The organism is Methylobacterium sp. ME121 (assembly GCF_000974725.1).
GTDB lineage: Bacteria > Pseudomonadota > Alphaproteobacteria > Rhizobiales > Beijerinckiaceae > Methylobacterium > Methylobacterium radiotolerans.
Genome location: NZ_BBUX01000015.1, coordinates 55,691 through 110,864 on the forward strand (window position 1 = coordinate 55,691; position 55,174 = coordinate 110,864).

Annotated in this window: 46 protein-coding genes and 1 tRNA gene (1 of these 47 only partly in view); 33 read left to right on the forward strand and 14 right to left on the reverse strand. The window is 73.0% G+C overall.

The genetic code is table 11. From position 1 onward, the window contains the following. From msrB to ME121_RS12640, 5 genes are all read left to right on the forward strand, one after another. Positions 1-87, forward strand: partial view of a peptide-methionine (R)-S-oxide reductase MsrB gene (msrB, locus tag ME121_RS12620; protein ID WP_012319106.1) — the 3' end only. 324 nt of this gene lie to the left of the window's left edge; the window shows 87 of its 411 coding nt (coding positions 325-411); the start codon falls outside the window, past its left edge; it ends in the stop codon at positions 85-87. A 318-nt stretch (positions 88-405) separates the two neighbouring features. Then, positions 406-1,392: a hypothetical protein gene (locus ME121_RS12625; protein ID WP_012319105.1), complete on the forward strand. Its 987-nt coding sequence runs from the start codon at positions 406-408 to the stop codon at positions 1,390-1,392. A 245-nt stretch (positions 1,393-1,637) separates the two neighbouring features. Continuing rightward, a complete protein-coding gene (locus ME121_RS12630) occupies positions 1,638-3,011 on the forward strand; it encodes a dicarboxylate/amino acid:cation symporter (RefSeq protein WP_012319104.1) in 1,374 nt (457 codons plus the stop codon). After that, complete coding sequence (locus ME121_RS12635; RefSeq protein ID WP_053622683.1) at positions 3,011-3,949, forward strand: ROK family protein; 939 nt, start codon at positions 3,011-3,013, stop codon at positions 3,947-3,949. The genes ME121_RS12630 and ME121_RS12635 overlap by 1 nt, the downstream gene beginning before the upstream one ends. A 145-nt stretch (positions 3,950-4,094) precedes the next feature. Further along, entirely contained in the window at positions 4,095-4,991 is an 897-nt protein-coding gene (locus tag ME121_RS12640) for a bestrophin family protein (RefSeq protein WP_012319102.1), read from the forward strand. A gap of 3 nt (positions 4,992-4,994) precedes the next feature. Here the strand turns inward: ME121_RS12640 and ME121_RS12645 are convergent, their stop codons facing one another. Then, positions 4,995-5,576 (reverse strand): histidine phosphatase family protein, encoded by a 582-nt coding sequence (locus tag ME121_RS12645; RefSeq protein ID WP_059408928.1) that lies wholly within the window; start codon positions 5,574-5,576, stop codon positions 4,995-4,997. Positions 5,577-5,729: 153 nt separating this feature from the next. On the opposite strand from ME121_RS12645, the gene ME121_RS12650 reads away from it, so the two are divergent. The 3 genes from ME121_RS12650 to metH all read left to right on the forward strand — a co-directional run bounded on the left by ME121_RS12650 (position 5,730) and on the right by metH (position 11,781). Further along, positions 5,730-6,749 carry an ArsR/SmtB family transcription factor gene (locus tag ME121_RS12650; RefSeq protein ID WP_024830135.1) on the forward strand — a complete coding sequence of 340 codons (1,020 nt, stop codon included), beginning with the start codon at positions 5,730-5,732 and terminating at the stop codon, positions 6,747-6,749. A 56-nt stretch (positions 6,750-6,805) separates the two neighbouring features. Further along, on the forward strand, positions 6,806-7,726 hold the full coding sequence (gene metF, locus ME121_RS12655; protein WP_024830136.1) for a methylenetetrahydrofolate reductase [NAD(P)H]: 921 nt from the start codon (positions 6,806-6,808) through the stop codon (positions 7,724-7,726). A 302-nt stretch (positions 7,727-8,028) separates the two neighbouring features. After that, positions 8,029-11,781, forward strand: a complete 3,753-nt coding sequence (gene metH, locus ME121_RS12660; RefSeq protein WP_059408929.1) for a methionine synthase — start codon at positions 8,029-8,031, stop codon at positions 11,779-11,781. A gap of 132 nt (positions 11,782-11,913) precedes the next feature. On the opposite strand, the gene ME121_RS12665 is transcribed toward metH, so the two are convergent. The 4 genes from ME121_RS12665 to ME121_RS12680 all read right to left on the reverse strand — a co-directional run bounded on the left by ME121_RS12665 (position 11,914) and on the right by ME121_RS12680 (position 16,825). Further along, positions 11,914-12,918: an SMP-30/gluconolactonase/LRE family protein gene (locus ME121_RS12665; protein ID WP_089231347.1), complete on the reverse strand. Its 1,005-nt coding sequence runs from the start codon at positions 12,916-12,918 to the stop codon at positions 11,914-11,916. A gap of 51 nt (positions 12,919-12,969) precedes the next feature. After that, the gene (araD, locus tag ME121_RS12670) at positions 12,970-14,700 is read right to left on the reverse strand and encodes an L-arabinonate dehydratase (protein WP_029359483.1); all 1,731 of its coding nucleotides are present in this window, start codon (positions 14,698-14,700) and stop codon (positions 12,970-12,972) included. A 16-nt stretch (positions 14,701-14,716) separates the two neighbouring features. Then, positions 14,717-16,024 (reverse strand): MFS transporter, encoded by a 1,308-nt coding sequence (locus ME121_RS12675; RefSeq protein ID WP_012319095.1) that lies wholly within the window; start codon positions 16,022-16,024, stop codon positions 14,717-14,719. Positions 16,025-16,105: 81 nt separating this feature from the next. Further along, a complete protein-coding gene (locus ME121_RS12680; protein WP_059408930.1) occupies positions 16,106-16,825 on the reverse strand; it encodes a ribonuclease activity regulator RraA in 720 nt (239 codons plus the stop codon). Positions 16,826-17,017: 192 nt separating this feature from the next. On the opposite strand from ME121_RS12680, the gene ME121_RS12685 reads away from it, so the two are divergent. The 8 genes from ME121_RS12685 (at position 17,018) to ME121_RS12720 (ending at position 25,192) form a co-directional block, all read left to right on the forward strand. Continuing rightward, complete coding sequence (locus tag ME121_RS12685; protein ID WP_043073671.1) at positions 17,018-17,719, forward strand: GntR family transcriptional regulator; 702 nt, start codon at positions 17,018-17,020, stop codon at positions 17,717-17,719. A 129-nt stretch (positions 17,720-17,848) separates the two neighbouring features. Next, positions 17,849-19,519, forward strand: a complete 1,671-nt coding sequence (locus ME121_RS12690; RefSeq protein ID WP_059408931.1) for a thiamine pyrophosphate-binding protein — start codon at positions 17,849-17,851, stop codon at positions 19,517-19,519. A gap of 61 nt (positions 19,520-19,580) precedes the next feature. Then, a complete protein-coding gene (locus tag ME121_RS12695) occupies positions 19,581-21,158 on the forward strand; it encodes an aldehyde dehydrogenase (NADP(+)) (RefSeq protein ID WP_059408932.1) in 1,578 nt (525 codons plus the stop codon). Positions 21,159-21,240: 82 nt separating this feature from the next. Next, a tRNA-Gln gene (locus ME121_RS12700) sits at positions 21,241-21,315 on the forward strand. Between the two features lie 217 nt (positions 21,316-21,532). Beyond that, positions 21,533-21,733, forward strand: a complete 201-nt coding sequence (locus ME121_RS12705) for a hypothetical protein (RefSeq protein WP_059408933.1) — start codon at positions 21,533-21,535, stop codon at positions 21,731-21,733. A gap of 55 nt (positions 21,734-21,788) precedes the next feature. Continuing rightward, the gene (locus ME121_RS12710) at positions 21,789-22,337 is read left to right on the forward strand and encodes an HD domain-containing protein (protein WP_059408934.1); all 549 of its coding nucleotides are present in this window, start codon (positions 21,789-21,791) and stop codon (positions 22,335-22,337) included. 337 nt (positions 22,338-22,674) lie between these two features. After that, positions 22,675-22,839, forward strand: a complete 165-nt coding sequence (locus ME121_RS12715; RefSeq protein WP_164891279.1) for a hypothetical protein — start codon at positions 22,675-22,677, stop codon at positions 22,837-22,839. A 478-nt stretch (positions 22,840-23,317) separates the two neighbouring features. After that, on the forward strand, positions 23,318-25,192 hold the full coding sequence (locus tag ME121_RS12720) for a cation:proton antiporter domain-containing protein (RefSeq protein WP_059408935.1): 1,875 nt from the start codon (positions 23,318-23,320) through the stop codon (positions 25,190-25,192). A 61-nt stretch (positions 25,193-25,253) separates the two neighbouring features. Here ME121_RS12720 and ME121_RS12725 read toward each other — a convergent pair whose 3' ends face one another. Together ME121_RS12725 and ME121_RS12735 are read right to left on the reverse strand one after the other, a co-directional pair. Beyond that, on the reverse strand, positions 25,254-26,432 hold the full coding sequence (locus tag ME121_RS12725) for an acetyltransferase domain-containing protein (protein WP_012319086.1): 1,179 nt from the start codon (positions 26,430-26,432) through the stop codon (positions 25,254-25,256). A 356-nt stretch (positions 26,433-26,788) separates the two neighbouring features. Then, positions 26,789-27,688, reverse strand: a complete 900-nt coding sequence (locus ME121_RS12735) for an AraC family transcriptional regulator (RefSeq protein ID WP_024830204.1) — start codon at positions 27,686-27,688, stop codon at positions 26,789-26,791. 96 nt (positions 27,689-27,784) lie between these two features. Between ME121_RS12735 and ME121_RS12740 the strand changes: the two genes are divergently transcribed. Beyond that, entirely contained in the window at positions 27,785-28,531 is a 747-nt protein-coding gene (locus ME121_RS12740; protein ID WP_059408937.1) for an SDR family oxidoreductase, read from the forward strand. Positions 28,532-28,628: 97 nt separating this feature from the next. Here the strand turns inward: ME121_RS12740 and ME121_RS12745 are convergent, their stop codons facing one another. The 4 genes from ME121_RS12745 to ME121_RS12760 all read right to left on the reverse strand — a co-directional run bounded on the left by ME121_RS12745 (position 28,629) and on the right by ME121_RS12760 (position 36,265). Next, positions 28,629-31,673, reverse strand: coding sequence for a PAS domain-containing protein (locus tag ME121_RS12745; protein WP_059408938.1), 3,045 nt, complete (start codon positions 31,671-31,673; stop codon positions 28,629-28,631). Positions 31,674-31,992: 319 nt separating this feature from the next. Next, on the reverse strand, positions 31,993-34,455 hold the full coding sequence (locus tag ME121_RS12750; protein ID WP_059408939.1) for a two-component system VirA-like sensor kinase: 2,463 nt from the start codon (positions 34,453-34,455) through the stop codon (positions 31,993-31,995). Then, entirely contained in the window at positions 34,452-35,501 is a 1,050-nt protein-coding gene (locus ME121_RS12755; protein ID WP_059408940.1) for a cytochrome-c peroxidase, read from the reverse strand. The genes ME121_RS12750 and ME121_RS12755 overlap by 4 nt, the downstream gene beginning before the upstream one ends. 2 nt (positions 35,502-35,503) lie before the next feature. Next, on the reverse strand, positions 35,504-36,265 hold the full coding sequence (locus tag ME121_RS12760; protein WP_059408941.1) for a response regulator: 762 nt from the start codon (positions 36,263-36,265) through the stop codon (positions 35,504-35,506). A 375-nt stretch (positions 36,266-36,640) separates the two neighbouring features. On the opposite strand from ME121_RS12760, the gene ME121_RS12765 reads away from it, so the two are divergent. From ME121_RS12765 to ME121_RS12780, 4 genes are all read left to right on the forward strand, one after another. Continuing rightward, positions 36,641-36,943 carry a hypothetical protein gene (locus ME121_RS12765; RefSeq protein WP_139342540.1) on the forward strand — a complete coding sequence of 101 codons (303 nt, stop codon included), beginning with the start codon at positions 36,641-36,643 and terminating at the stop codon, positions 36,941-36,943. 147 nt (positions 36,944-37,090) lie between these two features. Further along, positions 37,091-38,374 (forward strand): glycosyltransferase, encoded by a 1,284-nt coding sequence (locus tag ME121_RS12770; protein ID WP_059408942.1) that lies wholly within the window; start codon positions 37,091-37,093, stop codon positions 38,372-38,374. Beyond that, entirely contained in the window at positions 38,365-39,615 is a 1,251-nt protein-coding gene (locus ME121_RS12775) for a Bcr/CflA family efflux MFS transporter (protein ID WP_059408943.1), read from the forward strand. The genes ME121_RS12770 and ME121_RS12775 overlap by 10 nt, the downstream gene beginning before the upstream one ends. Next, positions 39,612-40,469, forward strand: a complete 858-nt coding sequence (locus ME121_RS12780) for an alpha/beta fold hydrolase (protein WP_059408944.1) — start codon at positions 39,612-39,614, stop codon at positions 40,467-40,469. Before ME121_RS12775 ends, ME121_RS12780 begins: the two co-directional genes overlap by 4 nt. A gap of 82 nt (positions 40,470-40,551) precedes the next feature. On the opposite strand, the gene ME121_RS12785 is transcribed toward ME121_RS12780, so the two are convergent. Continuing rightward, positions 40,552-40,791 carry a hypothetical protein gene (locus tag ME121_RS12785; protein WP_024830213.1) on the reverse strand — a complete coding sequence of 80 codons (240 nt, stop codon included), beginning with the start codon at positions 40,789-40,791 and terminating at the stop codon, positions 40,552-40,554. A 244-nt stretch (positions 40,792-41,035) separates the two neighbouring features. Between ME121_RS12785 and ME121_RS12790 the strand changes: the two genes are divergently transcribed. The 4 genes from ME121_RS12790 to ME121_RS12805 all read left to right on the forward strand — a co-directional run bounded on the left by ME121_RS12790 (position 41,036) and on the right by ME121_RS12805 (position 45,212). Beyond that, the gene (locus ME121_RS12790) at positions 41,036-42,274 is read left to right on the forward strand and encodes a cytochrome P450 (RefSeq protein WP_059408945.1); all 1,239 of its coding nucleotides are present in this window, start codon (positions 41,036-41,038) and stop codon (positions 42,272-42,274) included. A 160-nt stretch (positions 42,275-42,434) separates the two neighbouring features. Then, positions 42,435-43,736, forward strand: coding sequence for a glycosyltransferase (locus tag ME121_RS12795; RefSeq protein WP_012319073.1), 1,302 nt, complete (start codon positions 42,435-42,437; stop codon positions 43,734-43,736). Positions 43,737-44,001: 265 nt separating this feature from the next. Further along, a complete protein-coding gene (locus ME121_RS12800; RefSeq protein ID WP_024830216.1) occupies positions 44,002-44,247 on the forward strand; it encodes a hypothetical protein in 246 nt (81 codons plus the stop codon). Between the two features lie 8 nt (positions 44,248-44,255). Beyond that, positions 44,256-45,212: an adenylate/guanylate cyclase domain-containing protein gene (locus ME121_RS12805; RefSeq protein ID WP_245337815.1), complete on the forward strand. Its 957-nt coding sequence runs from the start codon at positions 44,256-44,258 to the stop codon at positions 45,210-45,212. Positions 45,213-45,269: 57 nt separating this feature from the next. On the opposite strand, the gene ME121_RS12810 is transcribed toward ME121_RS12805, so the two are convergent. Continuing rightward, positions 45,270-46,874, reverse strand: coding sequence for an ATP-binding cassette domain-containing protein (locus ME121_RS12810; protein WP_059408947.1), 1,605 nt, complete (start codon positions 46,872-46,874; stop codon positions 45,270-45,272). 234 nt (positions 46,875-47,108) lie between these two features. Here ME121_RS12810 and ME121_RS12815 point away from each other — a divergent pair, with 234 nt between their 5' ends. The 8 genes from ME121_RS12815 (at position 47,109) to ME121_RS12850 (ending at position 53,986) form a co-directional block, all read left to right on the forward strand. Then, positions 47,109-47,858: an SDR family oxidoreductase gene (locus ME121_RS12815; protein WP_024830219.1), complete on the forward strand. Its 750-nt coding sequence runs from the start codon at positions 47,109-47,111 to the stop codon at positions 47,856-47,858. A gap of 71 nt (positions 47,859-47,929) precedes the next feature. Next, complete coding sequence (locus ME121_RS12820; RefSeq protein ID WP_043073667.1) at positions 47,930-48,847, forward strand: sigma-70 family RNA polymerase sigma factor; 918 nt, start codon at positions 47,930-47,932, stop codon at positions 48,845-48,847. 86 nt (positions 48,848-48,933) lie between these two features. Next, positions 48,934-49,431, forward strand: coding sequence for a peptide deformylase (locus ME121_RS12825; RefSeq protein WP_029359510.1), 498 nt, complete (start codon positions 48,934-48,936; stop codon positions 49,429-49,431). 132 nt (positions 49,432-49,563) lie between these two features. Continuing rightward, complete coding sequence (locus ME121_RS12830) at positions 49,564-50,331, forward strand: FkbM family methyltransferase (RefSeq protein WP_012319066.1); 768 nt, start codon at positions 49,564-49,566, stop codon at positions 50,329-50,331. A gap of 188 nt (positions 50,332-50,519) precedes the next feature. Beyond that, positions 50,520-51,638: a sensor histidine kinase gene (locus ME121_RS12835; protein ID WP_059408950.1), complete on the forward strand. Its 1,119-nt coding sequence runs from the start codon at positions 50,520-50,522 to the stop codon at positions 51,636-51,638. Continuing rightward, on the forward strand, positions 51,635-52,093 hold the full coding sequence (locus ME121_RS12840) for a response regulator (RefSeq protein WP_012319064.1): 459 nt from the start codon (positions 51,635-51,637) through the stop codon (positions 52,091-52,093). The genes ME121_RS12835 and ME121_RS12840 overlap by 4 nt, the downstream gene beginning before the upstream one ends. 66 nt (positions 52,094-52,159) lie before the next feature. Continuing rightward, the gene (locus ME121_RS12845) at positions 52,160-52,354 is read left to right on the forward strand and encodes a ComEA family DNA-binding protein (protein WP_012319063.1); all 195 of its coding nucleotides are present in this window, start codon (positions 52,160-52,162) and stop codon (positions 52,352-52,354) included. A 387-nt stretch (positions 52,355-52,741) separates the two neighbouring features. Beyond that, positions 52,742-53,986, forward strand: a complete 1,245-nt coding sequence (locus ME121_RS12850; RefSeq protein WP_024830223.1) for a KpsE/RkpR family capsule polysaccharide export protein — start codon at positions 52,742-52,744, stop codon at positions 53,984-53,986. 257 nt (positions 53,987-54,243) lie between these two features. On the opposite strand, the gene ME121_RS12855 is transcribed toward ME121_RS12850, so the two are convergent. Further along, positions 54,244-55,174: response regulator (locus ME121_RS12855; protein WP_491892836.1), on the reverse strand; the 931-nt coding region annotated here is incomplete at its 5' end.

The window sequence follows — 55,174 nt, forward strand, 5'->3', positions numbered from 1 at the left end:
GGCCACGTCTTCGACGACGGCCCGGCGCCGACCGGCCTGCGCTACTGCATGAACGGCGCGGCGATGAATTTCGAGCCGGCTGAATGAGTCGCGCGTCCCGCTAACCTGGGTTCGGAAACCGGGCGCGAAAGCCGGGATATCGGGGACAGGCAGCGCCGTGGCCGGATCCTCGACCCGATCCGGTCTTGATTTCGTCGCGTTTTTGCTTAGCGCTCTATAGTCTCAGGTTGTCGCTGTCCGGTGATTGGCGACGGAAGCGGTCAGGCTCTGACGAATACGGCGTGGCAGTCAGCTTATACGCCGTGCGGGTCGGCTCCACGTGCCCCCTTCCGTGCGGCCCGGCGGCGCTGAGGGCTGTCCGCCGGATCGGCGCACCGCCGACCAAGCGGGAGGGGTTTTGAGTTCATGAGCACCGTTCGCCGATTTCTGGTCGCACCGTCCCTGGTCCGCCTGATCCGCAAGGAGCGGGGCGGCGCCCGGATCACCGAGGGTCACTTCGCGCCCCAGGGCGGCCGCGCCTCGTACGTGCGCGTCGACGGCCAGGTCTGCCAGCTGGTCCTGGTGAACAAGGGGCCGGACGGCATCCCGGTCGAGGAGCGCACCGACGTCCCGCGTGCCCACGGCGACGCCCTGCTGGACGTCTGCCCCGGCAAGGCCGCCTACGACCGCACCACCCTGAATGCCGGCGGGCGCGAGATCGCCATCGACCGCTACGTCACCCCCGGCAGCCTGGACCTGATCAGCGTCGCCTTCGACAATGACGGCGAGGCCGCCGGCTTCCATGCCCCGAGCTGGTTCGGCCGCGAGGTCAGCAACGAGCCGGCCTTCGAGCGGGCGGCGCTGGCCATCCAGGGCGTGCCGGCCGCCGAGGAGGTGGCGCTGAGCAACGCCGCGCTGGACGCGGTGCTGGACCTGATCGAGCCCCGGTTCGGCTTCGGCCGCTACGGCAGCAGCAGCCGGACCACCGAGTCCGACGAGGGCGCGATGGGCGCCATGCGCCGGGCCGCGGCCCCGGCGGCTCCGGCCGCCGCAGCGCCGGTCGTCGCGGCCCCGCCGCCGGCTCCGGAGCCCGCCGCCTCCGCCCCGCGCCCGCCCGAGCCGGCCCCGGAGCATCACCCCGAGCCCGAGCCGCAGCCGGAGCCCGCGCCGGAAGCGGCCGCGCACGCCGCGCCGGCCGCCGAGACGCCCGCCCCGCAGGGCGGCACCGGCGACGCCCTGCACGGGGATGCCCGCATCGACGACGTCATCGAGAGCCTGTCGCAGGCGCTCGGCGCGGCGATCCACCAGCAGCCCGATCCCGCCGCCGAGAACAAGGACGGGAAGAGCGATGATCCCGCCTCGATGTTCGAGCGCTGGACCGTCCGCCCCCGCCGGACCCAGCAGCAGACCTGACGCGCGGCGCGCCCCGCGGCGCAACGACGCGAGACACGGCCGGGCCGCAGCGCAGACCGCGCTGCGGCCCGTCTGCTTTCGCGGGTCCGCGGCTCTGCCGGACACGCAAAGTCTTCGCCCGGGACTGACAGGTTTTTGTCACGGATGGTTCCGGGCCGATAAGCGTGCAGCCGTTGAGGCGCCGGGTGATAATCGCTAGCGTGCCGGCAAATCGGGAGGGTGCGCGGTCGTCGCACGGGATGGACATGGCACAGGCAATCCAGGCGACGGCTCCCGCCGCAGCGCCCCGCGAGCCCTGGTACAAGGTGCTCTACATCCAGGTGCTGATCGCCATCGCGCTCGGCGTGCTGCTCGGCTGGTACGACCCGGCCACCGGCAAGTCGATGAAGTGGCTCGGCGACGCCTTCATCGGCCTGATCAAGATGATGATCGCGCCGATCATCTTCTGCACGATCGTCCACGGCATCGCGTCGATCGGCGACCTGAAGAAGGTCGGCCGCGTCGGCCTGAAGGCGCTGGTCTACTTCGAGGTCGTGTCCACCATCGCGCTGCTGATCGGCGTCATCGTCGGTGAGGTGATCCGGCCCGGCGCCGGCTTCAACGCCGACCCGTCGAAGCTCGATGCCAGCAAGGTCGCGACCTACGCCAGCAAGGCGGCGGCCGATTCCACGGTCGCCCACATCCTGGCGATCATCCCGAAGAGCTTCCTCGACCCCTTCGCCACCGGCGACCTGCTGCAGGTGCTGCTGATCTCGATCCTCACCGGCGTCGTGGTGACGAATCTCGGCGATCGGGCGGCCTCGGTGAACCACGCGATCGACACGGCCGGCCAGATCTTCTTCCGGATCATCGGCATCGTCGTGAAGCTCGCCCCCGTCGGCGCCTTCGGCGCCATGGCGTTCACGATCGGCGAGTACGGGATCCAGAAGGTCTACGACCTCGCGTGGCTCGTCGGCACCTTCTACATCACGGCGCTGCTGTTCGTGCTCGTGGTGCTCGGGGCGATCGCCCGGGTGGCGGGCTTCTCGATCCTGCGCTTCCTCGCCTACATCAAGGACGAGTTGCTGATCGTGGTCGGCACGTCGTCCTCCGAGACGGTGCTGCCGCAGCTCATGACCAAGATGCGCCGCCTCGGCGCCTCGGACTCGGTCGTGGGCCTCGTGGTGCCGACCGGCTACTCGTTCAACCTCGACGGCACCAACATCTACATGACGCTGGCGACGCTGTTCCTCGCGCAGGCCGTGGGCGTGGACCTGTCGATCAGCCAGTACGCGACCATCATCCTGGTGGCGATGCTGACCTCGAAGGGCGCCTCGGGCGTCACCGGCGCGGGCTTCATCACCCTGGCGGCGACGCTCTCGGCGATCCCCAACAGCCCGGTCCCGGTCGCCGCCATGACCCTGGTCCTCGGCATCGACAAGTTCATGTCCGAGTGCCGCGCGCTCACCAACCTCGTGGGCAACGGCGTCGCCTGCGTGGTGGTCAGCCGCTGGGAGGGCGAGCTCGACGTCGCCAAGCTCAACGAGGTGATGGCCCACCCGGTCGCCATCGGCACCCACATCGCCGACGAGGCGCCGCAGCCGATGGGCACCGACAGCAAGGTCGCCGCCGCCGAGTGATGGGATCGCCCGCGGCGGAGAACGCGGGTCGCCCGCGCCTCGGCATCGATCTCGGCGGCACCAAGATCGCCGGGATCGTGCTCAGCCGGGACGGGACGACCCTGGCCGAGGCGCGGATGCCCGCCCCGCGCGGCGCCTACCGGGCCACCGTCGAGGCCGTGGCCGACCTCGTCCTGCGTCTCGAGGCCGAGGCCGGCGCGCCCTGCAGCGTCGGCATCGGCATGCCGGGGAGCCTGTCCCCGGCGACGGGCCTCGTGCGCAACGCCAACTCGCACTGGCTCAACGGACACCCGTTCGCGGCCGATCTCGGCGCGCGGCTGGAGCGCCCGCTGCGGATCGAGAACGACGCCAATTGCCTGGCGGTGTCGGAGGCGATCGACGGCGCCGGGGCCGGGGCCAGCGTGGTCTGGGCGGTGATCCTGGGGACCGGCGTCGGGTCCGGCATCGCCCTCGACGGTCGGGTGCTCACGGGCCGCAACGGCATCGCGGGTGAGTGGGGCCACGGCCCGCTGCCGACGCCCCGCGACGACGAGCGGCCGGGCGCCGCCTGCTACTGCGGTCGCCGGGGCTGCGTCGAGACCTGGCTGTCCGGTCCCGGCCTGGCGGCGGACCACGCGCGGCGGCACGGCGGCAGCCTCGCCGCCGAGGCGATCGTCACCGCGGCCCGGGCCGGAAGCCCGGCGGCACGGGAGACGCTCGCCGTCCATCTCGAGCGGCTCGGGCGCGCGGCCGCTCAGGTGGTGAACCTCCTCGACCCGGACGTGATCGTGATCGGCGGCGGCCTGTCGCGCATCCCGGAGCTGATCGCGGGCCTGCCGGCGGCGATCGCCCCCCACGTCTTCTCCGACGCCTTCGACACGCCCGTGCGGGCGAGCCTGCACGGCGACGCTTCGGGCGTGCGCGGGGCGGCGTGGCTGTGGGAGGCGGAGGCCGGCTGAGAGCGGCCCGAGGCTTGCCCGACGCTTGCCCGACGCTTGCCCGAGGCTTGCCCGAGCCCGATGGAACTGCCGAGCTCACGGAGACGTCGCTTGCGGGTCCGGAGGGGGCAGGGCAGGACGGCGGCACCGCATCGCCGAAGTCCCGATGATCGTCCGCACCCGGCCCAGCCTGCTGACCCTGCTGTTCACCCTGCGCGGCTCGATCCTGCCGCGGGTGGCGCCCAAGCTCGCCGGGATCATCGCGGTCTCGTGCGCGGTGGTGTGGGCGGAGTCGCGCTGGCCCGCGCTGTTCCCGATCAGCGCCGGTGTGACGCCGTTCACCGTGGTCGGGCTCGCCCTCTCGATCTTCCTGAGCTTCCGCAACAACGCCTGCTACGAGCGCTGGTGGGAGGCCCGGAAGCACTGGGGCAACCTGATCGGCGAGGTGCGCAACCTCGCTCGCTCCCTCCCGGCCCTGCTGCCCGAGCGGGAGGCCGCGCTCCAGCTCCGGCGCCTGTCGGCCTTCGCGCACGGCCTCCACGCCCGCCTGCGCGACCTGGACGAGGCCGCCGCCGTCGACCGGACCAGCCCGGGTTCGGACCTGTCCGGTCCGAACCCCACCGACTCGGTCCTGGCCGCCATCACCCGCGACCTCGCCGCGCTGACGCGCGCGGGCCGGCTCAGCGACATCCAGTTCGGCATCCTCGAGGCCCGGATCGAGGCGCTGTCGGGCGTGCACACCGCCTGCGAGCGGCTCGCCAACACGCCGCTGCCCTTCGCCTACACGCTGCTCGTGTACCGGACCGCGTGGCTCTACTGCCTGCTCCTGCCGGTGGGCCTCACCGGCTCGCTCGGCTGGGCGACCCCGATCGTGGTCGCGCTCGTGGCCTACACGTTCTTCGGCCTGGACGCCCTCGGCGACGAGCTGGAGGAACCGTTCGGCACCGAGCCCAACGACCTGCCCCTCGACGCCATGGTCCGCGCCGTGGACCGCATCGTCCACCACGCCCTCGGCGAGCCGATGCCCCAGGCGCTGGCGCCGGACGGGTACTGGCTGCGCTAGCGCCTACCCGTTCCAGGCGCGCAGCACGGGCTCGGTCCGGTCGTGCTCGTAGCCGAGGACCGAGACGCTCGCCGTGCCGAGGACGAGGAGCGCGCCGCCCCGCGCCTCCAGGCCGATCCAGCGCGCGGCGAGCACGCGCAGGACATGCGCGCTGGAGAACACGATCAGGTCGGCGTCGCGGGCGCGGGCCCGGGCGATGACCCGGTCCGCCCGGACACCGACGTCCGCCGCCGTCTCGCCGCCGGGGCAGCCGTCGCGGAACAGGCGCCAGTCCGGCCGCTCGGCCAGGATCGCCTTCGTGGTCCGGCCCTCGTAGGCGCCGTAATCCCACTCCGCGAGATCCGGGTCGATCATGCGGCGGTCGCCGAAACCCGCCAGCGCGCAGGTCGTGGCCGCCCGGCTCGACGGGCTCGACCAGACCTCCGCGTAGGCGCGGGCCGCCAGGCGCGGGGCGAGGGCGCGCGCCGCCTCCTCGCCCTCCGGCGTCAGGGGGATGTCGCTGCGCCCGGTATGCTGACCGGACAGGCTCCAGGCGGTCTCGCCGTGGCGGACCAGCGTGATCTGCGGGAACGGGCTCTCGGCCATGCGCGCCTCCCGGGCGCGCGGTCCGCGGCCCTGCCATCGATCCTGCCGTCAACGCGGCCGCCGCGCTACCGTCTCATCGGCTCGGCACGATCGCCTCAGGCCGGTTCAAGATCGCGCTTGCGTCCGCGTCGAAACGGACATAAACATATCTTTATGTCTATCGAACGCAGGCAAGAGGCGGGGTCGATCCCCTTTCCGGAAGCCCTGGGCGTCCTGCGTGCGGCCGCGGAGGAGACGCGCCTGCGTATCCTGGCGCTCCTCGTCGAGGGTGAGCTGTCGGTCTCCGACCTCACCGACATCCTCGGCCAGTCCCAGCCGCGGATCTCCCGCCACCTTAAGCTCCTGGTGGAGGCAGGGCTGGTCGAGCGCCACCGCGAGGGGGCCTGGGCGTTCTTCCGGCTGTCCGACGCCCGCGCCGGCCTGGCGGACCCGCTGCTGTCCGGGCTCGACCGGACCGCGCCGCCGCTCTCGGAGGACCGCGCGCGGCTCGACGCCGTCCGGGCGCAGCGGGCCGAGGCGGCCACGACCTTCTTCGCCCGGCTGGCTCCCAAATGGGACGAGCTGCGCTCCCTGCACGTGCCCGAGGCGATCGTGGAGGCCGCGGTGCTCGACGCCCTGGGCGACCGCCCGATCGGCAGCCTGATCGATCTCGGGACCGGCACCGGCCGGATGCTCGGCCTCCTGGCGCCCCGGGCCGGCCGGGCCACCGGCCTCGATTCGAGCCACGCCATGCTGTCCGTCGCCCGGGCCAACCTGGAGCGCCAGGGCCTCGCGCGGGTCGATCTGCGGCAGGGCGACATTCACGCGCCGCCCTTCGCGCGGGCGAGTTTCGACCTCGTCGTGGTCCATCAGGTGCTGCATTATCTCGACGATCCGGCCCGGGCGCTCCGCGGCGCCGCGCGGCTCGTGGCGCCGGGCGGCCGCCTGCTGGTGGTGGATTTCGCGCCGCACGATCTGGAGTTCCTGCGCACCGGACAGGCCCACCGGCGCCTCGGCTTCTCGGCCGACCAAGTCTCCGGCTGGCTCGCCGAGGCCGGCCTCGCCACGGTCGCCACCCGCGATCTGGCGCCGCGCGAGTCCGGCCAGCTCACCGTCACCCTCTGGCTGGCCCAGGACGGGCTGGCCCAGGACGGGCTGACCGACACAGAACAGCCTCAGCGCGCCGTCGCCTGAGACACCGAACTCCGCAGACTTCGTCTGAACCGACCGACATAGAGGACGAGACCCCGATGCGCCGCTCCACCCACCGCGCCAGCCGCGACGGCTACCACCCGATCCGCGTCTCGATCGAGTTCTTCCCGCCGAAGACCGACGAGATGGAGAAGATCCTCTGGAACTCCATCGAGCGCCTCGCGCCGCTGCAGCCGAGCTTCGTCTCGGTGACCTACGGGGCCGGTGGCTCGACCCGCGAGCGCACCCACAACACGGTCGCCCGGATGGTCCGCGAGACCGGCCTCAAGCCCGCCGCCCACCTCACCTGCGTGGACGCCTCCCGCGACGAGATCGACGCGGTGGTGCAGTCCTACTGGGACGCGGGCGTGCGCCACATCGTGGCCCTGCGCGGCGACCCGGCCGAGGGCGTCGGCCACGCCTACCGGCCCCATCCGGAAGGCTACGCCTCGACCGCCGAGCTGGTGCAGGGGATCAAGCGGATCGGCGACTTCAAGGTCTCGGTCTCGGCCTACCCCGAGAAGCATCCCGAGGCGGCCTCGCTGGACGCCGACATCGACGCCCTGAAGGCCAAGGTCGATGCCGGGGCCGATCAGGCGATCACCCAGTTCTTCTTCGAGAACGAGATCTACCTGCGCTACCTGGAGAAGGTCCGGGCGGCCGGGATCACCATCCCGATCATCCCGGGCATCCTGCCGGTGCAGAACTTCAAGCAGGCGGCGAACTTCGCCCGCCGCACCGGCGCCTCGGTGCCCTACTGGCTGGCCGCCCGGTTCGAGGGGCTGGAGGACGACGTGGAGACCCGCCGCCTCGTCGCCGCCGCGGTGGCGGCTGAGCAGGTGCTCGACTTGGTGGATGAGGGCGTCAACGACTTCCACTTCTACTCGATGAACCGCTCGGATCTGGTCTACGCGATCTGCCACCTGCTCGGCCTGCGCGCCCAGGCGCCGAAGCTGGCGGCGGCGAAGGCGGCGGCTTGATTCTCGAGACTGCGCTCGACGATCCCGATCCGCCATCGCGCGCGCAGCGAAGCGACCCAGGGCAGCGCGACCTCCGTGAGCGTGGCGCAGCTGGATCGCTTCGCTTTGCTCACAAAGACGGGGACGCTTCCGCGCCCATGGCACGGAAGCGTCTGATAGAACGAAGTTTTTCACCCTCCTGAGGTGTCGCAGCAGCGGCCTTGAAGGAGGGTTTCAGGGAACACCGAGATATCAGGCGGCCTCCTGCGAGGCCTCCGCTTCGCTCCGGCACCTCGGGACGAGGTGATCTGACAGGACGCACGATGACCGATTTTGCCCCCGTCGACGGCACCGAGATCGCGAAGGCCCTGCGCCAGCGCGCGGCGGAAAAGATCCTCGTCCTCGACGGGGCGATGGGCACCGTGATCCAGCGGCTGAAGTTCTCGGAAGAGGATTTCCGCGGCGACCGGTTCAAGGATCACGGCCACGATCAGAAGGGCAACAACGACCTCCTGATCCTGACCCAGCCCGACGCGATCCGGCAGATCCACCTCGACTACTTCCTGGCCGGCGCCGACGTCTGCGAGACCAACACCTTCTCGGGCACCACCATCGCCCAGGCCGATTACGGCATGGAGTCGATCATCCACGAGCTGAACACCGAGGGGGCGCGGCTCGCCCGGGAGGCCGCCAAGCTCGCCGAGGAGAAGGACGGCCGCCGCCGCTTCGTGGCCGGCGCCATCGGCCCGACGAACCGGACTTTGTCGATCTCGCCGGACGTGAACAACCCGGGCTTCCGGGCCGTGACCTTCGATCAGGTCAAGCAGGCCTATGTCGAGCAGGTCCGCGGCCTGATCGACGGCGGCGCCGAGCTGATCCTGATCGAGACGATCTTCGACACGCTGAACGCCAAGGCGGCGGTGGCGGCGGCGTGGCAGGTCTTCGACGAGACCGGCATCCGCCTGCCGATCCAGATCTCCGGCACGATCACGGATCTCTCGGGCCGCACCCTGTCGGGCCAGACCCCGGCGGCCTTCTGGCACTCCCTGCGCCATTCCGAGCCGCTGACCTTCGGCCTCAACTGCGCGCTCGGTGCCCGCGAGATGCGCGGCCACATCGCCGAGCTGTCGCGGATCTGCGATACCCTGGTCTGCGCCTACCCGAATGCCGGCCTGCCGAACGAGTTCGGCCTCTACGACGAGAGTCCGGAGGCGATGGGCAAGCTGGTCGGCGAGTTCGCCGAATCCGGCCTCGTCAACATGGTCGGCGGCTGCTGCGGCACCACCCCGGACCACATCCGCGCCATCGCGGAGGCCGTCGCCGGCAAGGCGCCGCGGCCGATCCCCGAGGTGCCGCGCCTGATGCGGCTCTCGGGCCTCGAGCCCTTCGTGCTCACGCCGGAAATCCCCTTCGTGAACGTGGGCGAGCGCACGAACGTCACCGGCTCGGCCAAGTTCCGCAAGCTCATCACCAACGGCGACTACGCGGCGGCGCTCGACGTCGCCCGCGATCAGGTGGCAGCCGGCGCCCAGGTGATCGACGTCAACATGGACGAGGGCCTGCTCGACTCCCAGAAGGCGATGGTCGAGTTCCTGAACCTCGTCGCCGCCGAGCCCGACATCGCCCGGGTGCCCGTGATGGTCGATTCCTCGAAGTTCGAGGTGATCGAGGCCGGCCTGAAGTGCATCCAGGGCAAGCCGATCGTGAACTCGATCTCGATGAAGGAGGGCGAGGAGAAGTTCATCGAGGCCGCCAAGGTCTGCCGCTCCTACGGGGCCGCCGTGGTGGTGATGGCCTTCGACGAGCAGGGGCAGGCGGATTCCTACGAGCGCAAGGTCGAGATCTGCACCAAGGCCTACCGGATCCTGACCGAGCAGGTCGGCTTCCCGCCCGAGGACATCATCTTCGATCCGAACATCTTCGCCGTCGCCACCGGTATCGAGGAACACAACCCGTACGGCGTGGCCTTCATCGAGGCGACCCGCACGATCCGCGAGACCCTGCCGCACGCCCATATCTCGGGCGGCGTCTCGAACCTGTCCTTCGCGTTCCGCGGCAACGAGCCGGTGCGCGAGGCGATGCACGCGGTGTTCCTGTTCCACTGCATCAAGGCCGGCATGGACATGGGCATCGTCAATGCCGGCCAGCTCGCCGTGTACGACGAGATCCCGGCGGAGCTGCGCGAGCTGTGCGAGGACGTGGTCCTCAACCGCCGCGACGATTCCACCGAGCGCCTGCTGGAGGCCGCCGAGCGCTTCAAGACCGGCGCCTCGGCCCAGGCCAAGACCGCCGACCTGACGTGGCGCGAGGCGCCCGTCGAGAAGCGCATCGAGCACGCGCTGGTCAACGGCATCACCGAGTACATCGTGGCCGACACCGAGGAGGCGCGACAGAAGGCCGAGCGCCCGCTCCACGTCATCGAGGGCCCGCTGATGGCCGGCATGAACGTGGTCGGCGACCTGTTCGGCTCCGGAAAGATGTTCCTGCCCCAAGTCGTGAAGTCGGCCCGCGTGATGAAGCAGGCGGTCGCCTATCTCGAGCCGTTCATGGAGGAGGAGAAGCGCGCCAACGGCGGCGACGGCAAGCGACAGGCCGCCGGCAAGGTGCTGATGGCCACCGTGAAGGGCGACGTCCACGACATCGGCAAGAACATCGTCGGCGTCGTGCTGGCCTGCAACAACTACGAGATCATCGATCTCGGCGTGATGGTGCCGGCCGCCAAGATCCTGGAGACCGCCAAGACCGAGAAGGTCGACATCGTCGGCCTGTCCGGCCTGATCACACCGTCGCTCGATGAGATGGTCCACGTGGCGGGCGAGATGGAGCGCGAGGGTCTCGACGTGCCGCTGCTGATCGGCGGCGCCACCACGAGCCGCGTCCACACGGCGGTGAAGATCCACCCGGCCTACGCCAAGGGTCAGGCGGTCTACGTCACCGACGCGAGCCGCGCGGTCGGCGTGGTCTCGAGCCTGATCTCCAAAGAGACCCGCAGCGCCACGATCGAGAAGGTCCGGGCCGAGTACGCCAAGGTCGCCGACGCCCACAAGCGGTCGGAGGCCGACAAGCAGCGGCTCCCGCTCGCCAAGGCGCGGACCAACGCGTTCAAGATCGACTGGTCGGCCTACAAGCCGGCCAAGCCCAGCTTCACCGGCACCCGGGTCTACGGCTCCTACGAGGTCGCGGACCTCGTGCCCTACATCGACTGGACGCCGTTCCTGCAGACCTACGAGTTCAAGGGCCGCTTCCCGGCGATCCTGGACGACCCGGAGCAGGGCCCGGCCGCCCGCGCCCTCTACGAGGACGCGCAAGGCATGCTGAAGCAGATCGTGGAGGAGCGCTGGTTCAACCCGAAGGCGGTGATCGGCTTCTGGCCGGCCAACAGCGTCGGCGACGACATCGCGCTCTACACCGGCGAGAGCCGGTCGGAGCGGCTCGCCACCTTCCACGGCCTGCGCCAGCAGCTCTCGAAGCGCGACGGGCGGTCGAACACCTGCCTGTCGGACTTCGTGGCGCCGGCCGAGACCGGCATTGCCGATTATGTCGGCGGCTTCGTGGTCACGGCGGGTCTGGAGGAGGTGCGGATCGCCGAGCGCTTCGAGCGGGCGAACGACGATTACCGGGCGATCCTCGTGAAGGCGCTCGCCGACCGCATCGCCGAGGCCTTCGCCGAGCGGATGCACGAGCGGGTGCGCAAGGAGTTCTGGGGCTACGCGGCCGACGAGGCCTACGGCCCCGATGAGCTGGTGCTGGAGAAGTACGACGGCATCCGCCCGGCCCCGGGCTACCCGGCTCAGCCCGACCACACCGAGAAGACGACTCTGTTCGACCTGCTCAAGGCCGAGAGCCGGATCGGCGTGAAGCTCACCGAGTCCTACGCCATGTGGCCGGGCTCGTCGGTGTCGGGGATCTACATCGCCCACCCGGAGGCGCACTATTTCGGCGTCGCCAAGGTGGAGCGGGATCAGGTCGAGGATTACGCCGCCCGCAAGGGGATGGATGTCCGCGAGGTCGAGCGCTGGCTCGGGCCGATCCTGAACTACGACCCGGCGCGGTACCTGCCGCAGGCGGCCGAGTAGGGCGGGCCACCGCCGTCATCGTGAGCGGAGCGAAGCGACCCAGGGCAGCGCGACATCGGTCAGCGTGGCGCTATCCTGGATTGCTCGCCCCGCCCGCGAGGACGGCCCGGCGGCCCCACCGGCCGTCCAGCCTCAGCAGGTCCCGGCGCCCCGCGTATTCACGTACAGCGCATAAACCGAGTGCGAGGCCGTCATCAGCAGCAGGTTGCGGTTGAGGCCGCCGAAGCACAGGTTGGCGCAGCGCTCGGGCAGGCGGATCCGGCCGATCAGCTTGGCCTGCGGCGAGAGCACGATGACCCCGTCCTCGGCCTCGCTCATCCCCCAGCCGCACCAGAGATTGCCGTCGACGTCGACGCGGAACCCGTCCGGCGTGCCGGTGCCGGCGTCGTAGAACACCCGCCCGTTCGCGGTCTTGGTGCCGTTCTCGACCACGTCGTAGACGCGGATCAGGCGGTTCGGCTTCGCCCGCGCCTCGATGACGTAGAGCTTGGACTCGTCCGGCGAGAAGCAGAGCCCGTTCGGACCCGCCACGCCCTCGACCGCGACGCTGGCCTGCCCCGTCCTGGGGTCGATCCGATAGACGGTGCCGGGCAGTTCCGGCGCGGCCATCGCCTCGTGCGGGTTCGGCCCGAAGGCCGGATCGGTGAACCACACGGCTCCGTCGGAATGGCAGACGACGTCGTTCGGCGAGTTCAGCGGCTTGCCGTCGAACCGGTCGAGCAGCGTGGTGAGGCTGCCGTCATGCTCGGTCCGGGTGACGCTGCGGGTCCTGTGCTGGCAGGTGATCAGCCGGCCCTGCCGGTCGCGGGTGTTGCCGTTGGCGTAGTTCGACGGCTTGCGGAACACCGAGAGCGCGCCCGACGCCTCCTCCCACTTCATGATCCGGTCGTTGACCACGTCGCTGAACAGCAGCGATCCCATGTCGCCGAACCAGACCGGCCCCTCGGCCCAGCGGAAGCCGGTGGCGACCCGCTCCACCGTCGCCGAGGCGAGGCGGTACTTGGCGAAGGCCGGATCGAGGATCTCGACGGCCGGGTCGGGCACCCGCTGCGACGGCTCCCAGCCGGCTCCGGCCGCCCGCGCGGCGCCGAGCAGGGCCGCTCCGGCGAGCAGCCCCCTGCGTGCGATCATGACCATGGTCCCTCCCTGTGGTGCGGCCCGCCGCCTGTTGCCGACGGCTCGGGCCGGTCAGTGAATCTCGGGTTCCGGGATCCCCCCGGCGCCCTCCAGAAAGTCGAAATCGCACCCCTCGTGCGCCTGCCGCACGTGCTGGGCGAACAGCCAGTTATAGCCGCGCGGATAGACCCGGTCCGGCGGCCGGAACGCCTTCACCCGCGCCGCGATCTCGGCGTCGTCGAGATGCAGGTGGATCCGCCGCCCGGGCACGTCCACGGTGATGAGGTCGCCGTCGCGCACCGCCGCGAGCGGGCCGCCCGCAGCGGATTCCGGCGCGACGTGCAGGATGCAGGCGCCGTAGCTGGTGCCGCTCATCCGCGCGTCCGAGATCCGGACCATGTCGCGCACGCCCTGCCGGAGCAGGACCTTGGGGATCGGCAGCATGCCCCATTCGGGCATGCCGGGGCCGCCGATCGGCCCGGCATTGCGCAGGATCATCACGTGGTCGGGGGTGACGTCGAGGTCGAGGTCGTTCACCGCGGCGTTCATCGCGTCGTAGCTGTCGAAGACCAGCGCGGGACCGGTATGGTTCAGAAAGCGCGGGTCGGCGGCCGGCGGCTTGATCACGCAGCCGTCCGGGGCGAGGTTGCCGTAGAGGATCGCGGTCCCGCCCATGGCGACGATCGGCCGGTCGAGGGGCCGGATCACGTCGTCGTTGAACACCTTCATGCCGGCGAGCCCGTCGCCGACCGTGCCGCCGGTGACCGAGCGGGCATCGAGGTGGAGCAGGGGGGACAGGCGCGCCATCAGGGCGCGGATGCCGCCCGCGATGTGGAAATCCTCCATCAGCCACTGACCCGACGGCCGGAGGTTGGCGATCACCGGCACCCTCTGGGCGAACTCGTCGAACTCGGTGAGCTTGACCGGGATGCCGGCCCGGCCTGCCATGGCCACGAGGTGGATCATCGCGTTGGTGGAGCCGGCGAGCGCGTTGTGGACCACCAGCGCGTTGTCGATCGAGCGGCGGTCGAGGATGTCGGACGGCTTCAGGTCCTCCCAGATCATCTCGACGATCCGCCGGCCGCAGGCGCCGGCCATCCGCGGATGATCCGCGTCCGCTGCCGGGATCGAGGCCGAGCCCGGCAGGGACAGACCCAGCGCCTCGGTGATCGCCGTCATGGTCGAGGCCGTGCCCATGGTCATGCAGGTCCCGGCGGAGCGGGCGATGCCCGCCTCCATGTCGTTCCACTGCTGGGTGGTGATGTTCCCGGCCTCCTTCTCGGCCCAGTACTTCCAGACATCCGAGCCGGAGCCCAAGATCGTGCCGCCGAAATGCCCGCGCATCATCGGTCCGGCCGGCAGGAAGATCATCGGCAGGTCCATGGAGATCCCGCCCATGACGGTGCCGGGCGTGGTCTTGTCGCAGCCGCCCATCAGCACCGCGCCGTCCACGGGATGCTGGCGCAGCAGCTCCTCCACCTCCATGGCCAGGAGGTTGCGGTAGAGCATCGTGGTCGGCTTGACGAAGTTCTCGGACAGCGACAGCGCCGGCAGCTCGATCGGGAAGCCGCCCGCCTGCCAGACGCCGCGCTTCACGTGCTCCACGCGCTCGCGGAAATGCTGGTGGCAGGGGTTGATGTCGCTCCAGGTGTTGATGATGCCGACGATCGGCTTGCCGGTGAAATCCGCCCGCTCGTAGCCCATCTGCAGCATGCGCGAGCGGTGGCCGAAGCTGCGCAGGTCGGTGGCGCCGAACCAGCGCTGGCTGCGCAGGTCGTCCAGGGTCTTCTTGCGCGCGGTCATCGCTCTGTCTCCGGTCTCACGCGTTCGGCCCGGCCGGGCGGACGGCGGCGAGCGTGATCGCCGCGGAGACGAGCGCGCAAGCCGCCAGGAAGTAGAGGCCGGCCTCGTAGGTGCCGGTGTGATCCTTGAGCCAGCCCAGGACGTAGGGGCCGACGAAGCCGCCGAGATTGCCGATCGCGTTGATCAGCGCGATCCCTCCCGCGGCCGCGGGCCCGGCCAGGAACTCCCCCGGCATCGCCCAGAAGGCGGGCTTGCTCCCGTAGAGCCCGAGCGTGGCCGCCGACATCGCCGTGAGCGCCCAGAGACTGCCCAGCACCGGTCCGGAGGCGAAGAGGCCGAGGGCGGCGACCAGGGCGGCGATCGCGAAGTGCCAGCGGCGCTCGTCGCGCCGGTCCGACGACCAGCTCCAGGCGATCATGCCCAGGGTGCCGACGCCGTAGGGCACCGCCGTGGCGACGCCCGTCTCCCAGTCGGTGAGGTGCAGGCTCTTCAGGATCGGCGGCAGGAAGAAGGTGATGCCGTAGGTGGCGGTGCCGATACTGAAGTAGATCGCCCCCAGCGCCAGCACGCGCCGGTCGGTGAGGACCTGCCCCAGGGTGAAGTGCCCGTGGGTCCTGACGGTGCCGTCCCGCTCCGCCGCGAGCTCCGCCTCCAGCCACAGCCGCTCCTCGACCGTGAGCCACGCCGCCTGTTCGGGCCGGTCGGTCATCAGCGCCAGGACCGCGAAGGCCAGCAGGATCGAGGGCGCCGCCTCGAGGAGGAACAGCCACTGCCAGCCGTGCAGGCCGAGCGCCCCGTCGAGCTGGAGCAGCGCCCCCGAGATCACGGCGGTGAGGGCGTTCGAGCCCGGGACCGCCAGGAACAGCGCGGCGACCACGCGCGCCCGGTACCGCTTCGGGAACCAGTAGGTGAAATAGAGGATCACGCCGGGGAAGAAGCCGGCCTCGGCCACGCCCAGCAGGAAGCGCAGGGCGAGGAAGCTCGCCGGGCCGGTGATGAGGGCCATGCTGCCCGCCACAAGCCCCCAGGTGACCATGATCCGGGCGATCCAGAACCGCGCCCCGGCGCGCTCCAGCAGGACGTTGCTCGGCACTTCGAAGATGACGTAGCCGAGGAAGAAGATGCCGGCCGCCCAGCCGTAGACCGTGGCGGAGAACCCGAATTCCCGGTCCAGCCCGAACGAGGCGAAGCCTACATTCGTCCGGTCCATGTAGGCGACGAAGTAGATCAGGACGATCAGCGGCAGAAGACGCCGCGACACCTTGGCGATCGTCCGCCGCTCGATCTCCGGCGCCGCATCGCCCCCGTGCAACCCCGCCGCCATGGCGTCCCCCCGAGCCGAATCCGACGCGTCCCGGCCCGTTGCCGAGCGCGGGCCGGGACGGAGCGGGCCGGTGCGGCACGCTCAGCGACCGGTCCGCGTCCGCCAGGCGGCGAAATCGGCGAGGCTCTGTTCGTCGGTGGCAGGGTAGAGGCCGAGGATTGTGCGGCCCTTGCGAATCTCCTCGGTGACGAAATCCTCGTAGGCGGTCATCTCCACGGCCTCGTCGGCGACCGCGTCCGCGAGGTGGGCCGGGATCACCGCCACCCCGTCGCCGTCGCCGACGATCACGTCGCCGGGGAAGACGGGCGCGTCGCCGCAGCCGATCGGCACGTTGATGTCGATCGCCTGGTGGACCGTGAGGTTCGTCGGCGCCGACGGGCGCGCGTGGTAGCTCGGCATCTCGAGCCGGGCGATCTCGTCGGCATCGCGGAAGCCGCCGTCGGTGACGAGCCCGGCGCAGCCGCGCACCATCAGCCGGGTCGCCAGGATCGAGCCCGCGGAGGCGGCACGGGCGTCCTTCCGGCTGTCGATCACCATCACGGCGCCGGGCGGGCACTCCTCCACGGCCTTGCGCTGCGGGTGCGCGCGGTCGCGGAACACCGTGATCGGGTTCAGGTCCTCCCGGGCCGGGATGTAGCGCAGGGTATAGGCCTCGCCGACCATCGTCGGGCCGCCGGCCTTCAGCGGCAGCACGCCCTGGATCATCTGGTTGCGGAAGCCGCGCTTGTAGAGGGCGGTCATCAGCGTCGCCGTGCTGACGGTCTTCAGCTTGGCGCGCGTCTCAGGGGACAACCCGGACATCCGCTTCTCCTCCCCGGGCCTCGGTCTCCACGCCCGGCAACGGTGACAATCACCCGTCGCTTGCGCCGGCCTTGGCTCCTGCCCGCGCTGCGCGCGGACTGATATCCCAAGTCTTGAGTAACGCGCCGCGCGGCGCCATTGTCAACCGGCGCAGGTTGCGACGGATACGGACACAGATCGACGGGGAAGTTCTTGGCCGGATTGGAATTTGCGGGCCGCGGGCGCGCGACGCCGGCGGACGCGCCGAGGCCGCGCTCGCTCGCCGAGACCGCCTACGACGCCATCGAGCAGATGATCATCAGCCGCCGCCTCGCGCCCGGCGCCATGGTCTCAGAGGGCGAACTCGGCGCCGAGCTGGGCCTCGGCCGGACCCCGGTCCGCGAGGCGCTGGCGCGGCTGAAGACGATCGGGTTCGTGGAGGTCCACCCGCGCCGCGGCGTCCTCGTCACCCAGGTCGACATCATCAAGCACCTCGAACTGCTGGAGGTGCGGCGCCCCCTCGACGAGACCGTGGCCCGCTGCGCCATCGCGCGCGCCACCGAGGCCGACGTGGCGCGGCTGCTGGACTGCGTCGGCGGGCTGCGCAGCACCGCCGAGGCCCGTGATCGAGAAGCGTATTTCCGGCACAAGCGCGCCCTGCACGAGGGCCTGGTCGGCGCCGCCCACAACCCGACGCTCACCGGCACCATGGCGGCGCTCCACGCGCAGTCGCGCCGGTTCTGGTACACCTACGAGCCGACGGCGAGCTTCCCGGACTGCGCCGCGATCCACGCGGCGATCGTGTCGGGCATCGCGGCGCGGGACGCGGGTACGGCCCTTGCCGGGATCGGGACGCTGTTCGACTTTCTCGACCAGATGACCCGCCGGGCCCTCGACCGGCGGCCCCTCGTCTGACAGGTTGACCGCCCCGAACCCGTCCCTATCCTGAAACTGGGATATCAGACGCATCTCAGCGGCGGGCGGATCTACGGCCGATCCCGGCACCACGCCCCGGATGCGGCCCGAGCGCCAGGGAGGAACGGCTTGAGCGGATTGCCCCCACGCACCGGCGCGCAGGTGCTCGTCGATCAGCTCCGAGCGCAGGGTGTCGAGCGCGTGACCTGCGTCCCCGGCGAGAGCTACCTCGCGGTGCTCGACGCCCTGCGCGACAGCGGTATCGACGTGCTGGTCTGCCGGCAGGAGGGCGGCGCGGCGATCATGGCGGAGGCCGCCGGCAAGCTCACGGGCCGCCCGGGCATCTGCTTCGTCACCCGGGGGCCCGGCGCCACCAACGCCTCCGCCGGCGTGCACATCGCCCGCCAGGATTCGACGCCGATGATCCTGTTCGTCGGCCAGATCGCCCGGCGGATGCGGGATCGCGAGGCGTTCCAGGAGGTCGATTACCGGCAGATGTTCGGCGGCGTCGCCAAGTGGGCGGTGGAGATCGACGACGCCGCGCGCGTCCCGGAGATCCTCGCCCGGGCCTTCCGGGTCGCGATGCAGGGCCGCCCGGGCCCCGTCGTGGTCGCCCTGCCGGAGGACATGCTCGACGACGTCGCGGCCGTGCCGGACGCGCCGCGCGTCGTTCCGGCCGCGCCGGCCCCGTCCGGGGATGACGTCGCGCGCCTGCGGGCGATGCTGGCGGAGGCGCGGCGGCCGGTGGTGCTGCTGGGCGGATCCCGCTGGACGCCGGGCGCCGTCGCCGCCATGGCCGCCTGGGCCGAGCGCCACGACCTGCCGGTGGCGGTCTCGTTCCGGCGGGCTCAGCTCTTCCCCGCCGACCACCCGAACTTCGCGGGCGAGCTCGGGATCGGGCCGAATCCGGCGCTGCTCGCCCGGATCCGGGAGGCCGACCTGCTGCTGATGGTGGGCGGCCGCCTCTCCGAGATGCCCGCGCAATCCTACGGCCTGCTCGGCATCCCCGATCCCGGCCTGCCGCTGGTCCACGTCCACGCCGACGCGGCGGAGCTCGGCCGGGTCTACCAGCCGGCGCTGGCGATCGAGGCGGCGCCCGAGACCTTCTGCGCGGTCCTGCCGGATTTCGAGGCCACCGGGACCGGCCGCGCCGCCGAGGCCCACGCCGCCTACCGCGCGTGGTCCGAGACGCCGGAGCCGAAGCCCGGCGCGTTCCAGTACGGCGCGGCGATCACGTGGCTGCGCGAGCGGCTGCCGCCGGACGCGGTGATCTGCAACGGCGCCGGCAACTTCGCCACCTGGGTCCACCGCTACTACCGGTTCCGCGCCTTCGGCACGCAGCTCGCGCCGACCTCCGGCTCCATGGGCTACGGGCTGCCGGCCGCCGTGATGGCCAAGCGCAGCCGCCCGGAGCGGATCGTCGTGGCGCTGGCCGGCGACGGCGACGTGATGATGACCGTGCAGGAATTCGCCACCGCCGTGCAGTACGGGATCGCCGTCGTGGTGGTCGTGCTCGACAACGGCATGTACGGCACGATCCGGATGCACCAGGAGCGCGAGTATCCCGGCCGCGTCTCGGCGACGGAGCTGCGCAACCCCGACTTCGCGGCCCTCGCCCGCGCCTGCGGCGGCCACGGCGAGCGCGTGGAGCGCACCGAGGAGTTCGCCCCCGCCTTCGAGCGCGGCCTCGCCTCCGGGCTGCCGGCGATGATCCACTGCCTCGTCGATCCCGAGGCGCTCACCCCGACCATGACCCTCGCGGCTATCCGCGAGAAGGCCCTGGCGGCGCAGCGGGGCTGACCGCCCGCACGCGCCGTCCCGGTGCGGCCCCGCCCGCACACCCTATCGAGAGGAGCAGCTCATGACCCTGCGCGGCGAGAACCTGATCGGCGCCGAGGCGCGGCGCGGCACCGAGGCGGCCTTCCGGGCCGTGGAGGCGGCCACCGGACGGGCCCTGGAGCCGGATTTCCCGGGCGCGGACCGGAGCGACCTCGACCGGGCCTGCGCGCTCGCCGAGGCCGCGTTCGACACCTTCCGCGAGACCGATCCGGAGGCGCGGGCCGGCTTCCTGGAGGCGATCGCCGCGAACATCCTGGACATCGGGGACGACCTCGTCACCCGCTGCATGGCCGAGACGGGGCTGCCCCGGCCGCGGATCGAGGGCGAGCGCGCCCGGACGGTCGGCCAGCTGCGCCTGTTCGCCGGCGTCGTCCGCGAGGGCAGCTACGTCGAGGCGCGGATCGACCCGGCGCTGCCGGACCGCAAGCCGCTGCCCCGGCCGGACCTGCGCCTGCGCCGGATCGCCGTCGGCCCGGTGGCGGTGTTCGGCGCCTCGAACTTCCCGCTGGCCTTCTCGGTGGCGGGCGGCGACACCGCCTCGGCCCTGGCGGCGGGCTGCCCGGTGGTGGTCAAGGCCCATCCCGCCCATCCCGGCACCTCGGAGCTCGTCGGCCGCGCCATCCAGAAGGCGGTGGCCGCCTGCGGCCTGCCGGAGGGGACCTTCTCGCTGCTGTTCGATGCCGGCCAGTCGATCGGGCAGGGGCTGGTGGCCGATCCCCGGATCGCCGCCGTCGGCTTCACGGGCTCGCGCCGGGGCGGCACCGCCCTGATGGCGATCGCGGCCGGCCGCCCGTCGCCGATCCCGGTCTACGCCGAGATGAGCAGCATCAACCCGGTGCTGCTGTTCCCCGGCGCGCTCGCCGCGCGCGGCGCGGCGATCGGCAAGGCCTTCGCGGCCTCGCTGACGCTGGGCGCCGGGCAGTTCTGCACCAATCCCGGCCTGATCCTGGCGCTGCCGGGCCCGGGCCTCGACGCCTTCCTGGAGGCTGCCGGCGCGGCCCTGCGCGAGAGCCCGGCCGCGACCATGCTGACGCCCGGCATCCAGCGCGCCTACCGCGAGGCCGTGGCGCGGGTGGCCGGCCACGCCGCCGTCACCCGCATCGCCGAGGGTGCGGAGGGCGGGGCGACCCAGGGCCGGGCCACCCTGTTCGCCGCGGACTCGGACGTGTTCCTGGCGGATCCCGAGCTGCAGGAGGAGATGTTCGGCGCCTCGGGGCTCGTGGTGCGCTGCGCGGACTTCGCCGCGATGCGGGCGGTTCTGGAGCGTCTGGAGGGCCAGCTCACCGCCTCGCTGCACCTCGCGCCGGAGGATCACGCGGCCGCGCGCGACCTGCTGCCGCTCCTGGAGCGCCGCGTCGGCCGGATCCTGGTGGACGGGTTCGGGACCGGCGTCGAGGTGGCGCACGCCATGGTGCATGGCGGCCCCTATCCGGCGACCTCGGACGGGCGCACGACCTCGGTGGGCAGTCTCGCGATCGACCGATTCCTGCGGCCGGTGAGCTATCAGGACGTTCCCGACGCGCTGCTGCCGGCCGCGCTCCAGGCCGCCAACCCGCTGGGCCTGCCCCGCCGGATCGACGGCACGCCCGAGCGCCGCTGAGCCGCGGCTGGCGGGCGCCGGACGGCCGCGATCCGCCGCTTGCCAGGGGCGGGCGCGGCGTCTAGACAGCCTCCGCTCACCTTGGGGCGTCGCCAAGTGGTAAGGCAGCGGTTTTTGGTACCGCCATTCCCAGGTTCGAATCCTGGCGCCCCAGCCAAATTTCCCAAGGAAAACAGGACGTTCGGGACCGGGATTGAGCGGGCGGCCGGGTCGCGCGTGGCGTTTGCCCGCGGCGCGGAAATCCGCTCTGGCCCGAACGCCCTCCGGCGCCGGCGCTCTCAGGCGAGGAGCCTGCGCGCCGACACCGACACCGCGCCGGGGCTTCGCCGCACGAGGGTGATGGCCGCGGTCATCATGGGCTTTCCGAGACCGACATGAGCGACGTGCCCGATCAGAAGCGGACGAAGATCGCCGAGAGCGTGCTGGTTCGTCTCAGCACGTTCGCGCTGGGCGCCGGCCTCTGCGATGGCATCGCCCGGAGCATCGTCGAGAAGGTGGTTGCCGACATGCCGGAAGCCTCCGTCGAGCAGATCGCGGCGGCGGCGCGGATGATGATGCTGTTCGTGTCGGGCTGAGCGCGGTACATGGCCCGGACCGCCCCGCTGGCACATCCGGTGAAAGGATGAGCGCGTGATCCTGCCGCCCCTCCGCCGGACCGCGGCCGATGCCCAGACGGTGGCCACCGTCGTCCACCGAGGCCAAGTCGACAAAGCCGGCAGGCCGTACATCGAGCATCTGGCGCGGGTCGTTGCCGGCGTGCTCAGGCTGTCGGAAGGGTGCCCGTCCTGGTCCGATCTGGAGCGGGACGAGGCGGTGCAAGCCGCATGGCTGCACGATGTGGTCGAGGATACCAGCTACGGGTTCGGCCACTTGGCCAAAGAGGGCTTCAGCGACAACGTGCTGACCTCGGTCGCCATGCTCACGAAGCCCGGTGGGCGCTTCACCTACGCGGCCTGGATCAACAACATCGCGAAGGTGGGCACCCTTCGGGCCACGCTCGTGAAGCTCGCCGACCTGGAGGACAATTCGGATCCCGGGCGTCTGGCGCTCCTCGCCGCGGAGACTCGGGAGCAGCTCATCCTCAAGTACGAACCGGCCAAGGCCAGCCTGCGCACAGCGGCCGCGGCGAAGGGCTGGCTCGGTTCGCTGACGACGGTCGAGGGCGACAGGCCGCGTTAGCCCGGCGCCCTCCGAAGGCACCGCCGCCGGGAGCGGCACGGCACCGTCGGGCGGCCCGGTCGGGACGGGATCAGCCGCCGCGTCGATCCGCGTGCCCGGACCGCGCGATGCGGTCCGCCACGGGACATCCTGAAGAACCGGACATTTTCCGGAAGATCAACCGATCTTCTCTGCAGACCGAGAGCGTGCGTGAGCGCACGCGTTTCACAATCCCCGCCGCAGACCGCCGCGCGCGCGCGGATGAAGACCCGATGATGGGACCGTTAATACAGGGGGCCTCGATTTTGGGAGGCAGCACGTGGGCCGCACGTATCCGAACACTCGCAGAGGGCGAGCCTTGCTGTTCAGCCGGCGAGCCGAGCCGGCCATTCGGACGTCGGATCTGGTCGGCGCCACGGCCGGGGTCGCGCTCCTCGGCGGCCTGTGCTTGCTGCTCGTGGCCCTGTTCACGAGCGAGGCGCAGGGCTTCACGGATCTCGCGTCGATCCTCCCCGGATCTTAGGTCCATCGCCGGCCCTGCCGGAGACCGGCCACGCGCCTGCATCCGCGTCGGCCGGCGGCGTCTCTCCCTCCGGCGCGGGCCGGCCCGCGACCCGCGGGGCGGGGCACGCAGCGGCCGCGCCGCCGGTCGCGGGCACCACCGGACACATGCGCATGTGGCGCGGCCTCCGACGGCGCCCGGTCGCGGCAGCGGTGAAGCCGCGGGTGCCGGGTCCCGGCCGATCGTCCCGCCCCGACCCGCCTCGGCCCGCGACCGCGCGCCGGATCCCTGCACGATGGCCGCGATTGGAGACGCGGGCGGCGCCGGCCGCCCGACCATCGCGGCGCGGCGGCCGTGGTCTCGCAACGCCCGGATGGGACGCGGCGATCGCTGACGGCGATCCGCACAGCTGTTCGGCCGGAAGAGGGTTGAATCGCGTTCGCCAGTCGAGAAGGCTCGCTCCGCCCGACCCGCATCGCCCCTCGGAGGTGAAGACCCTGTGCCGCACGCGACCGAACTGATCGCCGTCATCGCCCTCGGGCTGACCCTCGCCTTCATCTGCGGGATGGTCGCGCAGCGCCTCAGGCTGCCGCCTCTGGTCGGCTACCTGGTCGCGGGCGTCCTCGTCGGCCCCTACACGCCGGGCTTCGTGGGCGACAGCAACCTCACGGGCCAGCTCGCGGAGATCGGCGTCATCCTGCTGATGTTCGGGGTCGGGCTGCACTTCTCCTTCAAGGACCTGATGGCCGTGCGCGCCATCGCCCTGCCCGGCGCGGTGGTGCAGATCACGGCGGCGACCGCCATGGGCATCGGCCTGGCCCTCGCCTGGGGCTGGACCCTCGGCCAGGGCCTGGTCTTCGGCCTCGCCCTCTCTGTCGCGAGCACGGTCGTCCTGCTCCGCGCGCTGGAGGAGCGCGGCCTCCTCGACACGGATAACGGCCGCATCGCGGTGGGCTGGCTCATCGTCGAGGATCTGGCGATGGTGCTGACCCTCGTGGTCCTGCCCGCCCTCGCGCCTTCGCTCGGCGGCGAGGCCCGCGGCCTCGGGCACGGCACGGCCCACGCGCTCACGGACCTCGTGGCCCAGCTCGTCGGACCCGACCGCGCGCAGAGCCTCGCGCTGACCGTCGCTCTGACGCTCGCCAAGGTCGCCGTCTTCGCGGCGCTGATGCTGGTCGGCGGACGCCGCTTCGTGCCCTGGCTGCTCGATCAGGCGGCGCGCACCGGCTCGCGGGAGCTGTTCACCCTGGCGGTCCTGGCCCTGGCCCTGGGCATCGCCTTCGGCTCGGCGGAGCTGTTCGGAGTCTCCTTCGCGCTCGGGGCGTTCTTCGCCGGGATGGTGCTCGCCGAGTCCGATCTCAGCCACAAGGCGGCCGCCGACTCGCTGCCGCTGCAGGACGCCTTCGCGGTCCTGTTCTTCGTCTCCGTCGGCATGCTGTTCGATCCGGGCATCCTCGTGCGCGCGCCGCTCTCGGTCCTGGCGGTGCTCGGCGTGATCATGGTGGGCAAGTCCCTGGCGGCGGTCGCCATCGTGCTGGCCTTCCGGCACCCGCTGGGCACGGCCCTGACGATCGCCGCGAGCCTCGCCCAGATCGGCGAGTTCTCCTTCATCCTGGTGTCGCTCGGGCTGTCGCTGAAGCTCCTGCCGGAGGAAGGGCGGAACCTGATCCTGGGCGGAGCCCTGCTGTCGATCACGCTCAACCCGCTCTTCTTCGCCCTGGCGGCCCGGATCGAGCAGGCCTTCGCCGACCGGCCCGAGCTCGCCGCCCGCTTCGAGCGCGAGGGCGTGGTCGACGTCGCCGTCTCGGGCGGGGAGCCGCCGCGCCGGGACCACGTCGTGATCGTCGGCTTCGGACGCGTCGGCAGCAGCATCGGCGCGACGCTGGAGACCTGGGACCTGCCCTACGTCGTGGTGGAGCGCGACCGGCGCCGCGTGCTGGCCCTGCGCGCGGCGGGCACGCAGGCCGTGTTCGGCGACGCGACGGCGCCCGGCATCCTCGAAGCGGCCGGCATCGGCACGGCGCGCCTGCTCGTCGTCGCCACGCCCGACGCGCACCAGGCCCGCCGGCTCGTCGAGGCCGCGCGCGCGGCCAATCCGGGGATCGACACCGTGGTCCGCACGCACAGCGAGGCGGAGCGACGCCATCTCGAGGAGGACGGCGTCGGCCTCGTGCTGATGGGCGAGCGGGAGCTCGCCCTCGGCATGTCCTTCTACGCGCTGCGCAGTCTCGGCGTGCGGGAGGGCGAGGCCCGCGTCTTCATCGACACGGCCCGCGCGGAGAGCCGGAGCGACGCGGAGCGGACGGTCGGGCCGGTGAGGGGAAGCCCCGAGTTGCGCCACCAGCACGACCGCGACGGGGCGGACCTGTCCTGACGCGGGAGCACGAGGGCGGCCCGGTCTTGACCGGCCCCGGCCGGAGCGCGGGGAGCCGCCGTCAGAGGTAGCTCAGGGCCGGCCAGGTCGAGGCCCGCTTCAGGCGCACCATGGCGCGGCACGCCAACCAGAGGGGAACGCTCACGGCGGCCGCGATGAGCCAGAGCGCGAGGGGCGAGCCGGCCTCCACCCGTCCCGACGCTCCGGCGAGGCCCAGCGCCGCGGCACCGTCGTAGAGGAAGCGCAGCAGCGCGAGGTGCAGCAGGTAGAAGAACAGCGGCGCGCCGCCGAAGACGCGCAGGCCGCCGAGGAGCCGCTGCGGCAGCGTCTCGAACAGCGCCAGCAGGCCGAGGCCGAGCCCGAGCGTCAGCAGCAGGAAATCGGCCGAGGGCGGGTACTTGGTCAGGTTGACGAAGGACAGGGCGGTGGCGAGCGGCGTGGCCCCCGGCTGCCACGGCACCGGTTCGCCATAGCCGTTGAGCACGCGCAGGGCGAGGAAACCGACCAGGGCGGCCGCCCCCAGCCCGAGGAGCCGCGCGCGCCGGCGCGCGGGATCGACCCCGCCGGCGAAGAGCGGCCCGAGGGCGTAGCCCGCCGCGATCACGCCGATCCAGGGCAGGAGCGGGTACGAGGTCCGCGCCAGGCCGCCCCAGGGCAGCGCGATCATCCCGCGCTGATGCAGGATCGACCAGAGCACGTAGCCCGGCTCGTCCGCCCGGATCGCGATCCCGTCGAGCAGGTTGTGGCCGAGCATCAGCGCCAGGGCCCCGGCCACGAGGGCGAGCCGCGGCAGCCAGAGGAGCCCGGCCAGCGCCACCATGCAGAGGCCGATCACCCAGATCACCTGCAGGTAGAGGATCGACGGTCGGACGCTGCCGGCCCAGGCGAAGCTGACGAGCGTCACCTCCAGCAGGATCAGGAGCAGCCCGCGCTTGAGCAGGAAGGCGGCGGTCGACCGCCGGCCGTGCTTCTGCCCGTAGAGGCAGGCCGAGAGGCCGGTGAGCAGGACGAAGACCGGCGCGCAGAGGTGCGAGGCCGCCCGCGTCAGGAACAGGTCGGGCGGCGTCGCGGCGAGGTCCATCGGGTCGCGGACCTGCGCGTGCAGGTAGAAGAACTCCCGCACGTGGTCGACGAGCATCAGCAGCATGACCAGCCCGCGCAGGGCGTCGATGGAGCCGATGCGCCGGGATGCCGCCGGGCCGCCGGTCGCGGCGGCGGGCGCCACGGAACGAGAGACCATCAGGAGCGCGCCGTCGTGCGGAGTGCGCCCCGCAGGCGCGCGCCGATGCCGGCTCGGACGCCGCCGGCGATCGCGCGGGACGCCGACGCCCCCCGACCGGCGCGGTCCCGGCGGCGGCCGGCACCGGCAACGATCTGGAAGCGGAGGGCCGGCGGATCGGTGATCAGGACGTTCTCCTGCGCGAAGGGGCGAGGCGCGTCGGTCACGCCGCCGCGGATGCGACGGTCGAGCGCGATGCCGGTCTCGTAGCCGAACCCGGCCTCGGGGCGAAGGGTCGACTGGCCCCGTCGATGCCGGTGTCGGGCCGGAATGAGGCCACCGCCTCGTCGCGCCCGGGCACGGTCAGCCGGCCCGGATCACCGCGCCGGCCGCCCGCTCGCGTACCGGACCGGCGGCCGGCCGACGTGCCGGGCGAAGGCGACGCTGAACGTGCTCGCCGAACTGTAGCCCACCCGCTCGGCCACCTCGGCCATCCCGATCGCCTCGCGGCTCAGCAGATCCTTCGCCAGCGCCATCCGCCACGCCAGCAGGTACGCCATCGGCGCGACCCCGACCGCGCGGCGGAACCGCTCGAAGAACGTGGACCGGGAGAGCCCCGCTTCCCGCGCGAGCGCGGCCACCGTCCAGCTCTCCGTCGGCCGGTCGTGCATGAGCCGCAGCGCGGCGGCGAGCCGGTCGTCGGCGAGGCCGCGCACCAATCCCGAGGGCGCCGCCGGCCCGGCTGTGGCGCGCAGCGCCTCGATCAGCACGACCTCCAGCAGGCGGGCGAGGACCACGTCGCGGCCCGGCCGGTCGGCGCGCGTCTCCTCGTTCACGAGGCCGAGCAGGGTGGTCAGCCGGGCCGCGCCGCGGACATGCACGTACCGGGGCAGCAGCGACACGAGCAGGTCCGCGTCGCTCGACGCGAAGACGCAGTGCCCCACGAGCATCCGGACGTTCGGCGGCCCCTCGGCGGCGCCGAGCCGGAACACGCCGGGGGCCACCTCGACGGGAGGCGGCGCGGCGCGGCGCGGCGGGTCGAGGCTCGTGGTGGTGAACGCGTGGGCCGCGGGGATGAGGACGAAGTCGCCCTCTCGGAGCACGATCCCGGCCTCGCCGTCGATCGCGAGACGGCACCCGCCCTCGAGCACGGCGGCGTAGAACGGCCGACCGGAATCCGCGCGCCGCACCGCCCAGAGGCCGGATCCGGTGACGAGCTTGGACAGCGGGGCACTCGGCCGGAGGAGGCCGACCACCTGGGTGAGCGGATCGGGCATTCTCGGACGCTCGCCAATGCGAACCGGACTTGCGCACGTATCGGGTCCGGCCCGCGCTCCCTATCACCCCGTTGCCCCATCTGCACGGGAATTCCCATGAACACGATCCTGATCACCGGCTGCTCGTCCGGCTTCGGCCTGGAGACGGCCCGCACCTTCCTCGCGCGTGGCTGGCGCGTGGTCGCCTCGATGCGCAGGCCGCGGGGCGATCTGCTGCCGCCGTCCGATCGTCTCAGCCTCCTGCCGCTGGACGTGACCGACCGCGACAGCGTCGCCCGCGCGGTCGCGGCCGCCGGACCGGTCGACGTGCTGGTCAACAACGCGGGCGTCGGGCTCCTGAACGCGCTGGAGGGCGTCTCGATGGACGCCGCGCGGGAGGTGTTCGAGACGAACACCCTCGGCACGATCGCGATGACCCGGGCCGTACTGCCGCAGTTCCGGGAGCGCCGTGCGGGCGTCGTCGTCAACGTGACGTCGAGCGTGACGCAGCGCCCGCTGCATCTGCTGTCGGTCTACACGGCGAGCAAGGCGGCGGTGAACGCCTTTACCGAGTCCCTGGCGCTGGAACTCGAACCGTTCGGCGTGCGCGCGCGGCTGGTCATCCCCGGCCGCGCCCCGGAGACCGCGTTCGGCGCCAACGCGCGCGCCCGCATGGGCATGGACATCCCCGAGGCCTACGCGGCGGTGGCCGCGCAGGTCTTCGCCGGCTTCCAGCAGGCGGACGAGGACCTGACCCGGCCCGCGGACGTGGCGGAGGCGGTGTGGCGCGCGGCGACGGACCCGTCATGCCCCACGCGCCTGCCGGCCGGTGCCGACGCGGTGGCGTGGGCCAGGGCGGGCTGAGGGCGGGCTGAGGACGGAGTGCGCGCGGAGTGCGGGCGGCGGCGAACCGCGCCGGCCCCGGACCGGAGGTCCGGGATCCCGACGCGGAAGCCCGGGCTCAGGACGGATCCGCGGACGCGCCGGCCGTCCGGCCCAGGCCCAGGGCCTGATGCAGGATGCGGCTGAGCTGCTCGGCCGAGTACGGCTTGTGCAGCAACGTGAAGTCGTGGGCGTCCGACTGCGCGAGCACGTGGCTGTAGCCCGATGTCAGCACCACGGGCACCTGCGGCGCGCGCCTCCGCAGCTCCTGCGCGAGCGCGACGCCGCCCATGCCGGGCATCACCACGTCCGAGAAGATCAGGTCGAACCGGTTCCCCGCCCGGCCGAGTTCGTCCAGCGCCTCCTCGGCGTTGGCCGCCCAGGTCGGCTGGTAGCCCAGATCCTCCAGGATCTGCGTCGCGAACTGCCCGACGCCGACATTGTCCTCCACGACCAGGACGCGCTGCCCGCTCCCGAGCGGCGCGCGGTCCGCATCCTGCAGGCGGTCACCGGCCGGACGCTCCTGCGACCGCACCTCCGGCAGGTAGAGGGTGAAGGCGGTGCCGGCACCGAGGGTGCTGCGCACGTCGACGTCGCCGCCCGACTGCTTGGCGAAGCCGAACACCTGGGACAGGCCGAGGCCGGTCCCCTTGCCCACCTCCTTGGTGGTGAAGAACGGCTCGAAGATCCGCCCGATCTGCTCGGGCGGGATGCCCGTGCCGGTGTCGATCAGCGACACCGCCGCGAAGGGCTTCTGGGACCCGGCATGGCCGCGGATGGCCGGCAGGGCCGCGCCGCAAGTCACGCGCAGGATCAGCGTCCCTTCTCCATCCATCGCGTCGCGGGCGTTGACCGCCATGTTGACGAGCGCGGTCTCGAACTGGCTCACATCCGCGCGGATCAGGCAGGTCGTCTCCGGCACCTCGGTCACGACCTGCACCCGCGCGCCCGTCAGCGTGTCGAGCATGTCGGCGATCGCCCGCACCCTCTGGCCGACGTCGAACACCTCGGGCTTGAGGGCCTGACGGCGCGCGAAGGCCAGCAGCTGGCCCGTGAGCTTCGCGGCCCGCTCGACGGTCTCTGAGACCGCGTCGAGGTAGCGGCGCTTGCGGACCTCCGGCAGATCGGGCCGGCGCAGGAAGTCGACGGACGAGCGGATGATGGTCAGCAGGTTGTTGAAGTCGTGCGCGACGCCGCCGGTGAGCTGGCCGACCGCCTCCAGCTTCTGGGACTGGCGCAGCGCTTCCTGCGCCTGGGCCAGCTCGGCCTGGCCGCGCAGGCGCTCGGTGACATCCACGACGAACTGGTAGCAGCCCGCGCGCGCGCCCCGCGCGTCGCGCAGGGTGCGGAAGCTGATCTCGTAGTGGGGACGCGCCCGCCCGGCGTCGCCGAACGCCTCGACCAGGGTGATCTCCTCGCCGGCGAGCCCGCGTCCCCAGACCGCCCGCACCTGCGCCTGGTGCTCCGGCTGATCGGCCAGCAGGTCGAGCATGTTGTCGCCCACCTTCGGCCTCACGCCGTAGATGCGCGCGAACTCGTCGGCATTCGCCTTGTTGATCGCCAGGATGTTGTAGTCGAGATCGGCCGCCATCACCATGATGTCGGTCCTCTCGACGATCGTGGCGAAGAGATTGCGCTCCGCGGTGCGCTCGGAGACCTGCAGCTCCAGGGTCTCGTTCAGGTGCTGGAGGCGGCGCTCGCTCTCGGCCAAGCGCTGCTCGGCCTCCTTGCGCCGGCTGAGATCGGCCGTAACGATCAGCAGGCTCTTGAGCCTGCCGTCCGCGTCGTCGAGGCGCCGGATGCTGCTGCTCGCCCAGATCGCGCTGCCGTCCGGGCGGCGATACCGCTTGTCGAGGGCGACGCTGCGGTCGGTCTCGAGGGCCCGCGCCATCGCGGCCGCGCTCGGCGACCGGTCCGCGGGATCGGTCACGTCGCCGATGCCGAGCCGCAGCAGCGCCTCGGCCGGCCGGTCGAGGATGCGGCACAACTCGGTGTTGACCCGCAGGAAGCGCCCCGCGGCATCCACCTCCGACAGGCCGACGGAGGCGCCGGCGAAGATCGCCGCCAGGTGCTCCTCGCTCTTGCGCAGGGCCGCCTCGGCGCGGGCGCGCTCGATCGCCGCCTTCACGCGCTCGCCGACGTCGCGGATCAGGTTACCCTCGGCGGTGGTCCAGGCGCGCGGGACCGCGCTCTGCACCGCCAGCAGGCTGACCCACTCCGCGCCGCGGAACAGCACGACGTCGACGAAGGCCGCGACCTCGCGCGACCCGAGGCCGGCGCGCGCCGCGTCGCTGAACCGGAGATCGGCGGCCACGTCCTCGACCGCGACGACGTTCCCGTCGCGGTAGGCGGCCAGCAGGTCAGGGCCGAACGCGGCCAGGGAATGCTCCCCCACGATCGAGCCGACGCCCCGGGCGTATTCGCGCTCGACCTTCATCAGGCTGCCGCAGATCTCGGCGTAGAAGACGCGGCTGGCACCGAGGCGCTCGCCGAGGCGCCGCGAGGCCACCTCGACGATCTCCGCCGACACGGTCAGCGGGCGGAGCGTGTCGCTGAGATCGAGCAGGAAGGATTGCCGCTCCTCGTTGTCCCGAAGCGACGCCTCCGTCTCGCGCGGACGGCGCGCGGCGGGCTCCTGGCCGGCGAGCGCCGTGCAGGCCCCGTAGAGGCCGGCGACGTGCCCCGCCGTGTCCCGGACGGGCACCAGGGAGAGGGCGAAGCGCGCCGCGCCGGCCCCGTCGCCCCCGTCGTGGGGGACGTGCTCGCCATCCGCCGTGTGGACCGGGCGGCCGGAATAGGCCCTGTCCACGAGGGGGGCGAGACCGGCCCCGATCGCGCCCCAGACCTCGAGGTAGTCCCGGCCGAGGGCCGCGGGATGCCGCTCGCCGAGGATCTGCGCGTAGAGATCGTTGTACAGGAGCCGCCGCTCCGGACCCCAGACGATGAACATCGGCTGGTTCGCGCCGAACATGACCGCGACGAGGGTCTTCAGGGATTCGGCCCAGGCGAGCGGCGCGCCGAGGGGCGTACTGTCCCAATCGTGCGCGCTCAGGAGCACGCCCATCGCGCCGCCGTCGGCCAGGAAGGCCGGGCCGCGGATCGGGGCGTCAGATCTGCCGTGCATGACGTCCTGGCGCGGCTTCGAAGGGCATCGGGGAATCCTGGGGCGACGGGGTCGAATGCCGGTCTCGCCCGCTCCCTCGGGCGGCCGGCCGCGTTGCGGCGCGGGCCGGCGGATCATCGCACGCGGAGGTTACCGCGAAGGTCGACCCGGTCCGTTCGGTCGTCGGGGCGGCATCGCGCATCTGGTCGCCCGGCATGCCAGAGCGGTCCCACGAGACGCCGAGCTTGTCAAAGCCGGGGCCGCGATCGCGATCCCCGCCTCGCAGAATCCTGATACAGCCGGGGACCGGACAAGCCGGGCCGCGCGTCGTCCAGGTCCCTCAGGAGACGGCGGCCGGGCCGCGCGCCGGGCGGGCGGAGGCGAGCTGGCCCTGCAGGGTCAGCGCCAGGGCGTTCGAGCGCCACGGCCGCCGGACGATGTCGGCGATGGGAACCGCCGCGAGCACCTCCGGCTGCACCGCGTCGGTCGCCGACAGCGAGAGCACGATCGGCCGCACGGAGATCGCCGCGGCCCGGTGCGCGAAGGCGAGGCCCGAGGAATCGGCGAGACGGTTCTCGACGATCAGCAGATCGAACCGCTGCGGATCCCGCCGGAGGACGGCCAGGGCCGCCTCGGGATCCGCGTAGCCGACCGGCTCGTAGCCCAGGGCGGCCAACGTCTCCTCGTCGTCCTGGACCGACCCGGGCGTGCGCCCGACCAGCATCACGGTCCCGCCGGCCGCCGCCCCGCCCTCGACCTGCGGGATCACGGGCAGCCACACCGCGAAGGCGCTGCCCCGGCCCGGTGCGCTGCGCACGTCGAAGGCGCCGTCGTGCTCCTGAACGAACTCGTAGGCCGTGGCGAGCCCCAGGCCGGTCCCGGCCGGACGGGTGGTGAAGAACGGCTCGAAGATCCGCGCCAGCGTGGCCTCGTCCATGCCGCGGCCGGTGTCGGACACGCGGATCCGCACGTAGTTGCCCGGCCGCAGGGTACCGTGGGTCAGGGCGCCGGGACCCGGCAGAGCGACGCGGTCGAGCCGCACGTCGACGGCCGCGCCCGGCTCGGAGGCCTGGACGGCGTTGCGGATGAGGTTGTGGACCACCTGCTGCAATTGCGCCGGCTCGCCGCCGACGCGGGCGCCCTCCGCGGTGCCCGAGAGCTCGATCGTGGCCGGGCCGGCCGTGGAGGCGCGGATCTGCGCCACGGTCTCGTGGACCACCGCGTCGGCCGCGCTGGTACACTGCGCGGAACGCCCGCGGCGGCCGAAATCGAGGATCTGGCCGGCGATCTCGCGCGCGCGGCCGCCGGCCTGGACCAGCAGCCCGACATGCTCGGCCGCCCGACCGGGATGGGCCGGCAGGGCGTCCCCGGCGATCTCGGCATGGCCCAGCATGACGTTGAGGACGTTGTTGATGTTGTGGGCGACGCCGCTCGCGAAGGTGCCGATGGCCTCGAGCCGCTGCGCGCGGCGCAGGGCCGCCTCGATCTCCCGGCGCTCGGCCCAGACGTGCTGCCGCTCCAGGGCGGCCGCGAAGCTGTCGGCGACGACCTGCAGCAGGCCGCGCGAGTGCCGCAGCCACGGCGGCAGGCCGGAGGTGGTGCGCTCGAAGCAGAGCAGGCCGACGATGCGCTCGCCCCGGCGCAGCCGCGCGCAGGCCCACGAGACGACGCCGCGCGCGGCCAGGGACCGGCGCAGGGCCGGCGGCCCGGTCTCGTCCGCCACCTCGACGAAGATGAGATCGCTGGCGGCGGCCGCCACGTCGTGCACGAGAGCCTGCTGGGCCACCGGCCAGCCGCTCGGCGGCGCGAGGCCGGGCCGGTTCCAGAGGTAAACCGCGCCGGTGCCGTCGAGCATGAGGACATAGCCATGATCCGTGTCGAGCCCCTCGCCCACGATGGCGAGGACGTCCACGATGCGCGTGGCGGTCTCGTCGGGCTGGCTCGCCAGGAACCGGTTCGCCGCCCGCGCCACGACGGTCTGGAAGGCCACGGTCCGGCGCAGGATCCGGGTCCCGGCCCGCATCAGCAGGCCCACGCGGACCACGAGGGCGAGGAGCGCGAGGGCGACGGCGTAGAGCGCGAGGCGGAACCCGTCCGCCCGGGCCTGGCGCCGGTCGCGGAGGCCGCGGCGGGCGTCCAGGAGCGCCTCGCGGGCCGCCTCGCTCGACGAGGCCGGCAGCGAGCGCGTGACCGCGTCGACGTGCGGCAGCAGTTCCAGGAGCTGCCGCCCGTGCAGGACGATGGCGTCGACGTCGCCGGCCCGGGCGGCCGCCCCGTCGGCGGCGTGCAGCGTCTCGAGGCGGCTCCGGATGTCGGCGAGACGCGCCGGCGTCGAGTCGCGCACGAGTTCCGAGACCCGGATCTGGAGCGCGGCGACCGCGCGCGCGAGCCCGGGGGCGATGTCGGACTCGGACAGACGGTCGCTGAGCGAGTCGAAGTAGGCGATCGAGTTCTGCACCAGGGCGTTGCCGGTCTTGAACCGCTCGACCATCTCGGCCTCCCGGTCCACCGCCTCGGCCAGCACCCGGACATCGGCATCCCCGGCATTGCTCGCCTGCAGGTCGGCCACGGCCTTGTGCATCTCGCGCAGGTGCGCGACGATCGGATCGTAGTTGCGCAGCAGGCCGGTCCGGGCCCGCAGCACATCGTGCTGCATGCGCGACTCGGCCAGCGCCAGGGCGTCGACGGTCCGCTGGGTCGCCACGTAGGCGGCCTCCATCCCGCCGCTGCCGTTGATCAGCAGCCATGTCAGCAGCGCCGCGAGCAGCGCGCCGAGCGTGACGGCCTGCAGGGTCAGTCTCATAGCTGCGGCTTGCCGTCCGGGCGCGCGCCGTCCTGCAACCCCGCGCCGGGCGCCGGCGGCGCGGTCAGGGGCCGGCCCTCGTAGGTGCCGGTCAGGGTCCCCAGGAAGGCGACGATCCCGTCGACCTGCGCCGGGGTGAGTTCCCGGCCGAGCTGCGCCCGCGCCATGAGCCGGACCGCCTCGGGGAGCGTGGCGACGCCGCCATCGTCGAAGTAGGGCGCGGTGACCGCGACGTTGCGCAGGCTCGGCACCCGCAGCACCTCGGCGACCTTGTTGGGGATCGTGACGAAGATCCCGACCTTCTCGAACAGGTTGCCGCCGACATTGACGCCCTGGTGGCACGCCGCGCAGCCGATCCGTCGGAACAGGTCGTAGCCCGCCCGCTCCGGGCCGGTGATGGCGCGGGCGTCGCCGCGCAGCCAGCGGTCGAAGCGGCTGTCCGGGGTGAGGAGGGTGCGCTCGAAGCTGTTGATCGCGTCGATCACCGCCTCCCGGTCGGCCACGCGGCCGTAGGCGGCCTGGAACATCGGGGCGAGCACCGGGTCGTCGCGGACCGTGTCGAGGATCCGCGGCCAGGAGCCGCCCAGGAATTCGGGCCGCGTCAGGGCGAGCTCGGCCTGCTCGCGCAGGCTCGGGATGTCGCCGGCCCAGCCCAGCCGGAAGCTGAGCGCCGCGTTGAAGGCCGTCGGCGTGTTGCGCGGAACCGGCGTGCCGTCGGCGGTCAGGTTCCGGGGCACCGCGCTCGCGCCGCTGGTGCGGATGTCGTGACAGGTGATGCAGGCCCGGTCGCCTCCGCGCGACAGCCGCGTGTCGGTGAAGAGCAGCCGGCCGATGGCGGCCCGGTCCGGGTCCGCCCCCAGGGTGCCCGGCACCGGCGTGATCACCCCCAGGGCATCCGCGGCCTCGGCGGAGAGTTCGGCGTCGGCCGGCCCCTCGTGCGGCCCCTCGTGCGGCCTCTCGTGGGCGGCCGCCGCGAGGATCGCCAGCGCGCTGGCGAGGAGCGAGGCGACCGCGACGCGGCCGCGGCCGGGACGGAACCGGGCCACGGCTACAGCTTCTCGACGGTCGCGGTGAGGACGTAGCCGACGCCGCGCTCGGTGACGATCAGGCGGGGCGCGCTCGGATCCGCTTCCAGCTTGCGGCGCAGCCGCAGGATCTGGACGTCGATGCTGCGGTCGAACACGTCCTCGTGGACGCGCGTGGCCTGGAGGAGCTGCTCGCGGCTCAGCGGGCGCTGGGGCGCGTCGAGGAAGGCCACCAGCAGCGCGTACTCGCCCTTGCTGAGCGCGACCTCCGCACCGTCGGGATTGGTGAGGCGCCGGCGGCGCCGGTCCAGCACCCAGCCGGCGAAGCGGCTGCGATGGGACTCCTGAACCCGCGCCGGGGCGGGCGCCACCTCGGCCCGCCGCAGGATGACCCGCACCCGCGCGAGCAGCTCGCGCAGGCCGTAGGGCTTCACGAGATAGTCGTCGGCGCCGAGTTCGAGGCCGATCACCCGGTCGATCTCGTCCCGGCGATGGCCGGTGGTGATGATCACCGGCAGGTCGCTCCGGGCGCGCAGGTCGCGCAGCAGGTCGAGCCCGTTCTCCGAGCCCAGCCGCAGGTCCAGCACGACGAGGTCGAATTCGGCCTCCGCGAGCCGCTTCTCCGCCTCCGCCCGGTCGGTCGCCGCGGTCACGGCGACGTCGTGATCGGCGAAGTGGTCCGAGACGATGCGCTGCATGCCGGCGTCGTCCTCGACGAGGAGGATGCGGGTCGCGCCGGCGCGCGCGCTCCGACCCTGAACCCGGTCCAGACTGGATTCGACCATGGCCACCTCCGGTTCGCGGCGGCCCGCCGCGACGGCACGATCTCGACGCGCCGGCTCCCGGGGCGGGAGGAGCGTCCGGTCGGGCGGATATCGCCGACCGGAAGACCTTCGCGTCCGTCGCCGGTCCGCCCCGGCGGCCTATCTGGGCGCGTCCGGTCATCGGGCCTTACACGGCCGAGTTGATATCACGCCCCCTAAAAGATTGCGCCCTTCGCATTGTGCGTGACAGCACAGCGCGAGCATTCGAACGGTCCCGTACCGTATCGGACCAACGAAAATCGGACCTGTTACCGTTGTAACGGAAAACATCTTGCCCAGACACGGGGATGTAACTCGCGAAAATCACGATCACGCTCTCGCAATAGAGAGGTGATCATGCCTGACGCCGCGATCCTGGAAATCCGCCCGCGCCGTCGGCGACACTTCGGCAAGTCCGGGCCCGACTTCCGGAATGCGCCGGCTGACCTTGCCGGGCCGCCGCGACGCCCGCCGCGGGAGCGCGACGGGCCGATCTCGTCTCCGGTCGCCGCGTCGCAACCGGCGCGCGGCGGCCTCGGACGACGGCTGCTCGACGCGCTGGTGGTCAGCTTCGCGTTCGGCGGGTGCATCCACAGTATCCACCCGGATTACGTCGACTTCCTGCGCGATATCAGCAGCACGAATCGGCACGCGCTCTGATCTCTCCGCTGTCGACAGAGCAACCTCATCCAGATCGATCCAGCCAGGTCCGCCTCGTCGCGGCCTCACCGCGCCTGCGCCGCGGGACGTGCCCCCGAGCAGGGCGGGCATGACGCCCGCCCGCGATCATCTTGGGACATCCAGATCATGTCGCTCAACGTCCTCTGCATCTCGTGGGGCACCACGGGCAACCTCAGCCCTGTCCTCACGGCGGCCCGGCAGCTGCGCCGCGCGGGGCACCGCCCGCGCGTCATGGCCGACCCGGCGATGTGCGGGGAGGTCGAGGCCGCGGCCTTCCCGTTCGTCGGGTGGCGCCGGGCCCCGACCGGCCTCGATGCCGATCCGGCCGACTTCTCGGATCTCGCCGACTGGCTGCGCCGGACGATGTTCGCCCCGGCGGGCGCCTACGCGGCCGACACGCTCGACGAGATCCGCCGCCTCGCGACCGACGCGGTCCTGAGCCTCGACCTCCTGCCCGGCTGCGCCCTGGCGGCCGAGGCGGCCGACCTGCCGCACGCGGTCCTGTCGCCGCATATCAGCATCCGCCCGCTCCCCGGCATCCCGCCCGCCGCGAGCGGCCTGACGCCGCCGCGGACCGAGGCGGAGCGGGACGCGGTGGACGCGGCGACGGCCGCGATCGTGTCGGCGATGGAGCAGGGTCGGCCGGCGCTCAACGCCGCGCGGCGCGCCTTCGGGCTGCCGCCGGTCGCCAGCGCCTTCGCGCATTTCGATCGCGCCGACCGCGTCCTGCTGGCCGTCAGCCGCGCCTTCGACTTCGACACGCAGGCGCTGCCCGCCAACTATCGCTACATCGGCCCGCTGCTCGACGAGCCGGGCTGGTCCCGCGGCGCGCTGACCGCGTGGCCCGGGGCGCGGCGGCCGCGGATCCTCGTCGCCGGCAGCACCGGCGCCCAGAACCAGACCGCCCTGCTGCGGCGGGTCGCGCGCGCCGTCGGGACGGTCGAGGCCGAGACCGTCGTGACCACCGGCCCGAATGTCGGGGCCGCGGACCTGGACGCTCCCGCCGCCGTCCGGGTCGTGGCGGCCGCCTCCCACGACGCCCTGATGGCGCGGGCCGATCTGGTGGTGTGCCAGGGCGGTCACGGCACGGTCAGCCGGGCGCTGCTGCACGGCGTGCCGCTGCTGGTGATCCCCCTGGCCCGCGACCAGGCCGACAACGCCGCCCGCGTCGCCCTGCGCGGCGCGGGCCTGCGCCTTCCGGCCGGCGCGGACGAGGCCGAGATCGCCGCGGCGGCGCGCCGGCTCCTGGCGGAGCCGGGCTTCCGCAGGGCCGCCGAGGCCCTCGGGGCAGCCGTGCGGGCGGATCTCGACGCGGGCGGCCTCGTCCGCGAGATCGACGCGATGGTGGCGGCGCGCCGGGATCCCGGGGCCTGGGGTGTCGCTCGAGGCGGAGACCGGCTTTGGGCCTGACCCGCGCCGCCCCGGCGCATCCCCCCATCCGCCCCGGCTCGGCCGCCTTCTCGGCGCTGCTCGGGCTGCTGGCGGCGCTCCCCACCTTCGGGATCGACATGATCCTGCCGAGCCTGTCGGACACGGCGGCCGCGCTGCATGTCCCGGCCACCGCGATGGGCGCGGCTATGGGCGTCTACCTGCTCGGCTTCGGCGGCGCGCTGCTGGTCTACGGTCCGGTCTCGGACCGGCTGGGCCGCAAGCCGGCCATCGTCTGCGGCTGCCTCCTCCTCGTCGTCGGCAGCCTCGGCTGCGGCGCGGCGCGGACGCTGCCGGACTTCCTGCTGTTCCGGGCCGTGCAGGGGATCGGCGCGGCGGGCCCGGGCATGGCGGTCCTCGCGATGGTGCGCGACCTGTTCGAGGGCGAGGCGGCGCGCGCCCGGATGTCGTTCGTCGTCCTCACCATCAACGTGGTGCCGACGGTGGCCCCGACCCTCGGCGCCGGGCTGATGCATCTCGGCGGCTGGCGCCTGATCCACGCCGCGCCGGTCGCCGCCGCCCTGGCGGCCCTGGTGGCGATCCGGCACGTCGACGAGCCCCTGCGGCGCGCCGCGGATCCCGGGCCGGCCTCCGGGATCCTGCGCGGCTACGGGCGGATCCTGGCGAGCCGGGTCTTCCTCGGCCACGCCCTGTGCAACGCCGCGGCGGCGGGGGCGGTCTTCGCCTACATCACCGGCTCGGCGCTGGTCTTCGTCGACGCCCTCGGCCTCGACCCGCTGGCCTACGGGCTGGTCTTCGGGGCGAGCTCCCTGTCGGTGATGGCGGGCGCCTTCCTGAACGGGCGGCTCGCGGCCCGGGGCGTCCCCCCGTCGCGGGTGATCGCCGCCGGCCTCGCCCTGGCGACGGGCGCGGCGGCCGCGCTCCTCGTCGCCGCGCTGGCCCGGCCGCCCGCGGCCCTGCCGGTGGTCGCCGCGATGGTCGGCGTGGCCCTGGCCTTCGGCCTCGTATCGCCCAACGCCATGCACGGCGCGACGGAGCGCAACCCGGAGGACGCGGGCGCGGCCAGCGCCGTCGCGGTCTTCCTGCAGATGCTCGCGGCGGCCATCGCCAGCGATCTCGTGGCCCGGTTCTTCGACGGCCGGTCCGCCCTGTCGATGGCCGCCGCGATGCTCGGCTGCTGCCTCGCGGCCGCCGCCGCCCAAGCGGGTCTCGCCCGATCGGCACCCCGCGCCCCCTCCCAGCCCCACGGAGAACCCGCATGATCTTCGACCCGCCCCCCTGGCCGCCCCACTACCTGACCCGCGAGGACGGCCGGCTCGCCCATATCGAGGCCGGGCCGCTCACCCCCGAGGGGCAGCCGCTGCTGCTGATCAACGGCTGGACCGGCGATCACGGCATCTTCACGCCGCAGATCCGGCACTTCGCGAAGACGCGCCGCGTCGTGGCGGTCGACCTGCGCGGCCACGGCGCGAGCGACGCGCCGGAGCGGGCCTACACGGTCGCGGGCTTCGCCGAGGACGTCGCGTGGCAGTGCCGGACGCTGGGCCTCGTGAAGCCGATCGTCATCGGCCACAGCTTCGGCGGCGCGGTGGCCCTGGAGCTGTGCGGCCGCCACCCCGACCTCGCCGCCGGCCTCGTCATGATCGACTCGATCGTCCTGCCGTCGGCGGACAGGGCGGGCGCCGGCGCGATCGAGGGGCTGCTGGCGGGCGTCGGCGGCCCGGATTACCGGTCCGTCGTCCGGGAGATGGCCTGGGCGATCGGCGGCGACTACGACCACCCGGCCAGGCGGAAGGCGATCTTCGAGACGTTCATCCTCGGCGGCTGCCAGCGGACGCCGCAGCACGTCGCCTACGCGGCGCTGCGCGACATGGTGCTGGGTCACGACCCCGTCCCGGCCGCGCGCGCCTGCCGCATCCCGATGGCCTACATCTCGGCGGACGTGCCGCTGGTGGCAGCGGCCCGCGACCTCGACCGGCTGCGGGAGCTCTGCCCGCAGCTCGTGACCGCCCAGACGCTGCTGGCGGGCCACTTCAACACGATCGAGGTGGCCGAGCAGGTCAACGCGATGATCGAGCGCTTCCTGGCGGTCGGCCTGAGGCGGCGCGGGCCGTAGCGGGACGCCGCGGGACCGTCGCCGGACGGGCGGGACCGCACCCGACGCGGGTGCGGTCCCGCGCCCCGTCGCGCGGGGCGCGTCAGGACGCCCGGCCCGCCTCCGTCCGGTCGCCCAGGAGGCGCCGCGCCGACGAGATGACCTGGAGCGTCTGGGAGCTCAGCTGCTCCTCGCGCGCCCGCAGCGCGTAGTGTCTCAGACGGACGATGAGCTGGTCCTCGTCCGGGACCCCGTGGTCCATACCGCCCATCACGAAGTCGGTGATCGTCCGTCGGAGCAGCGTCTCGAAGACGTCGTCCGTATTCGCCCGCCCTGCAACCATGAGGACTTCTCCTTCTGCGAAGCGGCGCCTTTTTCGGAGCGTTAAGTTACGGCATGATTTCGGAACATCTCACACACCAAACCCGCGGCGCCCGGCGTGCTCTTCCGCACAAGGCGGGCGCGGGGGCGCCCGGCCCGCCGGAACGCCGAATGTTATGGCTGTAATCATCGGCCAAGCTCCCGCAATCATCCTGTAGCTCGGGCTTCCGAGAGTTCTCGCGCAACACAGCAGCGAGAATTTCCGGATGAATGCGACCGAAGATCTGACCCGACAGGCCGGGCCGCCCGGCTCCCCGGCCGATGTCCCGACGCTGACGGTGGCGGAGCTCGAGGCCGACCCGCACGGCGTGTTCCGGGCGTGGCGGCCCAGGCTGCCCTTCGTCGGCCACGAGATCGCGGGCGTCCTGATCCTCCGCGCCCGCGACGTCGATCTGCTGATGCGCGACCCCCGCGCCCAGGCGACGGAGACGCTCTATCCGGAATCGCGCGCGATCCCCGAGGGCGCGCTGTTCGACATCTTCGCGCACGGCATGCTCACCGCCAACGGCGCGGTCCACCGCCGGCGCCGCTCGCCCTTCACCCGCACCTTCGCGGCCCGCCTGATCGAAGGCCTGCGCCCCCGGATCCGCGTCGCCGCGGAGGGCCTCGTCCGCGACTGGCTGGGGGACGGAGAGGTCGACCTCGTCGCGCGCTACACCGCCCAGGTCCCCGCCCAGGCCATCGCCGACATCCTCGGCCTGCCGCGCGACGACATTCCCCGGTTCACGCACCTCGCCTACGAGGTCTCGCGGGTCCTGAGCTTCACCTTCGGACCGGAGGACATCCCGGACCTCGAGGCGGCGGCGGTCGCGCTGCAGGACTACGTGGCCGCGATCCTCGCCGCGCGCCGGTCGGCGCCCCGCGACGATTTCCTGTCGCGCTTCCTCGCGGAGGCCGAGGCGGCCGGCGAGCTCACGCCGCAGGAGGTGGTGATCCAGCTCGTGCAGATGATCATCGGCGGCACCGACACGACCCGGGTCGCCGGCGCCATGCAGGTGGCGCTGCTGCTGCAGCATCCCGAGCAGTGGGCGGCGGTCAGCCGCGATCCCGAGCTGATCCCGGCCGCGGTGGCGGAATCCCTCCGCTACGAGCCGAGCGCCGGGTCCGCCGGACGCGTCGCCCGGGAGGACATCCCCCTCGACGGGCACGTCGTGCCGGCCGGGAGCCTGATGCTGCTCTCGACGCTGTCGGCGATGCGGGACGAGACGGTCTACGCGCGTCCCGACACCTTCGACATCCGGCGCACCGACCTCCCGCGCCTCCACCCGGTCTTCGGCGGTGGCGCGCACCGGTGCATCGGCGAGGCCCTGGCACGGATCGAGCTGGAGGAGGGGCTGGGCGCCGTGCTGCGCCTCGCCCCGCGCCTGCGCCTGACCGGTGCGATGCCGGTCCTCCGGGGCCACAGCGGCATCCGCCGCATCGACGCGCTGCGGGTCGCCGCCTAGCGCCCGCGCCGCCTCCCGCGCGCCCGTTGCAGCCGTAGCCACTTCGGCTCCGCGCCGCAGCCACGCCGTAACGGGCCGCCCCCAGCCTCGCTCCCGGACGCCCCGACGATCGTGCCGCGATCGCGCGGCGCCCTCACGTCCCACACGGAAAGGACATGCGATGAAGGTCCTCCTCTGCTCGACGCCCGCCACGGGCCATCTCAATCCCCTCCTCGCGATCGCCCACATGCTGACCGCCGACGGTCACGAGGTCATGGTCCTCTCGGGCTCGGCCTTCCGCGACCGCGTCGTGGCGGCCGGCGCCCGCTTCATGGCCCTGCCGGGCGCGGCCGATTTCGACGGCCGCGACCTCCGCGCCGTCGTGCCCGAGCTGGCCCAGATCGCGCCGGGGCCGGACTGGCTGCGCGTCGCCATGGAGCGCATCTTTGTCGACCGCATCCCCGACCAGGCGCGCGGCCTGCGCGCGGCGCTGCGGGCCTTCCCGGCCTCGGTGGTGATCGGCGACGACATGTTCTTCGGCGTGCTGCCATCGCTCCTGGGGCCCCGCGCGGAGCGCCCCGCCATCGTCCTGTGCGGCACCTCGATCCTGCACTGCGCGCGGCCCGACCGGGCTCCGGCCTTCCTGGGCCTCCCGCCGGCCGAGACGCCCGAGCAGGAGGCCGCCTACGGCCGCATCGCCGAGGCCTACGACGCGGCGGTCGACCGGCCGGTCGGGCTGAGCCTCGCCGCCAAGCTGGCGGAACTCGGGCGCGCCGCCCCGCCCTGGCCGCTGTTCGACGCGGTGGTGCGGCTCGCCGACACCTACCTGCAGCTCACCGTCCCGAGCTTCGAGTACCCTTTCCCGCTGCCGCCGACGGTGCGCTTCATCGGGGCGCTGCCGATCGTCCCGGGGCAGGCGGCGCTCCCGCCCTGGGCGGCCGATCTCGACGGCGCGCGCAAGGTCGTGCTGGTCACGCAGGGCACGGTCGCGAACCACGATTTCGGCCTGCTCGTCGGCCCCGCCCTCCGGGCCCTCGCCGATGAGCCCGACATCCTGACCGTGGTGACGGGCGGCGGCCGGGGGCTCGACGCCATCCCGGGCCCGATCCCCGCCAACGCGCGGCTCTCGCCCTACCTGCCCTTCGAGTGGCTGCTGCCACGGGTCGACGCCATGGTGACCAACGGCGGCTACGGGAGCGTGAACCAGGCCCTGAGCCACGGGATCCCCCTCGTCGCCGCCGGCCTCACCGAGGACAAGGCCGACGTCAACGCCCGCATCGCGTGGTCGGGTGCCGGGATCGACCTCGCCGCGAACGACCCGGCGCCGGAGGCGATCCGGCAGGCGGTGCGGACCGTGCTCGACGCGCCCGGCCATCGCCGGGAGGCGCGGCGCCTCGCCGCCGAGTTCGCCACCTACGACGCGAAGGCCGAGATCCTGCGGCTCCTGTCGAGCCACGGCGGCCGCGCGCGCAGCGCCGCCTGACCGGTCCCGCTCCCGACCCGAGGGCCGTCCCGGCGCGGACGACCCTCTCATCCGCGCCCATCACGGCACCCGGTCCGGCGGACCGGGTGCCGTTCGCGTCTCGGGGCGACGCGTCCGATCTCCGGTCGCGATCGTCCCGGCAACGATCCTGAGCACACCCGTCGATCGCGCCACATTTCTGCTGTCATTGTTTTCCGATCCGCCGAAATCGCGGTGAAAGATCGGGTTTTTACTTTGTCTCCTCCACCACGAGGAGCACCAGATCATGAAATCTCACCGCACACGCTCCGCCGCGGCCCCCGCGATCGGGACGCTGCTGATGGTCCTGGCGGCCCCGACCGAGGCGCGGGCGCAGCCGGTCCCGCGCTTCGCGCAGCCCGACGTTCAGCGCCTCGCGGCGATCATCCATGCACGCCCGTTCCGGACGGATCTGGACCTCCGCTCCCCCGCCGTGGCGCGCGAGCACGCGCGCGCCCAGCGCATCATCGGCCGCGTCTGCACGGGCTGCTGATGCCCGCGATGGCGCTCCGGCAGCCCCGCGCGGACAGAGCGGACGCCTGTCCCGGCCGCGCGGGGGGTGCCGGGCGACGGGCGGGGACCGCCCCGATCCGCCGACGCCTCGCCGTCGCGGCGGCGGAGCACGGCCGGCTCCTCGCCGCGGCGCCCCTGCCGCTGCTCCTGGCGCTCGCGGCCACGACGACGCCGGAGCCGGTCACCCTCGGGCTCGGCGGCCTCGCCCTGGCGTGGCTCTCGCTGCGGGTGCAGCGCCTGCGCGGAGCCGCGCGCGCCGCGACGCGCCAGCGGAACAACCTCGCGCGCCTGACCGCGCCGACGGTCGCCCGATGGGTCGCCGAGACGGATCGCGCCGCCCGGCGCCCCGGCTGGGAGCAGGAGGCGACGGTGCTCTTCGCCGACATCCGCGGTTTCACCCGCCTCTGCGAGGGCATGGCGCCCGGCGAGGTCGCGGATTTCCTCGCCGCGTTCCGGTCCTGCGCCGCGCGCGCGATCGAGGCGGCGGGCGGGCTCGTCGACAAGTTCGTCGGCGACGAGGTGATGGCGGTGTTCGGCGTGCCGGACGCGGCGGCCGGGGACGCCGAGCGCGCCATCGCGGCGGCGCGCGCGCTCGCGGCCGCGATGGCGGCCTGGAGCCGGGAGCGCGGGGAGGCCGGCCAGCCGCCGGTGCGGCTCGGCATCGGACTGCATCGCGGCCCGGTCTTCATCGGCGTCATCGGGGCGGAGCGCATCGAGTTCACGGCGGTCGGCGACACCGTCAACGTGGCCCGTCGCCTGGAACAGATGACCCGCGCGCTGCCCTGCGACTGCCTCGCCTCGGAGGCGGTGGTGCGGGCCGCGCCGTCCGGCGGGGCGCGGCTGATCGCCGTCGGGCCGGTGCGCGGCGCCCGCACCGTCCTGCGCCTGTTCACCCTCCGGCTCGACCCGCCGCGGACGCGTGCGGACCGAACCGGCGCGTCCTGAAGACCCGGCGGGGCAGGGGGCGGCGACCGCGTCCCGCCGCCCTTCCGGATGCCGCCCTCACGCGCGGGGTCCCTCGGCGAGATCGTCGAGGTCGACGCGCCGGGTGATCCCCAGCGCGTCCAGGAAGGCCGCGTCGTGGCTGACGACGAGGAGCGCGCCGTCATAGGCCGCCAACCCGGCCTCGAGGGCCGCGACCGCGTCCAGGTCGAGGTGGTTGGTCGGCTCGTCGAGGAGCAGGAGGGGCGGGGGCGCGCGGTTGCCGAGCGCGCAGGCGAGGGCGGTCCGGACCTGCTCGCCGCCGCTCAGCGCCGCGACGGGGCGGTCGGCGGCGGCCGACCGGAACTGGAATCGCGCCAGGGCCGCCCGGCACCCGTTCGCGTCCTCCCCCGGGTTGAGACGCGCGAAGTTCTCGGCGACGGTCCGGTCGCGGTCGAGCAGGTCGAGGCGCTGGTCGAGCAGCGCGGCGCGCACGCCGACCGACACGCGGCCCGACCACGGGCTGAGGCGGCCGGCGACCACGGCGAGCAGGGTCGACTTCCCCGACCCGTTCCGCCCGCAGAGGGCGACGCGCTCCGGACCCGTGACCGCGAGGGACACGGCCCTCAGGACCGGTTGTCCCGGCCGGTAGCCGACCGTCACATCGGTGAGCGCGAGGACGCGCCGGTCGGCGTGGAGCCCGCTCGGCGGGACCGCGATCGCGGCCGGCTTCACCGACGCGATCCGGTCCCGGGCCTCGATCAGTTCGGCCTCGGCGCCGGCGCGCTGGCGCTCGGTGAGGCGCGCGCTCCCGCCCGCCGTCCGCTCGGCGTTGTCCCGGCGGGCCCCGGCCAGGATGCGGGGCAAGTCGCCCTTCGCGGAGCGGCGATGCCCGGCCGCGTCGCGGCGCTGCTGGCGCTCGACCCGCTCCTGTGCCCGGCGGGCGAGGTCCGCCGCCCGCTTCTCGGCGACCGCGAGGTCGTGCTCGGCCGCGGCGAGGCGCGTCGCCTTGGCCTGCCGGAAGGCCTCGAAATTGCCCCGGTAGCGGGTCGCCCCCGCCGGCGCGAGGTCCACGATGGCGTCCATCGCGTCCAGCAGGGCCCGGTCGTGGCTGACCACGACCGCGCCGGCGCGCCAGCCCTGCAGCACCTCGCGGACCGCCCGCCGCCCGTCGCGATCGAGATCGTTGGTCGGCTCGTCGAGGAGCAGGAAATCCGGCGCGGCGAAGATCGCCGCGGCGAGCGCCGCGCGGGCGCGCTGCCCGCCGGAGAGGCGCCGCAGCGGCGTGTCGGGGCTCACCGGCACGCCCGTCCGCGCCAGCGCTCCCGTCAGGCGCTCCGCGAGCGTCCAGTCGGCGAGGGCGAGCTCGTCGGCCTCCGCCGCACCGGTCTCCGCGCGGCGGAGCAGCGCCAGGCCCGCGGTCGCGCCGAACAGGTCGGCGACGGTCTCGTCCGCGGTCGGGCCCGCGAACTGGCGCAGCAGCGCGACCGTGCCGTCGCGGTGGACGGTGCCGCTCGTCGGCGCGAGGCGGCCCGCGAGGAGGCTCAGGAGCGTGCTCTTGCCGGCGCCGTTGCGGCCGACGATGCCGGTCCGCTCCCGCGCGAAGCTGGCGGTGATGCCGGAGAGGACCGGGCGCTCGTCAGGCGCGGTCCACGCGACGTTCAGGAGGGCGAGCTGTGCTGGCATGCGGAGAGACGGTCCTGGCGGCAAGGCGGGGCGGCGTTGCAGTCAGGGTCAGTCTCATCGGCGTCTCGGCTCCGGCGGGGCGCCTCGGTAGCGCCGGCCGCGCCCTCCCGCAATGCCGCCGTCGCTTTTTTCGCCGGGATGTCACAAACCGGGACGCTGCATCGTCTCGTCGCCGACCGGGAGGCCGGAGCGGCAGGGTGCCGCTCGGCCCGGTCCGCGCCGGAGACGGGAAACATGAAGATCGTGGTGATCGGCGGCAGCGGGTTGATCGGCCGGCATCTGACGGCCGAGCTGGAGCGCGCGGGCCACGAGGCCGTCCCCGCCTCTCCGAGCACGGGCGTCGACGCCGTGACCGGCGACGGCCTCGCCGAGGTCCTCGTCGGCGCCGACGCCGTGGTCGACGTCGCGAACGCGCCCTCCTTCGAGGACGCGGCGGTGCTCGACTTCTTCGAGCGCTCGAGCCGCAACCTCCTCGCCGCCGGCCGGCAGGCGGGCCTCAAGCACCACGTCGCCCTCTCGATCGTCGGCACGGATCGCCTGGACGGCAACGGGTACTTCCGGGCGAAGGTCGCGCAGGAGCGGCGGATCGCGGCCTCGGGCCTCCCCTACACCATCGTCCGCGCGACGCAGTTCTTCGAGTTCATCGCCACGATCGCCGAGGCCTTCGCGGTGGGGGATCGGATCGTCGTGCCGGACGCGGATTTCCAGCCCATCGCGGCCACGGACGTCGCCGCGGCGCTCGCCGCGGTGGCGGTCGGCGCGCCCGCCGACGGGACGATCGACGTCGCGGGGCCGGAGCGCTCGTCGTTCCGGGCGTTCGTCGCCCGGCGCATGGCGGCCGCCGGCGACGGCCGCGCGGTGACGGTTGACGGCGCGGCCCGCTACTTCGGCGCCCCGCTGGCGCGGGGCTCCCTGGTTCCCGACGACGGGGCCGCGGCCCGCCTCGGCGGCACGCGCTTCGAGACCTGGCTCGCGACGGCATGACGGGACCCGACCGTCCCCGCGGACAGGTCCGGCCGCGACGCGTCCGGGCATCCGATCCGGTCGCGCGGCCGGTGCACGGGGACGGGACCGCCACCTTCGAGGCCCACCGCCCCCGGCTCCTCCGCATCGCCTACCGCATGCTCGGCTCGCGCAGCGAGGCCGAGGACGTCGTGCAGGACGCGTGGCTGCGCTGGGTCGCGGCGGACCGGACCGGGGTCGCGGCGCCCGACCGGTTCCTCGCGCGCGTCGTGACGCGGCTCTGCCTCGACCAGATCAAGTCGGCGCGCGCGCGGCGGGAGAGCTATGTCGGCCCCTGGCTGCCGGAGCCGCTGGTCGAGGCGGCGGCGGACGGCGTGGACGAGGACGACCTCACCCTGACCCTGATGCTCGCGCTCGAGCGGCTGTCCCCCTTGGAACGCGCGGCCTTCCTGCTCCACGACGTGTTCGGCCTGCCGCTCGGCGACGTCGCGGAGACGCTCGGGCGCGCGCCGCCGGCGGTGCGCCAGCTCGCGGCGCGCGCGCGCCGGAACGTTCGGGCCGCGCGCCCGCGCTATCCCGTGACCCGCGACGAGGGCGAGCGCGTCGCCCGGGCGTTCTTCGAGGCCTCCGCGAGCGGCGATGTCGCGCGGCTGCGGACGCTGCTCGCCGACCGCGTGACGCTGTCCTCGGACGGGGGCGGCAAGGTGCTCGCCTTCGTCAATCCGATCCGGGGGCTGGAGCGCCTGCTCCGGCTCTACGCGGGCGTGCGGCGCAAGTGGGGTGACGACCGGGCGGCGCTGGTCGCGTTCGTGTGGATCGACGGGCTTCCGGGCTATGTCAGCCGCGAGCGCGGCGGCCTCCTGCAGACGACCGCCCTCGCGATCGAGAACGGCCGGATCGACGCCATCTACGTCACGCGCAATCCCGACAAGCTCCGCCACGTCGCGCGCGCCGTCGCGGCCGGGCCGACGCGCGGCGGCGCGGCCGCGACCGGAGCGGGCCCGTCTTGACGACCCGCCCCGCGGCGCGGCTTGCATGGCGCGCGGCGGGCCCTCGCGTCGCCGCAGGTGGACCGACCCACGCGGACTGATCAACCATGCCGGCGCGCCCGCTCGTCCTGTTTCCCGATCCGCGCCTGACGCGCCCGGCCGAGCCGGTCGACGCGTTCGGGCCGTCCCTGCAGGCCCTGGCCGACGACGTCCGGGACACGCTCATGGCCGAGAGCGCCATCGGCCTGACGGCCCCGCATATCGGCGTCCCCGCGCGCCTCGTGGTGGTCCGGATGTCGCCGGACGAGAGCGCCCGCATCTACGTGAACCCCGTCGTGTCCTGGGCGTCCCCCGAGACGGCAACCCACGACGAGGGCAGCGTCAGCATGCCGGGGGTGCGCGAGCGGATCGCCCGGCCCGCCCGCATCCGCCTGAGCTACCGCGACCTCGACGGGTCCGCCCGCGAGGCGGAGACGGAGGGCTTCCCGGCCGCGGTCCTCCAGCACGAGATCGACCAGCTCGACGGCGTGTTCTGGATCGCCCGCCTGTCGCGGCTGAAGCGCGAGCGGCTGCTGAAGCGGTTCGAGAAGGGCCGGCCCGCCTAGACAGGTCCGGGCCCCGCCGGCGGGAGCCGGCGCCCCGCCGCGAGCGTGCTGGCGGAGCCGGCGCAGGGAGGGCTAGGATGAGGGCGACGTCGCCAGCCCTCCGGACTTGTCTCCGCAGAACGGACCTTGCGCATGCATCCTGCCGTGGCCGCCGCCACCGCCTTCAAGGCGGTTCACGAGACCGGTCAGGTCCCGGACTACGAGCGCATCCTGCGGCAGGGCTACAGCCGCTTCCTCGCCCCGGGTGACGTCGTCGTCGATGTCGGCGCCCATACCGGGCTCCACCTCGTCGCGTTCGCCGACCTCGTCGGTCCGACCGGCAAGGTCCACGCCTTCGAGCCGATCCCGTTCCTGATGAAGGACCTGGCGCGGCGGTTCGGCCGGCGGCCCGAGGTGGAGCTGCACGACGTCGCCCTCTCCGACACCGCGGGGCGGACCGCATTCACGGTCGCCAGCGTGCCCGGCGAGAGCGGGCTCCGCGCCCGCTACTTCAGCAGTCCCGCCATCACGTCGAAGACGATCACGGTCAGGACGGCGAGGCTCGACACCGTCCTCGGTCATCTCCCCGCGGTGGCCTACATCAAGATGGACATCGAGGGCGGGGAGCTGAACGCCCTGAGCGGCGCGGCCCAGCTCCTCCGGCGATGCCGCCCGATCGTCAGCGTGGAGTACGGCTGGGCCGGCTACTCCGCCTACGGGCACGCGCAGGACTCCCTCTACCGGTTCGCCGAGAGCCACGGCTACATCTGCGCAGACATCACGGGAAACCTGATCGACGACGCGAGCACGTGGCTCGCGGTCAGCGACTGCGTGACGTGGGATTTCTTCCTCGTCCCGCAGGAGCGTCGACCGGACTGGGGCGCGATGTTCGCGCTCCGCCCGGTGCCTGGACCCGCGTGATCCGGACCCGGGCGGGACAGCGCGACCGGTCCGGATCACGCGGCGGAACAAGCGCCGCGCATGGTGCGTTGCACGCTCCCGCTTCTGCGCCGTCCGGCGTGGCCGTCCGTCCATCGTGCCCAGTCCCGAAGGTCCGTCAGGACCGCGCGCAGGGTATCTCAGACCAACCCGCGTGAAGGGTCGTGACCGTGCCGAAATCGCGGCAGCCGCTGCAATCCTCGTCCGCCGCCAGCGCGCCGCTGGTGAGCCTGCGTCGCGGATCGGGCCAGCTCTTCGAGAGCGAGCGTCGCCTCAACGCGGTCCTCGACAACGCCTCCGTGTCGATCTTCCTGATGGATGACCGCCAGCATTGCATCTACATGAACCGCGCCGCCGAGCAGCTGACCGGCTGGACGCTGCGCGACGTTGTCGCCCGCGACTGCCCGCTGCACGACATCGTCCACCACAGCTACCCGGACGGCCGGCCGTTCCCGCTGGAGGAGTGCGCGATCGACCGCGCCTTCCCGGAGAACAACCAGGAGCGGGGCGAGGAGGTGTTCGTGCACAGGGACGGGCACTTCTTCCCCGTCGCGTTCACCGCCAGCCCGATCCGCGACGACGCGACCAACATCATCGGCACGATCATCGAGGTCCGCGACATCAGCGACGAGAAGGCGGCGGCCGAGCGCCAGCGCCTGCTGATCAACGAGCTCAATCACCGGGTGAAGAACACCCTCGCCACCGTGCAGTCGATCGCCGCGCAGACCTTCCGGGGGCAGACGGACCAGACGGCGCGCGCCGTCTTCGACGCCCGGATGGCCGCCCTGTCAAACGCCCACAACGTGCTGGTCGAGGACAATTGGGAGAGCGCCAGCCTCCGCAGCGTGGTCGAGCGCGCGCTCGCCCCCCACCTTTTGGCAGAGGTCGATGCCGGCCGCTTCCGGTTACAGGGACCGGACGCGCGATTGCACCCTAAGGTAGCAGTGACGCTGGCAATGGCCTTACACGAGTTGATGACCAACGCGGCGAAGTACGGCGCCCTATCGACGCCCGAAGGCCAGGTCGCGGTGACGTGGTCCCTGCACGACCGGGATGACGGCCGGCAGCAGCTCGACCTGCTCTGGGAGGAGCGGGGCGGCCCACCGGTCGCGCCCCCGACCCGCAGGGGGTTCGGCTCACGGCTCATCGAGCGGCAATTGCCGCTGGAGTTCGACGGCAGCGCGGCGATCACCTACGCGCCCGCGGGCGTGACTTGCCAGATGCGGATCCCGCTGACCCGCCTCGGCTGGATCGGCCAGGAGACGGTCGAAGGACCGCGCGCGCCATGACGCCGCTCGCCGGACGCCGGGTGCTGCTGGTCGAGGACGAGAGCCTCGTCGCCATGCTGGCCGAGGACATGCTGCTCGACCTGGGCTGCGAGGTCGTGGTGGCGATGCGCCTCGACAGGGCCCTGGCCCATGCCCGGAGCGAGGCGTTCGATCTGGCGGTGCTGGACGTGAATCTCGGCGACGCGCGCAGCTACCCGGTCGCCGACCTGCTGCTGGCGCGCGGGACGCCGTTCCTGTTCGCCACCGGGTACGGGCAGCACGGCCTGGACGCAGCCTATCAGGCCGTTCCGGTGCTTCAGAAGCCCTATCAGGCGGCGCCGCTCGAGCATCTGCTGCTCCGCCTGCTGAGCGGCGAGGACGCGTGCCGCGCGGACCCGACCGGCCTGCCGCCGTCCTGCCGCTGTCGGGCATCCGAGCCCGCCCACGGGCAGTTCCGCGCCGATCCCATCCGCTGAGGCGGCCGGGCCGATGCGGGGACCGAAGCAACGGCACGGCGCCGACCGGCAGGGAGGGGCACTACCATGATCGATCTCAACACGGCGACGGCCGAGGAGCTGGACAGCGTTCCGGCCCTGAAGGGCCACGGCTTCGAGATCGTGCGTTACCGGGAGGAGCGCGGCCGGTTCACCAGCCTGCGGCAGCTCGACGAGGTGCCGGGCCTCAGCGGCAAGACCGACGGCATCGCCGATCAGGTCACGGTCGCGGAACACCCTTAGCGCCGGTTCCGAGCGGGCTGGGACCGAGGCGATCGCCGAGCCCGTGCCGCGAGTGGCGCGGGTCCCTTCTCCCGTACCGGAGAGGGGCATGGCGCGGCGGTCCCGACCGGGGGCGCCGTCCTTCCGAAACCTCGCGACAGGATCGGGAACGGCTGCGGCGCCGGACCCACGGGGTCGCACCGGTTCAGCACCGCCCGCGTACGCACGGATCTGCCCCTGCGGCGGATCGCGGGACCGCTGGCCCGGCGGGATGGCCGGGCGCGGCCGAACCCGGAGGATCGCGGCTGACATGCTTTCGCCGCCTGTCCGTGTGATGGGCTGCGCGAGCGGTGTGAACGCCGCGCGGGCCGACGATGCCCGCGCAAGCCCGAGCTTCGAGAAGCAACGATGAACATGCAGGTCGAGAAAGCCCAGGGCAGGCCTCTGAAAGGCATCGACCGGAACAAGGTGATCGCGCAGTCGCTGCGGCAGTTCGCGCGCCTCCCGGGCCTGCCCGACACCAAGAAGGGCGTGCGCTCCTATCAGAGCCACGTCAAAAGCGACCCCTGGCTGCCGCTCCTGTTCGTTGTCTGCTTCGTCCTCCCGACCCTGGCCGCCGGGATCTACTACGGGCTGATCGCCTCCGACCGCTACGTCACCGAGGCGCGATTCGCGATCCGGCCGACCATCGGAACCGCCGACAAGGCGACACCCGACACGGTCGGCACGAATGCCGGCGTGATCAAGGCGACCGTCGCCCAGGAAACGCTCATCGCGCAGGAGTACATCCACAGTCGGCCGATGGTCGAAGCGGTCTCCGCGGAACTCCCGATCCGCGCGTGGTTCGGTCGGGACGACATCGACATGTTCTCCCGCTTCAACCCTGAGAAGCCGGTCGAGAAGTTCCTGCGGTACTGGCGGCGCCGGGTCGATGTCGACGTCGAATCCGCGTCCGGCATCATGTCGCTGACTGTCGAGGCCTTCGATCCCGACGAGTCGCTCGCCATCACCAAGGCGGTCATGGCGGACACCGAGCGGATGCTGAACGAGCTCAGCATGCCGTCCCGGAAGGACGCCCTCGACGTGAGCACGCGCGTCCTGAAGCTCGCGGAGGAGCGGGAGGCCAAGGCCAACGCTGCCCTGAACGAGCTGCGCAACCGCGAGGGCGTGCTCGACGTCATCAAGTCGAACACCGCCACCATCAAGTCTGTCTCGGAACTGCGGGAGACGCGCACCAAGCTCGCCGTCCAGCTCGCGGTGCTCCAGCGGGACCTCGGCCCGCAATCCCGCAGCATCGTCGACCTGAAGCAGCAGATCGGTGATCTCGACGCGAACATCGCGCGGGTCCAGCAGCAGCTGGCCGGCACCGCGCCGACGGAGAAGCGGCGCCTGTCGGACGCGCTCACGCGGTTCGAGGATCTCGAGCACGAGCGCGAGAACGCCGAGAAGTATCATCGCGACGTGCAGCTGGCCTATGACCGGGCCCGCATCGTCGCCCAGCAGCAGGTCGTGGCCCTGGTGCCGATCGTGGAGCCCATCAAGGCCGGGTCCTCGACCGAGCCCCGCCGCATCCTGATGACGAGCATCATCACAGCCGCCGCCGCCGTGCTGTTCGCGGCCGCGATGTTCACCCGCCGCATGCTCATCACCTGATCCCGGGTCAAGCCGGCACACGGCCGGCACCACGAAAAAGCCCGCCGCGGCGAACCGGGCGGGCTGAGGGAGTGCTTGGGAGGAAGCGGAACCGTACGGCGGATCCCTCTGGTATGCCAGATACCGGATCGCAGGGCAGGTCTGCGAAATCGCGCGGTCTACCGAGGGAATACATTTCCTGAACGAGGCATCGGGCCGGCCAGACCGGGTGTCGAAGCTGTCGGCGACAGCGGTCTTCGGCTGCGCCCGCGCCGCTCCTAGGCAGCCGCCGCCCGGGGCCGGGTCCGCTCCTCGAGGCCGCGGATCGTCGCGGTGAACAGCCTGTCCAGGGCGTCACACGCGTCCGCCCGCTCGGCGCAGGCGGCGCTCCGGGCAGCCTCCTCGATGACGCGCAGCCGCGCCACGAGGGCGCGCGCGCCGACATTCGCGCTCATCGACTTGAGACTGTGCGCGGCCCGGGCGATGGCCGGCTGATCGGAGGCGGCGAGGGCCGCCCTGAGATGGGCGAGCGCCACCGGACCCTGGGCCCGGTACAGGTCGAGGACGCGGTCGAGGAAGGCGCCGTCCCCGAGGCCGAGCAGCCCGTCCAGGACCTCGGCGTCGAGGAGGTCGCCGGCCGCCTCGGGCGGCGCGGCGACCGGGCCGACCGATTCGGGCGTGCCGGTTCGCGCGGGGGCGTCCGCCGGCGCGCCGCGCAGCGCCGGCACCTGCGCCTGCAGCAGGTCGGCGAGCTGGCGCAGGGTGAAGGGCTTCAGGAGCGTCCCGTCCATGCCGGCCGCCGCGGCGGCGTCCACGGCCTCGCCGAGGACGTGCGCCGTGAGGGCGACGATCGGAACGCGCCCGCCGGCGGTCGCCTCGCGCTGCCGGATCCGCCGCGCGGCCGCGAAGCCGTCCAGGACCGGCATGCTGCCGTCCATCAGGATCAGGTCGAAGTGCCGCGCCGCGGCGGCCGCCACGGCCGCGGCCCCGTCCTCGACGGTCACGACGTCGGTCACGCCGCAGCGGGCCAGCGCCTCGCGGGCGACCTCGCAATTGACCGCGCTGTCGTCGGCGACGAGCACCCGCGCGGCCGGGAATTGCGGGAGCGCCTCGGCCGTGGCGGCTGTCGCGGCCGAGGGCGCGGACGCCGCGAGGGCGTCCCCGGCGGCCAGCGCCGCCAGGACGGGTTGCCACTCCGCCTGGGTCACC

What these genes read in the sequence shown, in the direction of transcription:
- ME121_RS12625 (WP_012319105.1), top strand. Translation starts at nt 406, where the DNA reads ATGAGCACCGTTCGCCGATTTCTGGTCGCACCGTCCCTGGTCCGCCTG.
- ME121_RS12630 (WP_012319104.1), top strand. Translation starts at nt 1,638, where the DNA reads ATGGCACAGGCAATCCAGGCGACGGCTCCCGCCGCAGCGCCCCGCGAG.
- ME121_RS12635 (WP_053622683.1), top strand. Translation starts at nt 3,011, where the DNA reads ATGGGATCGCCCGCGGCGGAGAACGCGGGTCGCCCGCGCCTCGGCATC.
- ME121_RS12640 (WP_012319102.1), top strand. Translation starts at nt 4,095, where the DNA reads ATGATCGTCCGCACCCGGCCCAGCCTGCTGACCCTGCTGTTCACCCTG.
- ME121_RS12645 (WP_059408928.1), bottom strand. Translation starts at nt 5,576, where the DNA reads ATGGCCGAGAGCCCGTTCCCGCAGATCACGCTGGTCCGCCACGGCGAG.
- ME121_RS12650 (WP_024830135.1), top strand. Translation starts at nt 5,730, where the DNA reads ATGTCTATCGAACGCAGGCAAGAGGCGGGGTCGATCCCCTTTCCGGAA.
- metF (WP_024830136.1), top strand. Translation starts at nt 6,806, where the DNA reads ATGCGCCGCTCCACCCACCGCGCCAGCCGCGACGGCTACCACCCGATC.
- metH (WP_059408929.1), top strand. Translation starts at nt 8,029, where the DNA reads ATGACCGATTTTGCCCCCGTCGACGGCACCGAGATCGCGAAGGCCCTG.
- ME121_RS12665 (WP_089231347.1), bottom strand. Translation starts at nt 12,918, where the DNA reads ATGGTCATGATCGCACGCAGGGGGCTGCTCGCCGGAGCGGCCCTGCTC.
- araD (WP_029359483.1), bottom strand. Translation starts at nt 14,700, where the DNA reads ATGACCGCGCGCAAGAAGACCCTGGACGACCTGCGCAGCCAGCGCTGG.
- ME121_RS12675 (WP_012319095.1), bottom strand. Translation starts at nt 16,024, where the DNA reads ATGGCGGCGGGGTTGCACGGGGGCGATGCGGCGCCGGAGATCGAGCGG.
- ME121_RS12680 (WP_059408930.1), bottom strand. Translation starts at nt 16,825, where the DNA reads ATGTCCGGGTTGTCCCCTGAGACGCGCGCCAAGCTGAAGACCGTCAGC.
- ME121_RS12695 (WP_059408932.1), top strand. Translation starts at nt 19,581, where the DNA reads ATGACCCTGCGCGGCGAGAACCTGATCGGCGCCGAGGCGCGGCGCGGC.
- ME121_RS12705 (WP_059408933.1), top strand. Translation starts at nt 21,533, where the DNA reads ATGAGCGACGTGCCCGATCAGAAGCGGACGAAGATCGCCGAGAGCGTG.
- ME121_RS12725 (WP_012319086.1), bottom strand. Translation starts at nt 26,432, where the DNA reads ATGGTCTCTCGTTCCGTGGCGCCCGCCGCCGCGACCGGCGGCCCGGCG.
- ME121_RS12735 (WP_024830204.1), bottom strand. Translation starts at nt 27,688, where the DNA reads ATGCCCGATCCGCTCACCCAGGTGGTCGGCCTCCTCCGGCCGAGTGCC.
- ME121_RS12740 (WP_059408937.1), top strand. Translation starts at nt 27,785, where the DNA reads ATGAACACGATCCTGATCACCGGCTGCTCGTCCGGCTTCGGCCTGGAG.
- ME121_RS12745 (WP_059408938.1), bottom strand. Translation starts at nt 31,673, where the DNA reads ATGCACGGCAGATCTGACGCCCCGATCCGCGGCCCGGCCTTCCTGGCC.
- ME121_RS12750 (WP_059408939.1), bottom strand. Translation starts at nt 34,455, where the DNA reads ATGAGACTGACCCTGCAGGCCGTCACGCTCGGCGCGCTGCTCGCGGCG.
- ME121_RS12760 (WP_059408941.1), bottom strand. Translation starts at nt 36,265, where the DNA reads ATGGTCGAATCCAGTCTGGACCGGGTTCAGGGTCGGAGCGCGCGCGCC.
- ME121_RS12765 (WP_139342540.1), top strand. Translation starts at nt 36,641, where the DNA reads ATGCCTGACGCCGCGATCCTGGAAATCCGCCCGCGCCGTCGGCGACAC.
- ME121_RS12770 (WP_059408942.1), top strand. Translation starts at nt 37,091, where the DNA reads ATGTCGCTCAACGTCCTCTGCATCTCGTGGGGCACCACGGGCAACCTC.
- ME121_RS12780 (WP_059408944.1), top strand. Translation starts at nt 39,612, where the DNA reads ATGATCTTCGACCCGCCCCCCTGGCCGCCCCACTACCTGACCCGCGAG.
- ME121_RS12785 (WP_024830213.1), bottom strand. Translation starts at nt 40,791, where the DNA reads ATGGTTGCAGGGCGGGCGAATACGGACGACGTCTTCGAGACGCTGCTC.
- ME121_RS12790 (WP_059408945.1), top strand. Translation starts at nt 41,036, where the DNA reads ATGAATGCGACCGAAGATCTGACCCGACAGGCCGGGCCGCCCGGCTCC.
- ME121_RS12795 (WP_012319073.1), top strand. Translation starts at nt 42,435, where the DNA reads ATGAAGGTCCTCCTCTGCTCGACGCCCGCCACGGGCCATCTCAATCCC.
- ME121_RS12800 (WP_024830216.1), top strand. Translation starts at nt 44,002, where the DNA reads ATGAAATCTCACCGCACACGCTCCGCCGCGGCCCCCGCGATCGGGACG.
- ME121_RS12805 (WP_245337815.1), top strand. Translation starts at nt 44,256, where the DNA reads ATGGCGCTCCGGCAGCCCCGCGCGGACAGAGCGGACGCCTGTCCCGGC.
- ME121_RS12810 (WP_059408947.1), bottom strand. Translation starts at nt 46,874, where the DNA reads ATGCCAGCACAGCTCGCCCTCCTGAACGTCGCGTGGACCGCGCCTGAC.
- ME121_RS12815 (WP_024830219.1), top strand. Translation starts at nt 47,109, where the DNA reads ATGAAGATCGTGGTGATCGGCGGCAGCGGGTTGATCGGCCGGCATCTG.
- ME121_RS12825 (WP_029359510.1), top strand. Translation starts at nt 48,934, where the DNA reads ATGCCGGCGCGCCCGCTCGTCCTGTTTCCCGATCCGCGCCTGACGCGC.
- ME121_RS12830 (WP_012319066.1), top strand. Translation starts at nt 49,564, where the DNA reads ATGCATCCTGCCGTGGCCGCCGCCACCGCCTTCAAGGCGGTTCACGAG.
- ME121_RS12840 (WP_012319064.1), top strand. Translation starts at nt 51,635, where the DNA reads ATGACGCCGCTCGCCGGACGCCGGGTGCTGCTGGTCGAGGACGAGAGC.
- ME121_RS12845 (WP_012319063.1), top strand. Translation starts at nt 52,160, where the DNA reads ATGATCGATCTCAACACGGCGACGGCCGAGGAGCTGGACAGCGTTCCG.
- ME121_RS12850 (WP_024830223.1), top strand. Translation starts at nt 52,742, where the DNA reads ATGAACATGCAGGTCGAGAAAGCCCAGGGCAGGCCTCTGAAAGGCATC.